The following is a 55,985-nucleotide window of genomic DNA, read 5'->3' as shown; positions in this document are numbered from 1 at the left end:
AGGCCGCCAGCCAAAGATGACGGCGGCTGAAACTGGCATTGGCGCTTTCGACCTGGCTGATGCCTGCGGCCTGCAGTGCGGCGGCTTCGGCCCGCAGTGCCGCGTCTTGCAGCTGGTCGGGCGCGGGGTCAGGTCGGTCGTCGCAGATCTGCAAAGCGACCGCGTCGCGCTGGCTTGCCAGCTGTCCGGGATCGGCCAGACCAAGATAGTCGTCCACGGGCGCCTCGCGCGCCATGGCCACGGCGCGTGCCGCCATTTCGGCGATACTGTCGTGACTGTGATCCGACGCAGAGACACAAGCCTGCCGTCCCCCGATCAGCACGCGCAGGCCGATCTCGACGCCCTCGGCCCGGTCGGCGTGTTCCAGCCCACCGCCGCGCACATCGATACTGACCGACTGGCCGCGCATGGTCAGCGCATCCGCCTGATCGGCGCCGGCACGTTTTGCAGCCGCGACCAGCGCCTCGGCCAGATCCCGCAGCTGCGCCGAATGTTCCCTAGAGGTCTGTTCGCTGCTCATCCCGTCCTCTTGTCGCTTGGCCCTTTTTCACGCGCCAGCACGCCCGGCGCAAACGAAAAGGGGCCGGACGGACGTCCGGCCCCTGCCCCTGCGTGCTTCAGGTCACTTGACTTGCTGGCCGTTCGCAAAGATCGAGCCGTCTTCGCGGAAGTCCAGCTCGGTCTTCAGGGTGTTCGGATCGCCTTCCGCCGGACGGGCGAACATCGCGATCATCATGCGCGCGCCCATCACCTGTTCCTGCGGGACCACACCCATCGACACCAACGTGTCCAGCAGGGTGTTGATGCCCGAAAAGCTGCCTTCGACCTTGCCGACCGGTTGTTCGGCGCCTTCGGGAATGGTCAGATCGCCGGTGACATCGGCCTTCGCACCCACCGCATCCAGTGTGAACTGGTTGATCCGCACGGTCTCGGGCCGCAGCGGCGAGGGCATCGGCGGAACGTCCGCGGGTGCTGCTGCGCCGTCTTCAGCCTCAGCCTGCTGCTGCGCTTGTGCCTGCGCCTCCGCCGCCTCTTCCATCCGCTGTGCCATCGCGGGATCAAGAAGGTCTTCGCTGACCTTTGCCATGCCTTCGATATCGATGGTCAGGCTGGCCGGATCGCGCGGCAGTTGGCCGTTCGGATCGAACAGGTTCCAGATTCCGTCCGCAAGGGTCAGACCGGCCAGCGCATAGTCGAACTTGAAGGGTTGGGATTCATCCGACTTCGAGATCGGCAGGGTCAGGCCGCCCGCGGCGCTTTCGACGGCATAGCTGATCGGGAACGGCAGATCCGCGATGTTCATCTCGGCCCGGGTGCCCTTGGCGCTGCCACGATAGATCAGCGCATCGCGGGACATGGCGACCGACAATTCGCTGCTGTCCGAGCCGAAGGCTGCGTCGCCCGATTTCTGCACGCCCTCGGCATCGGTGCCCGAGAATTCGGCGCTGCCGGTCATCGGGCCCATCGCGAAGTTGCCGTCTATGCGAAGCCCGTCCTTCAACGCGACATGCAGATTGTCGGTCATGTCCATCTGGCCGGACGGCGTCTTCATGCGCCCCGTCATTGTCAGCCCGTCAACGACGCTCCGGGCGCTGAGGCTGCCCGTCGACGCGCCGTCCTGATCGTCGGCGGCAACATCTGTCATCTCGATCGCCAGATCCAGTTTGCCCGCCGTCATGTCGTATGTGGTGTCGGTGCCGTCTGCGGCCTTGGTGTTGCGATAGGTTCCGGCGACATCTGCAAGGCTGATCCGCAACGGCATGTCCTGTGCCGCCCCGGCATCCTCCGGCTGTGCGCCGAAACGTGCGGCAAGCGTCAGTTCGGGATAGCTCATCTCGTGCAGCATGTCATCGGCGCTGCCCGACGACAGCATCTCGTTGCCGGGCATGGTCATCAGGAACTGGATGTTGGTGTCGTCCTGATCGGGCATTTCGGCGACCGCTTCGCCGGTGATCTCGCCCTCGATGACCGTCCGCACCTTCGCGTCGCCGGTCTGACGCAGAACGATGCCCGGGATGTCAAAGCTGAAATCGCTGGTTTCACCATCGACGGAGACGGTGACGTCTGACAGGCTCAGCGTATCGCCTGCCTCGTCGCGGCTGCCGACCGTCACCTCATAGCCCATGTCGGTATAGGATCTGGCCAGGTCATCCCAGACCTGCGCCGGGGTCACCTCTGTCAGGCCGGGCGATGCGGCGGCAATCAGCGCCACGGCCGAGGTTGCAAGCGAACGAAACATGCCGGATACCTTTCGAAATGCCAGTAAACTGCCGAATGTCTGACACAGCGGCGCGCCAAGGGAAAGGGAACATTCCGTGATCCGAAACGAACGGCGCGGCGGACTGACGCTGTTGTTGATCGACCGGCCCGACAAGGCCAATTCCCTGACCGAGGCCATGCTGCGCGATCTGACTGCCGCGTTGGATGACGCCGCCGCTGATCCCGAAAGCCGGGCGTTGATCCTGACCGGAACCGGCAAGGTCTTCTCGGCCGGGGCCGATCTGGACGAGGCAAAAGCCGGGCTGGCGAAGTCGTCCGAATGGGAAAGGCTGTCGGCGCGGATGGCGACGATGCCCTGTCTGACCATCGCCGCGCTGAACGGCACGCTGGCGGGCGGGGCGTTCGGCATGGTGTTGGCTTGTGACCTGCGGATCGCCGTGCCTGACGCGAAGTTCTTCTATCCGGTCATGAAGCTGGGATTCTTGCCGCAACCCAGCGACCCGCGCCGCCTGACACAGCTTGTCGGGCCGTCGCGCGCGCGGATGATCCTGATGGCCGGCGAAAGGATCGAGGCGCCCGAGGCACTGTCATGGGGCCTGATCGACCGCATCGTGCGTCCGGCCGATCTGATGCGCCAAGCCGAGGCGCTGGCCGCCGACTGTCTGGCGGCCACGCCCGATCACGTCACCGCCATCAAGGCGATGGCAGGTCAGAGATAGGCAGATTCCTTGCCGAAGTGACGGCACAGAAGATAATAGACCACGGCGCGATACTTGTTCCGGTTGGACCGGCCATATGCCTCGATCACCGCATTGATGCCTTCCATCAGGTTTGGGCCGTCAGGCAGGCCAAGCTTCTTCATCAGATAGCTGGATTTGATCCGCTCAAGCTCGGCCTCGTCGCTGGATGCGACGGTCGACGCGTCGTCGTCATAGATCGACGGCCCGCAACCGATCGTCACCTTGGTCAGCAGGTCCATGTCGGGCGCCTGTCCCAGCTTGTCCTGAATATCGGCCGCGTATTTCGCGATCAGATCGTCGCGCTTTCCCATGTCCCATGTCCCCCTGACCCGTTTTCAATGGCTGAAAGAATGCTGGGCAAGGGCTTTTTTATCAAGTCCGCAGTTCTGCCCATGCTCAGCGTGCGAACCCGCTGATCCCGGGCAGCCACGTGGACAGCGCCGGAACGAAGGTCAGGATCAACAGCGCCGCGATGGCGGCCAGGAAGAATGGCGGCAATTCGCGGATCAGTTCGGACGGACGCTGCCGGGTGGCAGAGGCGACGACGAAGATCAGCCCACCGACAGGGGGCGTCATCAGGCCGAAGGTCAGGTTGACGATCACCACGATGGCGAAATGATCGGCGGCGATCCCAAGGCTGTGCGCGATGGGGGCAAGAATCGGCACAAGGATCATCACCCCCGGCAGCGGGTCCATGAACATGCCGAAAACCAGCAGAAGCAGGTTGACCATCAAGAGAAAGGCGATGGGCGACAGATTCATCGCGATCACCGCGTCGGCCATGGCCTGCGGCACGCCCTCGATGATCAGCACCCAGGCAAAGGCCCGCGCCGCAGCCAGGATCATCAGCACGGCGACCGACATGATGCCCGCCCGCCAGAACGCGCCCCACAGATCCCGCAGCGTAAACCCGCGATAGATGACCGCGCTGACGACGATCGCGTATCCCACCGCGATCACCGAAGCCTCGGTCGGGGTGAAGACGCCGCCCCGGATGCCGCCGACGATCAGCACCACAAGGGCCAGCGCGGGCAGCGCCGCGACAGTGTTGCGGACCATCTGGCGCAGATGCGGCCGCGCCTCGGCGCTGCGATATCCGCGTTTTCGGCTGATCCACCAGTTGACCCCGGCCATCACCAGCGAAATCAGCACTCCCGGCAGGATACCCGCCATGAACAGCGATCCGACCGACACGTTCCGGTCCTGCAGCGCATAGATGATCATGGTGATCGAGGGCGGAATGATCGGCCCCACGACCGAGGTGGCGATGGTCAGCGCCCCGGCATAGGCACGGTCATAGCCGCCCTTTTCCATCATCCGCACCATCATCGCGCCCGGCCCGGCGGCGTCGGCCAGTGCCGATCCCGAAATCCCCGCGAACAGCGTCGAGGTCAGCACGTTGGCATAGCCCAGCCCACCGCGCAGGTGACCCACGAACTGCGAGGCAAAGCGCAGCAGCATCGCAGAGATCGCGCCCGTTGACATGATCTCTGCGGCAAGGATGAAGAAGGGCACTGCCAGAAGGGGAAAACTGTCCAGCCCGGTGAACATCTCCTTCACGACGACGACCAGCGGATAATGTCCGCCAAGGCCAACGGCGGCAAAGGCGGCCAGCGCCAGAGCAAAGGCCACCGGCACGCCGATCAGCATCAGGATCAGGAACGCCGAGATCAGGATCTCAACCACGAACGGCCTCGTCGATTGCCTGTTCCGTCGCCTGGAATCCGGCCCGCAGATAGCGCCGCGCGACCAGCGCAAGATGCAGGATCATCAGCGCGAACCCCGTGGGCATGGCCGCATAGACCCACTTCATCGGCAGCCGCAGCGCGGCGGATTTCTGGATCGCCATGCGGTTCATATAGTCGATGCCGACCCACACCATGAACGCGAAGAAGAAGAACAGGATCAGCAGGATCAGCCAGCGCAGCCCGCGCTGCGCGGGGCCGGGCAGCGCCTCTTGCGCGTTGGCGATGGCGACATGCGCGCCCTCGCGCAGGGCAAGGCCGCTGCCCAGAAATGTCAGCCAGATCATCGTATAGCGCGCGACTTCGTCAGCCCACGGCAGCGCGCCCGCCCACAGATAGCGGGCGGCCACGTTCCAGCCGACCACCACCGCCATCAGCGCAAGCCCTGCGATGACGGCGGTGCCGTTCAGGATGACGAAGGCGCGTTCGATCCGGCGCATCGTGCCGTTATTCGGTGGCCTGGATACGGTCCATCAGTTCCTTGCCAAACTGGGCCTCGTAATCCTTGTAAGGCTCGGCCAGCGCGTCGCGGAATGCCGCCTTTTCCTCGGGCGACAACTCGTTGACCTCCATCCCCTGTTCTTTCAGCGTGGCCACGCCGGACGCCTCGACATCGTCCACATAGCCGCGCATCGCGGTGACTGCGTCGGCGGCGGCCTGATCGAATGCGGCCTTCTGGTCGTCGTCCAGCTGACCCCACAGCGCGGGCGAGATCAGGATGACCGCCGGCGAATAGACATGCCCGTCAAGCGTCAGGTATTTCTGAACCTCGCTCAGCTTGGCCGAGACGATCACCGACAACGGGTTTTCCTGCCCGTCGATGGCACCCTGCTGCAGCGCTCCGATCACCTCGGGCCATGCCATCGGGGTCGGTGCCGCGCCAAGCGCCTTGAACGCCTCGATGTGAACCGGATTCTCCATCGTGCGGATCTTCAGACCCTCGGTGTCGGCGGGCGTCTGGATCGCGCCGCGATTATTGGTGATGTGACGGAAGCCCTGTTCGCCCCATGCCAGCGCGTGCAGACCGGCGTCATCAAATTTTGCCAGCATGTCCTGACCGATCTCGCCGTCCAGGACCTTCCGCGCGTGATCAAGGCTGGTAAACAGGAACGGCACGTCGAAGACGCCGACCTGGGGCACGAAGTTCGACAGCGTGCCAGTCGAAACGATGGTCATCTCGACGGTGCCAAGCTGAATGCCTTCGACCACTTCCCGTTCGCCGCCCAGGCCCGATGACGGGAAATGGCGGAACGTGAACTGGTCGCCCAAGCTGCCTTTCAGCGATTCCTCGAACGCCTTGGCGGCGACGCCGTAATGACTATCCTCGGCCAGCGCGTAGCCGATCTTGATCTCTTGCGCGGCTGCGGGCGCGGCGACGGCCGCACCGATCAGCGCGGCGGCATACAGGTGCTTCATCTGGTTTCCTCCCTCGTTTCGGGCAGAGTTTGCGCGACATGCAGGTAAAGCGCAATGACCCGGAACCCGCCTCCCTTGGCGTTTCTGCGTCGGGAACGTGTTCCGAAAAACCACAAATCCGGCAACATGGACCGGAACAAATTCCCGGTTTGCGGCTTTTCTGGAACGGATCCGTTCCATCTGTTGCGGTCAGCCCTTCGACGCTGTTCTTATTTTACAGGCCCTGCCCCGCGCAGGTTGTCGCATCTGGTCCGAGGCCGCATCTAGTGGGCGAAGATTTAAAGGAGTTTCCCATGCGCAAGACGATCCTGACAGCGATCCTCGCCCTGACCACCGCCCTGCCCGCGGCAGCCGAGACGATCCGCGTCGGCATGTCCGGCGGCTATTTTCCGTTCACCTTCACCCGCACCGACGAATTGCAGGGCTTCGAGGTCGATTTCCTGAACGCCATCGGCGCTGAGACGGGCGATGATGTCGAATTCGTCACCATGTCCTTTTCCGGACTGATCGGCGCGCTGGAATCGGGCCGGATCGACACGATTGCCAACCAGATCACCATCACGCCTGATCGTGAGGCGAAGTTCGCGTTCACCCAGCCCTATGTATATGACGGCGCACAGGTCGTCGTGAAAGCCGGGAACGAAGACCAGATCTCGGGCCCGGACAGCCTGAAAGGCAAATCGGTCGCGGTCAATCTGGGCTCGAATTTCGAAGAGCTGCTGCGCAACCTGCCCTATTCCGACCAGATCGACATCCGCACCTATGAAAGCAATATCGAACAGGACACCGCGCTGGGCCGCGTCGATGCCTTCGTGATGGACCGCGTATCCTCGGCTCAGGTGATCGCGAAAAGCCCTCTGCCGCTGGCACTGGCCGGAAAGCCCTTCGACGAGATCCGGAACGCCCTGCCGTTCCGCAACGACGAGGCCGGGCAAGCCCTGCGCGACAAGGTCGATGCCGCGATCACGACGCTGAAGGAAAATGGCAAGCTGTCCGAGATCTCGCAGAAATGGCTGGATGCCGATGTGACACAACCGGCTGACGGCGAATAATGCGCTCGCTGGACATCGCCTATATGTGGGATCTGGTGCCGGTGATCGCCGGGTATGTTCCCCTGACCCTGTTCATGGCGGTCATCTCGATGATCGCCGCGCTGGTTCTGGCTGCGGTCCTTGCCATCGTGCGGGTTCTTCGCGTGCCGATCCTTGACCGGGTCGTGGCGGTGTTCATCAGCTTTTTCCGGGGAACTCCGCTGCTGGTGCAGTTGTTCCTGTTCTATTACGGGCTGCCCCAGATGCTGAGCTTCCTGACCAGCATCAATGGCGTGACCGCCGCCATCTTCGGACTGACGATGCATTTTTCGGCCTATATGGCCGAAAGTATCCGCGGCGCGATCCTTGGTGTCGATCGCAGCCAGTGGGAGGCGGCGCAATCGATCGGCATGACCCAGGGCCAGTTGCTGCGGCGGATCATTCTGCCGCAGGCCGCCCGCGTGGCGGCGCCGACGCTGATGAACTATTTCATCGACATGATCAAAGGCACGTCCCTAGCGTTCACCCTTGGTGTGACCGAGATGATGGGTGCCGCGCAGAAAGAGGCTGCCGGCAGTTTTCTCTATCTCGAGGCGTTCCTGGTCGTCGCGCTGTTCTACTGGGCCATCGTCGAGGTGCTGTCGGTGGGTCAGCGCCGGATGGAAGCGCATCTTGGAAAGGCGGTGGCGCGATGAGTTGCGAGATCGATGTCAGCGGGCTGGTCAAGCGTTTCGGAGCCAACACCGTTCTGGACGGGATTGACCTGTGCCTGAAACCCGGCGAGCGTGTGGCGATCATCGGCCCTTCCGGCACCGGCAAATCGACCTTGTTGCGCTGCCTGAACTATCTGGACCGGCCGGATCAGGGAAAAATCGCCATCGGCGATCTGACGGTCGATGCCGCCAAGGCTGGCAAGGCCGAGATCCTTGCGCTGCGACGGCGGACGGGGTTCGTTTTTCAAGGCTATGCGCTGTTTGCCAACATGACAGCGCGCCAGAACATCATGGAGGGTTTGACGACCGTTCGCGGTTGGTCAAAGGAAAAGGCACAGGATCGCGCTGACCAGATTCTGACTCAGATCGGTCTGGGCGATCGCGGCGACAGCTACCCATCAGGTCTGTCGGGCGGACAGCAGCAACGCGTGGGGATCGGGCGTGCGATGGCGCTGGACGCCGATCTGATGCTGTTTGATGAGCCGACCAGCGCCCTTGATCCCGAATGGGTGGGCGAGGTTCTGGACCTGATCCGGAAGATTGCGGATGGGCGGCAGACGATGCTGATCGTGACCCACGAGATGCAGTTCGCGCGTGAAATCGCGGACCGCGTGGTGTTCATGGAAGGCGGACGGATCGTTGAACAGGGCCCGCCCGGTCAGATCTTCGGCAATGCCCAAGACAATCGCACGCGCAGCTTTCTGCGGCGCGTGGGTTGATCAGTTCAGGCCTGCGGTCTGATAATAGACCTCGACATCTTTTTCCGGATGATAGCCGATCCCCGAGGCGATGATGCAGCTTGTCTGATCTGCGCGCGGCGCCACCAGGGTCCATGTGCCCATCTGGTCGGACGCCCATAGCTGCGTGCCGGCATGCGAAGAATCGACGGGCTGTTCGGCGAAGTCGTGCTGCAATGTCTGTCTGATCTCGGGGTTGTCGGCACAGTAAGGTTGATCACCCAGCGCCATGTCCGATGTCGGCATGTCCTGTGCCTGATCCAGCAGTTCCGGCACGTCGATACCCTGCATGGCCGACCAGCTTTGCACCGGCTGATCGGAGCGTGATACGGCAAGGGCCGGCGCTGCGGTCAGCAGTGCAAGGCTGCCGGCCATTGTCAGACGTGCGATACGGTTTGCGATGCGGGCCATGGTTCAGACCTTTCCCTTTGTCATCGTTCGACCAGAAAACGCGTCGGCGCGGGGCGAAGTTCCTGCGAACGGCAAGGTTGGCGGCCAACCGTCATCGTCGATGGCCGCAAGAAAGACGTTTCCGCTATCATGCGCCCTCTCGAAAAGTCGGATATTCTGGCCTAGTGAATGAAACACGGCGAACAGCGTGCGGGGAACGGTCATGGCGATGCTTCTTGGGGATGTGGGCGGAACGAATGCCCGACTGGCGATTGCGCGGAATCAGGTGATCGACGAGGAAACCGTGACCCGGTTTCGCGGCGACGATTTCACCAGCTTCGATGACGTGGTGCGCCGATTTCTGCAGGAACAGGACCAGCCGCGCATCACGTCGGTCTGCATCGCGGTCGCAGGACCGGTCAGCGGCGGAAAGGCGCAACTGACAAACCGCGATTGGGATTTCGACGAGGACCGCCTGGCCCGGCTGACAGACGCCGATCAGGTTCGCCTGATCAACGATTTGACCGCGCTGGGTTACGCAACCCCTGCCCTTCACGGTGACGGAGTCGCGATGCTGCGCGACGCACCAGAGGATCGCGCCCGCAACGGACAGGCGCTGGTGGTCGGGCTGGGCACCGGTTTCAATGTCTGCGCGGTGCGCGTCCTGCAGGGCGGCGCGATCACGGCGCTGGAGGCTGAAGAGGGTCACACCAATCTTCCCGCCAATATCTATCAACGTCTTGTCCGCCTGCTGGGGGACGACGCGGCAACGCAGTTCACCTCGACCGAGGAAACCTTTGCGGGGCGCGGTCTGTCGCGCCTGCATGCCGCCCGCACCGGAACAGACCCGATCCGGAGCGAGGACATCGCCCGCGCTGCAGCCGCAGGCGATGCGCAGGCCATCGAGACCTATGACCTGTTCACCGAGATGGTCGGACAGCTTTGCCGTGAACTGGCGCTGCGGTTCATGCCGCTTGAGGGGATGTTCCTTGCCGGCAGCGTCGGGCGCAGTATTGCCGACCGAATCGATATTTTCCAGCGCGGCTTCCTGGACGATCCCTTCATGCGCCATATCCCCGAGAATACGCCGATCTTCCTGATCCGAGACGACATGGCGGCGCTGCACGGCTGTCTTGCCGCTTTGTCGTAAGCGCCACACATCGGCGAAAGCTGGTGGATTGCCCGCCATTCCCGAATGAATTGCTGGAATTCGCGCCTCATTCCTGTTCAAATCGCTGCAAAGCGAGCATGGCAGGGCAGGAATGATGCGGGCTTATCTTCGGGCGGGACTGATCGTGTCTACGGCCCTCGGTTTTGCAGGAATGGCGCTGGGGCAGTCGTCGTCTCCGTTTTCGGGGCTGTTTGGCAGCAGCAGCGAGACCGAAGGCCCGGTGTCGCTTGATATCCGCGTCCAGGGCGACGACGGAGATCTGAAGAGAACCATACGAAACACCTCTTTGGTGGCGGGTGCCCTGCAGGAAGGGCGCACCACCGGACAGGACGTGCTGGCCGCCGCTCGCGCCGACTATGCCCGGATCCTTGGGGCACTTTACGACGAAGGCCGGTATTCGGCGCTGATCTACATCACGCTTGATGGGGTCGAGGCAGCCGAGATTGCGCCGCTGGACGCGCCCTCGGTCGTGAATGCGGTCGTCGTCACGGTCGATCCGGGGCCGGTGTTCAAGTTCTCGCGCGCCCAGATCGCGCCCGTTGCCCCCGAAAGCGATATCCCAAGCGAATATGCCAGGGGCGAGACAGGCGGCACCGGCACGATCAAGTCGGCGGCGCTTGCGGGCGTCGAAGGCTGGCGCAACTATGGTCACGCCAAGGCCGATGTCGGCGGGCAAGAGATTGTCGCGGATCACGATCTCAACACGATCGACAGCCGGATCGCGCTGGCACCCGGCCCCGCCGTCACCTTCGGCAAGCTCAGCATTTCCGGCTATGACCGCATGAACCCGCGGCGCCTGCGCAAGATCGCGGGGTTCCCCGAAGGCCAGCCTTTCGACCCCGAGGATCTGGAAACGGTGCGCAAGCGTCTTCGGCGCACCGGCGTGTTTTCGGCGATCACGCTGGAAGAGGCCGAGTATCTGAACGCCAACGACACACTGGATGTCGATCTGACGGTGGTCGAACAGAAACCGCGCCGCATCGGTGCCGGATTCGAGATATCGACCACCGATGGCGCGCAGGTTTCGGCCTACTGGATGCATCGCAACCTGCTTGGCGGCGGCGAACGGCTGCGCATCGACGCGGAAATGTCGGATATCGGGTCCGACACCAGCGGCCGGGACGAAGAGCTGACGTTGCGCATCGACCGACCGGCCACGATCACCCCCGACACGACGGCCTATATCGAGACCAAGCTCGCCCGGATGCGCGAAGAGGATTACGATTCGGATTCGGGCAGCATCGCGTTGGGTTTCAACCACATCTTCAGTGACCGGCTGACCGCCGATGTTGCGATCCAGTATTTCCAGTCCAGGGTGAACGATCAGGGAGAAACCAGCGATTTCAAGGCGCTGGCATTTCCGATGGAGGTGACCTGGGACCGCCGGGATGAGCCGACTGACGCCAAGCGCGGCTACTACCTCAGCGCAGAGGCGACGCCCTTCAAGGGGTTCGAGGACACCGATTCCGGGGCGCGGCTTCTAGGCGAGGGGCGCGCCTATCATTCGGTGGGCGAGGACGACAGGTTCACCCTGGCCGGACGGGCCCGGATCGGCACGATTCTGGGCAGCGAGATCCAGAATACGCCGCGCGAATATCTGTTCTTCTCGGGTGGCGGCGGCACCGTGCGCGGGCAATCCTATCAGTCGCTTGGCGTGAACGAGATCGTCGGCCCTGACGGGCCGATCAAGACCGGCGGGATGAGCGTGGCCAATGCAAGTGCCGAGTTCCGCTTTCAGGTGCGCGAGAAGATCGGGCTGGTTCTGTTCGCCGACTATGGCCGTGTCTGGACCGAAGATGCGTGGGGCGGCGTCAGCCGCTGGCATGCCGGGGCCGGGGCAGGGGTGCGCTATGCGACGCCCATCGGGCCGTTGCGCTTCGACATCGGCGCGCCGGTCGGAAACGGCGACACCGACGATGGCGTGCAGCTTTATCTGGGATTGGGGCAGGCATTCTGATGCGCAGACTGGTCACGATATTCTTCGCACTGCTGTTCCCGGCCATGGTGCTGGCGCAAAGCGCTGCCGATATCTCGCAAGAGGTTGATGACGACCGCGGATTCCTGACACGGCTTCTGGAAAGGAACCTTTCGGGCACCGGCCGGCAGGTGACGATCGACGGGTTTCAGGGCGCCCTGTCGTCGCGTGCGACCTTTGATCGGATGACGATTGCGGACACCGAGGGGGTCTGGCTGACGCTGCGGGACGGTGCGATCCAGTGGAATCGGGCCGCGTTGCTGCGCGGTCGGGTCAGCATCGCGGAACTTTCGGCGGCGGAAATCCTGCTGCCGCGTCTGCCTGCGGCCGGCGGAGATGCCCCCAAGGCCGAGGCGACCGAGTTCGCGCTGCCCGAACTGCCGGTATCTATCAATATCGAACAGATCGACGCCGAACGGGTCGAACTGGGCGCGCCGGTGATCGGCGTCGAAGCGGCCATCAGCCTGTCCGGCAGCATGAGCCTTGCCGGTGGCGAAGGCGATGTCGATCTGACCATCGACCGGCTTGACGGACCGCGCGGCGAATTCGTCCTGAACGCAGGTTACGCCAATGAAACCAAGGTCTTGCGGTTGAACCTGTCGCTGGACGAGGCGGCGGATGGGCTGCTGGTCAACCTGGTTGACCTGTACGACAAACCCTCGGTGTCCGCGCAGATCACCGGCGAGGGCGCGGTTCAGGACTTCACCGCCGATATCAGCCTTGCGACGAATGGCCAGCCCCGTGTCACCGGGCAGGCCAGCGCGAATGCTGCGCCGGGCGAGGACGGCAGTCCGGGAACGGCGTTCCGGCTGGAACTGGGGGGCGATGTGGCCACGCTGCTGCCGCCCGAGGATCGGACGTTCTTCGGGCAGGACACCCAGCTTCTGGCACGCGGCTGGCGCGGCGAGGATGGCCGGATCAACCTGCCGGAACTGAAAGTCGATACCGAGGCACTGTCCGTTGCAGGTTCGATGGCGACCAACGCGCAATCGGCGCCGCAGAATCTGGATCTTCAGATCCTTCTGGGTCGCGACGCGAATGCCACCCAGCTACCGGTGGCGTTGCCGGGCGCAGACAATGCCACGGTGGAATCCGGCAAGCTGGATCTGCATTTCGATGCCGCCGAGGGACAGGGCTGGACGCTGACCGGTCGGGTTGGCGAGCTGGATCAGGGGGACATGCGGATCGGCGCGCTTACCCTGGACGGCTCGGGCGAGATCGCGATCGAGAACGGAGCTTTAGCTGGGGTCACCGGGCAGATTGATTACGGCGGCCGACAGCTTGGATTCGACGATCCCGCGATGGCGCAGGCCGTCGGCGAGCAGGTCGAGGGCAGGGCGAATTTCGATTTCACACCCGGCCATGCCTTCGAGATTCAGGAACTGACGCTTGATGGCACGGATTATGGGCTGTCGGGCTATTTCCTGCTGTCAGGCCTGTCGGGTGGTTTCCTGCTGTCTGTGGATGTCGATGCGGCCTATGACGATCTGGGCCGACTCTCGGCGCTGGCAGGGCGGGACATTACCGGGGCCGCAGACCTGTCAGCAAGCGGCTATTACAGGGTCCTGAACCGCAGTTTCGATCTGCAGGCCGAGGTCACCGGAACCGACATCGCCCTGAACCAGCCCCAGCTTGACAGACTGCTGGAAGGCGATTCGAAGATCCTGCTTGGCGCACGGCGCGACGAATCCGGGATCGAGATCAGCCGGTTTTCAGTCAATGCGCAGGGTCTGACCGCCGAGGCCCAGGGGTATCTGAACAGCCTGTCCAGCGATGTGACCGCGCAGATTTCCATGCCGTCCCTGGAATCGGCGGATCCCGCCTATGCCGGTTCGTTGCAAGCCGAGGCAAAACTGAATGGTGCTAGCGGGCAACGCAGGCTGAGCATCAGTGGCGAGGCCGACGACCTGAGGATTGGCATCGAGGCACTGGACAACGCGCTTCAGGGCCGCACGAACCTTGCGGTGATCGCGGGTCAGACCCAGGACGGGGCGTATCAGCTTGAGACATTCCAACTGGCCAATCCGCAGTTGAAGGCCGAGGGCGAAGGCAGTTTTGCCGCCGGTGCGCTGGATGCGACCGCCCAGTTCGAACTGTTCGATCTGGGCGCGATCCGCCCTGACTGGTCCGGCGATTTCCAGGCTCGGGCGAAGCTGACCGAACAGGAAGGCACGCGTTTTGTCGATCTGACCGGAACGGGACAGAATCTCAGCCTTGGGCAACAGAACGTCGACGGCGCGCTGACCGGCACCACCCGCCTGACGGTACAGGCCGAGGAGAAATCGGGCGTCATCACCCTGCGGGACGTGGAATTGACCAACGATCAGCTGGAAGTGACGGCTGATGGCACCTATGGCGAAGGGGTTACCGATATCGCCGCGACCATCGACGCGCAATCACTGGCCTTCATGGGCCCCGGCTGGCGTGGTGCGGTGAATGTGGACGGCAGTTTCCGCGAGGCGGGCGACGGGGTGCGCAGGCTGCAGCTTGCCGGAACGGGCCGGGACCTGGCGTTCGGCCAGGCCCAGATCGACGGTGCGCTGGCGGGCGAGACGCGCCTGCAGGTGAGCGCGACTGAAAGCGATGGCGTCTTTACGATCGAACAGGCACAGGTCGAAAATCCGCGTCTGACCGGCAGCGCGACCGGCAAGGTCGGTGGCGGCCAGACGGATCTGAGCGCTACCCTGAACGCCGGTGACCTGCGTTTCCTGGGCAACGGGATCAACGGCGCGGTGCGTGCCGATGCGCGGCTGGTGGAAGAAAACGATCTGCGCCGGATCACTGCGCAGGGCACGGCCAGCGGCCTGTCCGTCGGGCAGCCAAAGGTCGATCCGCTGCTGCGGGGCCAGACGAATTTCGATCTGGCGGCGACGCAATCGGCCAGCGGGCTGTCGATCCAGCGCGTCGATATCACGAACCCGCAACTGCGCGTCGATGCCAGTGGTGATACGGCCAGCGGTCTGAACGTGCAGGCGCGGCTGAACGATCTTGGACAGATTCAGCCGCAACTGCCCGGACCCGCGACGGTGAACGGCACCATCCGCGAGGCGGGCGCGAATTTCGTGGTCGATCTGGCGGCGACTGCGCCCGGTCAGACAAATATCCGGGTCTCAGGCTCGGCGGCGCGCAACTTTTCGACGACCGATCTGTCGATCAGGGGAACCAGCAATGCCTCGATTGCCAACGGGTTTGTCCGTACCCGTACGATCGAGGGACCGCTGCGGCTGGACCTGACCCTGCAGGGTCCACCGGGATTGCAGGCGCTTGGCGGTCAGGTCGTCCTGCAGGGTGGCGAATTGTCCGAGCCGGGACTGGGGTTGCGGCTTGAGCAGATGAACGTCACGGCCGGGTTTCAGCGCGGCAGCATAAATATTGACGCCGCGGCCAATGTCGCCGCGGGCGGCCGGATCACGGTTCGCGGCCCCGTCGATCTTGCCGGCGGAAACGTCGATCTGGATGTGCGGCTGGATCGCGTCGTGGCGCGCGATCCGAACCTGTACCAGACCGAGATCAGCGGTCAGGTCGGTTTTGCGGGGCAGATGCAGGCAGGCCCGCTGATCTCTGGCCGCATCACCCTGGGCGAGACCGAGATCCGCATTCCCTCGACCGGGATGGGCGGCGCCAAGTCGATCCCCGAAATCCGGCATGTGGACGATACGCGCCCGATGCGGGCCACGCGCGCCAAGGCCGGGCTGGAGGACTATCCCAGTGCGGCATCTCGCGATGCCGGAATGGGCGGACCGGCTTCGACCCCGCCGGCGAATCCGCCGCGTCTGGATCTGCAGATCAACGCCCCGAACCGGATCTTTATCCGGGGCCGTGGCGTCGATGCAGAGATGGGCGGAGAATTGCAGGTTCAGGGCACCACCCGCAACGTCGTGCCGATCGGGCATTTCCAACTGATCCGAGGGCGGGTCGATCTTCTGGGCAAGCGCTTCGATCTGACCGAGGGGCTGGTCGAACTGCAAGGCAGCATGATGCCTGTGATCCGGCTTGTCGCACAGACCAGTCAGGATGGCGTCACGACCCGCATCATCATTGACGGCGAGGCGCGCGACCCTGAAATCAGCTTCGAATCCTCGCCCGAGATGCCCGAGGAAGAGGTTCTGTCACAACTGCTGTTCGGGCGGGGTCTGGACAATATCAGCCCGCTACAGGCCGCACAGCTTGCAAACGCTCTGGCGGTTCTTGCCGGACGTGGCGGCGAGGGGATCGTGGGCCGCTTGCGCAACCAGGTCGGGCTGGATGATCTTGACCTTCAGACCGACGATGACGGCAACGTGCAGGTTCGCGCCGGGAAATATCTGTCAGAGAATGTCTATACCGATGTCTCGGTCGGCGATGATGGAAAGAGCACGATCAATCTCAATCTTGACATCTCCGAGACGCTGCGCGCGCGCGGTTCGGTCGGCAGCGATGGCGACAACACCTTGGGCATCTATTTCGAGCGCGACTACTGATCAGGGATTTCGGATCGGTCGGGGTCAGTCCGCCCCGACCGCACTGACCAGATCAGAGATGCTGTCGATATCGGCTGCGACCCCGTCGCGCATCGCCTCGGGGCCATGGAAGCGCAGCATCAGACGGCCGCCGTTCAGACGCAACACGCTCCATCCCAGCAATGAACCATCGGGACCGACCATCGCGCCGCTGTCGCGGGCATCGTCCGCGCCGCCGGTCAACCTGGCCCGCAAGGCTTCGAAGCCCGGACCCGCTGCGATTTTCGCTTCCCACTGGTCGATGGCGGCGGCAAGCGTTTCGGCCTTGTCGCCCCAAAGACTGCGATAGGCCTGATTGTGGATCAGCGCCTGGCCGTTCGGTGCAAAGACCACAAGCGCGTCTTCGATCCCGTCAAGCACATGCGCCCCAAGCAGCAATTCGGCGCGAAACTTGCGGGTCAGTGATACTTCCGAGGTGATGTCCTCGAACAGGAACGCCACCGCGCCATCAGGATGCGGTCGGCCGGTGACACGATAGGTCTGTCCGCCGGGCAGGGACCATGTCTCGGCATGGTGACCTGTGGCGGCGGCGCTTTCCAGGTTGGCCATCTGCTGACGCCAACTGCGGAAATCCTTGGGTTCTGGCACCATCCGCAGTTCGCGCAGCTTGTCCAGCAGGTCGAACAGCGTCGGCCTTGCGGTCAGGAAACCGGTCGGCAGGCCGGTCAGGTCGATCAGCGCCGGGTTGAACAATTGCAGATTTCGTTGCCGGTCAAAGATCGCCAGGCCGATCGGAAGATCGGCAAATGTCTTGGTCAGGGTCTGAACGAATTCCCTCAGGCTACGCTCTGCCCTCACCGCGGCATCGGCAGGAAGGGCAAACATCATCGTCTGATCGCCGATCCGGTGGCTGTGACAGTCATACCAAGAGACGATGCCGTTATCGTCAAGCGCTGCGCGTCGCGTTGCCGTTCCCGCACCCGGCACCGGTTTGGGAGTGTCCAGCAGCCGAGGCAGCGGCCAGCCAAGCTCGCCATCGACCCGCGCCTCGGCGCGCCGCAGATACGCGGCGTTCGCCCAGGTCACCCGTTCGTCGGCGTCCTGACGCCAGACCAGCATGGGGGTCTGGTCCAGCGCACGCCGCAACAGGTCCAATTCCTCTTCCATGGCCTGTTGCGACATGGAATCGACAACGATCCCTGCATGATCCGCCTCGGGGTCGGTGACGGCGATCCGCAGCAGGGACTGACCAAGATCCTCGACCGTCATGCGCAAGGCTGCGGTGCCGGTGCCGCAGTTGCCTTGGATGTCAATCCGCCCGGTCCGGCTGATCCTCTCCAGATTGCCTTCCAGATCGGGAAAGCGCGGCCCGATCCATTGCTGAAGCTTGGCCCAGTCATCATCGGGGCCTGCGACGCGGCTCAGCAGGGCGCGGGCAGGTGCCGTCGCATCGACCAGCCGGCGGTCGCGGAACAGGAATACCATTGGCTGCAATCGTGGTTCCAGCCGGTCGCCGCGCAAGCGGATCGCAGCACCGGCGCGGTGCCCGTCCCACAGGCGCAGGAACCCGATCGCCGCCAGAACCGAAACGGTCCCGGCAGCAAGTGCCGTCAGCACCACCAACCAACCTTCGAACGCCACAGAATCCTGCCTCCGGTCATTTCGCCGACATTAGTCCAGTCAGACTTAATGAAAGGTTAAGGCAATATCAGACCGACTGCATAGGATTGTCGCCAAGGGCACCGCGCTGATCCGCAATGATGCGGGACAGTGGCCAGCGCACCGTGACGATCGCGCCCGGCCCCCCATTGGCGAACCCGACACGCGCGCCCGAGCGTTCCAGAAGCGTCTTGGCGATGAACAGGCCCAGCCCCATCCCCTCGTAACCCTTGCGTTGCGCGCCGCCCCGGCGGCTGGTCAGATAGGGATCGCCGATGCGCTGCAAAAGTGCGGGCGGATAGCCCGGTCCGTCATCACGGATCGTCACGCTCAGGTGGCTGCCGCTGATTTCGGCTTCGATCACCACCCGTGACCGCGCGAAGTCCACGGCGTTCTGGATCAGGTTCCGCAGCGCGTGAATGATCGCGGGATCGCGCCGGATGCTTGGGCCTTCCGCGATGATCTGCAGCAGGGGACCACGCTCTGCATGGGGGGCGGCGGCATCTTCCAGCACGGCGCGCAACGGTGCGGCATGCAGCAGCAGATCGTCCTTGCCGGCCTGGCCCATGCTGCGCAGGATGCCAGCGCAGCGGTCGGCGGATTCCCGCAATGCCAAGGCATCGTCGCGCAATTCCGGCCGGTCGCGCAACTCGTTGGCCAGTTCCCCTGCAATCAGCTTGATCGTTGCCAGCGGTGTGCCCATTTCGTGGGCGGCGGCGGCGACGACCCCGCCCAGATGCTGCAGCCGCTGTTCACGCGCAAGTGCCATCTGCGTGGCGAACAGCGCGTTCGATGTCGCCGCCACCTCGGCCGTCACCCGATGCGCATAGCCGGCAAAGAACGCCACGCCGATGACCAGCGCGAACCAGTGACCCAGTGTCAGGATCGGCGCCAGCTTCAACTGATCGCCATGTGCATCGTGCAACGGAACCGCAAGCACCGCGACAAGCGAGATCATCACCATCGTCGCCGCGCCCATCGCGACCGTCTGCCGTGCATTCAGCGATGTCGCGGCGACCGTGACCGGCGCCAGGATCAACAGCGCGAAGGGGTTCGACATCCCGCCGGTCATTGCGATCAAGGCCGAGATCTGGACCAGATCGAAGGCAAGCTGCGCCACCGCACGATGCGGCGATACGCGGCGCGGCGGATTCAGCCAAAGCCATGTGTTGACCGCACAGGCCGCGGCGATCAGCGCAAGCACCGGCACCCGCGCGAACTCGAGGCCCATCGCCCAGGCCGCGATCACCGCCGAAAGCTGGCCGCCGATCGCCACCCAGCGCAGCAGAACCAGGGTTCGCATCCGGATCGGTTCGGCCCCGGCAGCCTTGTTGCCTGCGGATTCGGGGGGGATCTGTCCGTTCGGCGCGCTCATCTGCGTCTCCCGCTGCGACATTGCGCGCCTTGATACCCGTCCGCGGATCGGCGATCAATGCGCGCAACGACCAACACCGAGGAAAGAGCCATGGCCGACCGCAAGCTGCTGATGATCGGAACCGCCGCCGCAGTCGCCGTCCTTGTCGCGGGTGGTGTTTACCTGTCGGTCGGGTCCGGCGGGGATGAGTTCGCCCAATGTCGCGCGGGCACCGTCGCGGGCGGGTTGGACAGTTTCGGAACCGATTTCACGCTGACCGCCGAAGACGGGCAGCGCGTCACCGCCGAACAGGTTTTCACCAAGCCTTCGCTTCTGTATTTCGGATATACGTTCTGCCCCGATGTCTGCCCGCTGGACAATGCCCGCAATGCCGAGGCGCAGGCAATTCTGGCCGAGCAGGGCGAGGATGTTCAGCTTGTTTTCGTGACCGTCGATCCCAATCGCGACACGCCCGAGGTTCTTGCGGATTTCACCGATCTGTTTTCAGACGACATGATCGGCCTGACCGGCAGCGACGAGGAAATCGCGGCAGTGAACAAGGGTTGGCGCAATTACTACAAGGCCAATGACGAAGAGGACGATGAGTATTATCTGGTCGATCACATGACCAATACCTACCTGGTCATGCCGGGCAATCGCACGGTCGAGTATTTCCCGCGCGATACCTCTCCGGCCGAGATGGCGGACAAGCTGGGTTGTTTCCTGGACGCGGCCGCCTGACCCGCATTGTCTTGCACTGAGGTGTAATCCCGCCCAAACATGCCACGACAGGACGGCATGCGAGGAAATGTCATGGATGATCAATCTGACGGCCAGATCGGGCCGGACCCATCGCTTTTGCTGGTGGATGACGACGAATTGTTCGTCACGCGGTTGGGACGCGCGATGGAAAAGCGCGGCTTTCAGCCAAGAACCGCGCTGAGTGTGACGGATGCCCTGCGCCTGATCGGCGAGGCGGCCCCTGCCTTCGCCGTGATCGACCTGCGTCTTGAGGACGGCAGCGGACTGGACGTGGTCGAGGCCCTGCGCGACGCCCGCGAGGACGCGCGGATCATCGTTCTGACCGGATACGGCGCCATCGCGACGGCCGTTGCAGCGGTCAAGATGGGGGCAACGGACTATCTGGCCAAGCCCGCCGACGCAGATGACGTAACGTCGGCGCTGCTGGCATCCGGCGAATTGTTGCCGCCGCCGCCGGAAAACCCGATGTCCGCCGATCGCGTGAGATGGGAACATATTCAACGTGTTTACGAACAATGCGACCGGAATGTCAGCGAAACAGCGCGCCGTTTGCATATGCACAGACGCACACTTCAGCGAATTCTTGCCAAACGTGGGCCGCGATAATTGAGAAATTATTAGGTTGAAACTTTTCTTGGCTGATATAGTTCTCGAATTATCAAGACGAATTGGAACCCAAGAAATGAACGTAGACTTCGATAAGATGACGCTAAAGGAAATGCGGGATCTTCGCGCGAAACTTGATCGCGCGATCAACTCTTACGAGGATCGCAAGCGCCGCGAGGCCTTGGTTGCGATCGAAGAAGCTGCCCGCGAGCATGGCTTCAATCTGGCAGAGCTGACCGGCGGAAAGCCGCGTCGTTCCGGAACCGTCCCGCCGAAATATGCCAATCCCGAAGACCCGACGATGACCTGGACCGGACGCGGGCGTAAGCCACGCTGGGTTCAGGAAAATCTCGAAAAGGGAAAAGAGCTGGACGATTTGCTGATCTGATATGTCAGCAGGAAGGCCGTCGTAACGGCCTTCCTGCCAATACGGCACAACCCTGAGTTTAGCTTTCGTCGATTGATCGGATCAAATTGGTGAAGCGTTCAAGAAACGCGGCGCGCACATCTGCAGGTGGGCGTAATGTAAGTGAAAGCTCGGACACGATCCCTGCGCTTTCCAGCGGGAAAAGCTTCTTCGCCTCTGTTTCCGTGAAGCCGGCGATCTGAACCGCTTCAAGTCTTGCCGAAATCCGATCTGCTTTCTTGATCTTCTTCTTGATGGCGACCGGCAGTGCTGCCGGCAGTCCAAAGCGTCTATGGATTGCCGCCGTCAGTCTTTCGTCCATGGCGCCATATTCCTGTCCCAGCGCCGATTTGACCGGTGAAATCATGTCACCGATCACATATTCCGGTGCGTCGTGCAAAAGCGCGGCAAGCCGCCATGCCACGTCGCAGCCAGGGTTCATCTTCGCGAAGATGTCTTCGACCAGCATCGAGTGTTCGGCAACGGAATAGGGCCAGTCACCCCGTGTCTGGCCGTTCCAGCGCGCGACAAAAGCAAGCCCGTGGGCGATGTCCTCGATCTCGATGTCGAAGGGGGTAGGGTCCAGCAGGTCAAGGCGTCGGCCCGACAGCATGCGCTGCCAGGCCCGCCGGGATCGCGGCGGCATGGGCGCCGCCGTCAGGACAGCTTCTGATCTGCGGGCGCGCCCTGCTGCGCCTGCGCCCGGCGCGCCAGTTCCTGACGATACAGCGCCACGAAATCGACCGGATCCATGTTGAACGGGGGGAAACCACCGTCGCGGGTCAGGTCCGACACGATGCGCCGCACGAACGGGAACAGCATGCGCGGGCATTCGATCATCAGGAACGGATGCAACTGATCTTCCGGCACGCCCTCGATGTGGAAGACCCCGCCGTAATCCAGCTCGGCCAGGAACATGGTCTGCCCGTCGCTCTTGTTGGTCGATGTCACCCGGTACTTCGAGATCACCTCGTACTGGTTCTCGGTCTGGCGCTTGCGGGCGTCCAGACTGACCTGAACGGTCATTTCGGGCTGAACGTCGCCCTGCGGCGCGCCCTTGGTCGCGACCGCGTTCTCGAATGACAGGTCGCGGATATACTGCGCAAGGATCTGCATGCGTACCTGAGGTTGCGCCTGCGCCTCGCCGTTCGGGGTGTTTTCGTCAGCCATGATCTTTCCTCGCAAGTTCGGACTTGCGACAGCTTCTATCAGGCGCGCATGGTGGCCTCAATGCCGCGTCCAGCCAGATCCGCCGCGCCGCCCCGGCGGATCATGCGGCAGCTCGGGCGGAAGATCCGGGGGCGTCTGCGGGCGGGCCGTGCGCGGATCATCCTCTTCGACCACATAATCGCCGTCGATGACACCGTCGCCGTAGGGCGGGCGATGCGGCTCGGACCGCATCGATGCACTGTTCATCTCGAATCGCGCGACCCGGACGCGTTTGGCGACTTGCCGCATGACTGCATCGCGCACGCCGGGTATCAGCAGCGACAGTCCCAGCGCATCGGTGAAGAATCCGGGTGTCAGCAGCAACATGCCCGCAATCAGGATCATCACGCCGTGGGCCAGCGGCCGGGTGGGGTCGCGCATCTCGTTGAAGCTTTGCTGCACCTCGCCCCATGCATGCGCGCCTTGGCTGCGCATAAGGGTGGTTCCGATGATCGCGGTCAGGACCACGATCGCCAGCGTCGGCCACAGGCCGATCAGTCCGCCGACCTGAATGAACAGCGCGATCTCGATGATCGGCACCGCGACGAACAGCCAGAAAAGCCACATGCGAAATCCCCTTCCCGACGGGCGCACAAACTGGACTTGCGCCGATCCGATCCCTACATAGTAACGCAGAGCGACGATACCAACCGATCTTACCAGAATTGAGGCCGTCTCCATGTCCAACCCGCTGATCCAGTTGCTTGTGCTGGCCGCGATCGCGATCTTCCTGATCCTGCGGCTTCGCAATGTGCTGGGCACACGCGATGGGTTCGAACCGTCACAGGTGGATGAGGACGCCCAACCCGCACGCCGCCGCTTCGAGGTGATCGAGGGAACCGCCGACGAGCCCGATCACGACATCTTCGATCACGCCGAACCGGGCAGCCCCACCGCCGAGGCCCTGGCCGCGATGAAGGAGGTTGATCCGTCCTTCGGTGTGGCGGATTTCCTGAATGGCGCGAAATCCGCGTACGAGATGATCCTGATGGCGTTCGAACGCGGCGATCTGTCCGAGGTGCGGCCGTTTCTGGCCGATCCTGTCGCGGAAGCGTTCCAGTCGGTGATCGATGCCCGCAAGGCGCAGGGACAGAACGTCGAGGCGCAGTTCCTGGGATTGAGAGACACCGGGTTGGCAGGCGCCGAATTCGATCATTCGACCGTGATCGCCGAGGTTTCGGTGCGGTTCGTGGGTGAGCTGATCGCGGCAACCAAGGATTCAGAAGGCAATGTCGTCGACGGCGATCCCAAGGCTGCCCGCAAGCAGCGGGACGTCTGGACTTTCGCGCGCGACATGGGCCAAGCCGATCCGAACTGGCAGCTGGTCGCAACCGGCTGATGTCACGTCGTCGTCGGGGGCTGACGCCAGAGGAAAAGGCGCTCTGGCATCGTGTTGCCGACACCGCGACGCCTCTTTCCGCGCGGATAAGGCAGAAGGGCGGTGTCGCATCGGATGATGATCGCGACGACGCCGCTGGCAAGGATCCCGAGCCACGGGTCAGGCCGCAGACCGTATTTTCGCCAATGCCCCGTTTTAGGATCGGTCAGGCCGCAGGGGCGGCCGGGCCGGACCACAGCCGCGCGCCCAGCCCTGCGGAACGGCTTGCCGCCGCCCCGTTGCGCATGGATCACAAGGTGCACAAGCGCATGTCGCGCGGCAAGATACGGCCGGAGGCGCGATTGGACCTGCATGGCATGACGCTTGCAGCCGCGCATCCGCACCTGATTCACTTCATTCTGTCCGCGCATGCGCAGGGACACAGGCTGGTTCTGGTGATCACGGGAAAGGGCAGGGGCGACCATGGTCCGCTGCCCACTCGCCCCGGCGCCTTGCGGCATCAGGTGCCGCACTGGCTGCACACCGCGCCTCTGTCTGCGGTTGTTCAACAGGTCACCCCCGCGCATTACCGGCACGGGGGTGAGGGGGCCTATTACGTCTATCTCAGGCGGCCCGCCGGCTGATCAGGCAGAGTAATTCGCCTTTGGGCCCGCGAAATACCAGATGATGAGGCCGATGACCGGCAGGATGGCAATCAGTGCGATCCAGAGGATCTTGGTGCCCGTGCTTTCGTTCGTGTTGATGACCTGGGCAATCGCCCAGATGTCCAGGACGAAGATGATGATCCCGAAGATATATTCCATGGCGGCTTTCCTTGCTGATCCGACAAGGCCAACACCGGATCGCGGGAACGGGTTCCGTTACAGGACGTAACGCGACAGATCCGCCGACCGTGCCAGATCGCCCAGGTGCCGTTCGACATAGGCAGCATCGACGCTGACGCTGTCGCCACTTTGATCCGGTGCGGTGAATGACAATTCCTCGAAGACGCGCTCGATCACAGTGTAAAGTCGCCTTGCGCCGATATTCTCGACGGCACCGTTCACCTCGGCCGCAATCCTTGCCAGCGCCGCTATCCCGTCGTCGGTAAAGCTGACGGTCACGCCCTCGGTTGCCATCAGGGCAGTGTATTGGCGGGTCAGGGCATTGTCGGTCTCGGTCAGGATGCGGATGAAATCCTGCTCGGTCAGGGCCCGCAATTCGACCCGAATCGGCAGTCGGCCCTGCAATTCGGGCAGCAGATCGCTGGGTTTCGCGACATGGAATGCGCCTGAGGCGATGAACAGGATATGGTCGGTCTTGACCGGGCCGTATTTGGTGCTGACCGTCGTGCCCTCGATCAGCGGCAGCAGGTCGCGCTGCACGCCTTCGCGGCTGACATCGCCGCCGCGTGCATCGGACCGGGCGCTGACCTTGTCGATCTCGTCGATGAAGACGATGCCGTTCTCCTGCACCGATTCCAGCGCGGCGGCCTTGACCACCTCGTCGTCCAGAAGCTTGTCGGCCTCTTCCGCGATCAGCAGGTCATAGCTTTCCGCGACAGTCACCTTGCGCCGAACACGCCGCCCGCCGAACGCCTTCATCAGCCCCGAAAGATCCATCATGCCGCCCAGGGACTGACCCGGCTGGCCCGGCATCTCCATTCCGCCAAGCGGGTTCGAATTGTCCTGCAGTTCCAGCTCGATCACCGTATCGTCCAACTCGCCCCGCTTCAGCTTGTCGCGGAACATCTGCCGCGTGCCGTCCCGGGCGCCTTCGCCGGCCAGCGCTTCGATCACCCGCTCTTCCGCGGAATGATGCGCCTTGGCCTTCACCTCGTCTCGCATCCGCTCGCGCGTATCGACGATGGCGGTATCGGCCAGATCGCGGATGATCTGTTCGACGTCGCGGCCGACATAGCCCACCTCGGTGAACTTCGTGGCCTCGACCTTGATGAAGGGCGCATTGGCAAGCTTGGCCAGCCGCCGGCTGATCTCGGTCTTGCCGACGCCGGTCGGCCCGATCATCAGGATGTTCTTGGGATAGACCTCGTCGCGCAGATCGTCGCCCAACTGTTTGCGGCGCCAGCGATTGCGCAGCGCGACGGAAACCGCCCGCTTGGCCTCTTTCTGCCCGATGATGAAACGGTCCAGTTCGGACACGATCTCGCGCGGTGTCAAATCGCTCATGCTCTTCGCCTCACTGGCTTCTTCTTTGCAAAAAATTCCGGGGGGAATCGCCGGAACGGCGACGGGGCCAGGGCCCGTTTAGCCTTCCAGGATCTCGACCGTCAGGTTTCCGTTCGTATAGACACAGATATCGGCGGCAATGGCCATCGCCCTGCGTGCCACCTGCTCGGCGTCCAGGTCGGTTTCCAGCAGGCCGCGCGCGGCGGCCAGTGCGAAATTGCCGCCCGATCCGATCGCGGCCACATCGTGTTCGGGTTCCAGCACGTCGCCCGCCCCGGTCACCACGAAGATCTGGTCGCCGTCGGTGACCAGCAGCATGGCTTCCAGATTGCGCAGATACTTGTCTGTGCGCCAGTCCTTGGCCAGTTCGACACAGGCGCGCTGCAATTGGCCCGGTGCGCCTTCCAGCTTCTTTTCAAGCCGTTCCAGCAGGGTGAAGGCATCGGCGGTGGACCCCGCGAAGCCGGTCACGACATCGCGCCCGCCGGGCTGCAGGCGGCGTACCTTGCGCGCGGTGCCCTTCATCACGGTCTGCCCGACGCTGACCTGACCATCGCCCGCGATCACCACCTTGCCGCCGCGCCGCACCGCAAGGATCGTGGTGCCGTGCCAGCCGGGAAACTTGTCGTCCGCCATCAAAGGGCCTCCGTCGTCTCGTTTCCGGTCAGATATGGGCGCAGACGCCCCAGCGCAAGAAGTTGCGCCCGATCCGGGCCGGTTCTAGCCTGCCGGAATGAGCCAGCCCTGGTTCCTGCGCATCTATCTGCATCCGCCGGTTCTGCACACCGCGCGGGCCGGAAAGCTGGGCTTTCTCAACAGGATCCAGGGATTGCTGATCGCGCGCGGCTGGCAGGTGGAAATCTGCTGGTCAGGCAAGCGTGCGCGCGCCGAGGCGCCGGATGTTCCAGGTTATGCGCTGTTTCACATGGAGAAGCCGACCCATGATCGGGCGCTGACCTTCCGGCTGGCCTATCACTATCCATTCTGGCGGCTGGAGCCCGTGGCGGAACGCTGGCGCTGGCCGGTCGCGCATGCCGAATTCTGCCCTGCGGCCGAACCGACTGCCGCGCAGGCCTTTGCCGATCGTCTGCGCCGCCGCGTGCTGCCCGGACCCGAACCGGGATCGGGGGATCATGTGCTGATCCCGCTGCAGGGCCGCATTCGGCAGCACCGGTCCTTTCAGACGGTCAGCCCGGTCGCGATGGTCGATGCCGTGGCCCGAACGGGACGTCCCTGCGTCGCAACGCTGCATCCCAAGGAACATTATGACGACGCCGATCACGCCGCGCTTGCGGATCTGGCGCGGCGACACCCGAACCTGACGATCGGCGGTGACACGATGGCACTTCTGCGCGATTGCGCTTTTGTCGCCACCCAGAACAGCGCAGTTGCGTTCGATGGCTATATTCTGAGCAAGCCGGCGGTGCTTTTCGCGCAGGTCGATTTTCATCACATCGCGCTGAACGTCGCCGATCTGGGGCCGGATCGGGCGCTGGCGGGTGCGACCGGACATCGGCCGGATTTCGCCGGATATCTGCACTGGTTCCTTCGCGAACAAAGCTTGGATATGATGGCGGCGGACGCTGATGAACGCCTGCTGGCCGCGATGCGGCAGGGTGGCTGGCCGGTCTAGGCGCGATCGGAACGGTTGGACAGTGACGGATGGACGGGTTCCGATGCGCGTGTCGCGCAAGGATTGGGCCAGTGGGGATGATGCGTGGCGCGGCCATGTCGAAGGCGCGGACTTGGGCACCGATGTGACGGTGCTGGTCTACCAGACAGACACGCCGGGCAAGGGACCGGGATGGCATGTCCACCCCTATGACGAGGTATTCATCGTTCGTCAGGGCCGGGCGCTGTTCACGATCGGGGCGCAGAAGATCGAGGCGGTTGCGGGTGATGTCCTGTTCGGGCCGCGCGACATGCCGCACAAGTTCCACAATCTGGGCCCGGGACGGCTGGAAACGACCGACATCCACCTGTCGCCGCGCTGGATCCAGACTGACCTTCCCGACCCGGAAGCAGAGCGTGACTGACAGCCGGACATGAAAACGCCGCCCGGGCGCAGGGGCCGGGGCGGCGACGCAGGAAGGTCAGGCGATCAGACGGATTCGTCGATCCAGCTTTTCAGCGCGGCCTTTGGCGCGGCGCCCATCCGGTTCGACACGACCTCGCCATCCTTGAACATGAACAGCGCCGGGATGCCGCGCACGCCAAGGGCGGCGGCCTGTTCGGGGTTCTCGTCCACGTTGACCTTCACAATCTTCAGCTTGCCGGCATATTCGTCCGACAGCTCTTCCAGCGCCGGGCCGATCTGCTTGCAGGGGCCACACCACTCGGCCCAGAAATCGACGATCACCGGGGTTTCGGCCTGACGCACTTCGGCGTCGAATTCGCTGTCATTGACGTGCACGGTAGCCATGCTGATCTCTCCTTGGAAGGCGGGGCCGGGCGTTCCGGCGTAGCGGGATGGAATACAGCTATGGACGCAGACGCGTGGGGTCAAGGGCATCGGCCACCCCGTCCAGCAGCGGTTCCGGCAATGCCATCAGGCTGCGCGACGCGGTCCACAGGATGGCCGTGCCTATGGCACGACGGGGATAGATCGCCTGCAGCGCCGCGCGATAGGCGGCCATCTGGCGCAGGATTCCCTCTGGCGTTGCGTCCGGCGTTGCCGGCACCTCGGCATTCGATTTGTAGTCGATGGCCAGCACCTGATTGTCGCGAACCAGCAGCCGGTCGACGGTGCCGTGCAGGATGCCCAATCCGGGCAGCGGCGCGGTCAGGCGGACCTCGCGCAGCACGGTGGTGCCTTCGGGCACATCCATCACCTCGGCCAATGAAGGTGCCTGAATGACCGCGCGCGCCTCGGACATCAGGTCGGCAAATTCGTCCGCGTCGGGCAACCCGCCTTCGGCCCCGGCAAGGGCAGCCCGGGCCAGTGCGTCCCAGCCTTCGGGCGCTGTGCCCGGCAGATGTTCCAGCAGCAGATGCAGTCGCGTGCCACGCAGCATCGCGGCCTCGGGATCGGCCTCATCGACCGGGCTGGCCAGAATCTTGGCCCCGCCAAGCGATGTGGCGGCAACCGGGCGCGCACGTTCCGGCGGCTGTGGCGCGGCCAGGCGCGCCCAGTCGGGCACCGCGATCCGGGCGGGTGACACGGACTGGGTGCCGACATCGCCTATGGGCCAGACGCCGAACGACAGCCGCAGACCGGTGCCGATGCCGTCGATCGGGAGTTCCGCACGATCCAGCGGCGCGCGGCCGGCACCGTCCGCGATCATCGCGTGCCAGCTGTCCAGCCCCACCCCGGTCTCGCCCGCCGCCGCCACGATCAGCCAGCTTTCGGCCCGCGTCATCGCGACGTAAAGCAGCCGGCGGCGTTCCTGTTCCTGCAGCCGAGCCTGTTCCGCGACGGCATCGGCCACCGAGTCGGGGCGTTCTGCGGCGTTGCCGCGCCATGTCGGGCGGCCATCGATCCGCACCGTGCGGGCGCGACTGTCGGGACGGCGCTTTCTGGTTTCGGGCAGGATGACCACCGGGCTTTCCAGACCCTTGGACCCGTGCACGGTCATGATCCGGATCAGCCCGCCCGCGCCCCCCGGCAATTGTCGCTTGACCTCGACCTCGTCGCTGGACAACCAGACGAGGAAACCGGTCAGCGACGGCGTCTCGGCGCTTTCATAGGCAAGGGCCTGCGACAGCAATTCGTCGATCCCGTCCTCGGCTTCTTCCCCCAGTCTTGCGATCAGCGCCGCGCGCCCGCCATGTCGGGTCAGCAGGCGCGAGATCAGGTCATAGGGCCGCATGAAATCGGCCTGACCCGCGAGATCGGTGAAGATCTCGCGAATCCGTTCATGGCCCGAGCCGCGCAGCATCTGCCAAAGTGTCTTTCGTCCGCGCCCGACGGCCAGCCGGTAAAGATCGTCCTCGGACAGCCCGAACAGCGGTGATCGCAGCGCGGCGGCCAGCGACAGATCGTCCTCGGGCGTGGCCAGCACCGACAGCGTCGCGGTGATGTCGCGCACCGCCAGTTCGGCCGCCAGTTTCAATCGGTCCGCCCCGGCGACCGGCAACCCGGCAGTCTTGCATTCGCGCAGCAGATCCTCGAACAGGCCGGCCCGTCTTTGCACCAGGATCTGGATATCGCCCGGACCGATGGCGCGCAGATCGCCCGTCCTGGCGTCCCGCAGGGGGGTGCCGATCATCGCCCGGATCTGGGATGCCACTGCGCGGGCCAGCATCGTGTCGGCGGCATTTTCGGCGGGCGCATCGACCGGCTGGGTCCAGTCGCCGGGCTCGGGTCTGTCGGGTTCGGCCAGCGGCGGCCAGATATCGACGCGGCCCGGCAAGGCGTCGCGAAAGGCGATATGGCGGGGTGGATCGCCCAGCCCTTCGGCCGCGTCACCCTGAAACACCGCATCGACCAGCGACAGGATCGCCGGGGACGAGCGGAAGGAATGTGCCAGCCCGCGCTGCTGCATCGGCTGCTGGACGGCGGCAAAATCATCGCCGAACCGGGTGCGCATTTCCTCGAACACGGCGATGTCGGCGCCCTGAAAGGAATAGATCGACTGTTTCGGGTCGCCCACCACGAACAGCGTGCGGGTGCGGTCCTGTGCGCCGGCGCCGCTGGTGAATTCGTCGGTCAGGCTGCGCACGACGCGCCACTGTTCGGGGCTGGTGTCCTGTGCCTCGTCGACAAGGATATGGTCGATGCCGCCATCCAGCCGCCACAGCACCCATTGCGCCATGCTGGATTCGCGCAGAAGCTGCGCGGTCTTGCGGATCAGGTCGTCGAAATCCAGCCAGCCATGCGCGGCCTTGCGCAGCGCCAGCCGCCGCGTGAATTCATGGCCAAAGCGATGCAGCGCCAGCGTCTTGCCGGCCAGCGCCAGCGCCAGCGCGTCTGCGCGGGCATCCTGCACGCGCAGCATCAGGTCTTCCAGATCGGCCATGAACGGTGCGCAGGGGCCGGTCCGCAGCGCCTTGGTCGGAAGGCTGCCGATTTTCGCGGCAAAGGGTTCCTTCGCACCAGATCCCGTCAGCAGCGCGCCGATCAGCAGGTGCAGTTCGGCCATCCCGGGCGCACGCCAGTTGCCCTGGCGCAGCTTTTCGGCCAGTCGCGTATCGGTCGTGCCGCCGGTCGCAAAGATCGGCACCAGCACGTCGAACAGTTCAGCCTCGCCCCCTTCGAAGACATGACCCAGCAACAGATCCTCGGTCAGTCCGGGCGGCAGCCCCAGTAACGCCCAGATCGCGTCCGCGTCTGGGGTATCGCCGAAATCGGCCTCGGACAGGCTGGCCAGGAACCCGTCCAGATTGTCGCCACCATGCAATGTGGTCAGGTCGCGGATCGCGGGGTTGCCGTCCCGCGCCATTTCCTCGACGATCTCGGCGCGCAGAACGCGAGCCGAGCGGTCGTCCAGTTCCGCAAACCCCATCGGAACGCCGGCTTCCAGCGGAAAGCGCCGCAGAAGCGCAGCGCAGAAACTGTGGATGGTCTGGACCTTCAGCCCACCGGGGGTTTCGATGGCGCGCGCGAACAGGCGCCGCGCCTGTGCCAGATCGGCGGTCACGCCCTCGCCCAGATCGGCCAGCGCGGCGCGCAGTCGGGGCTCGGGCAGCATCGCCCATTCGCCCAGGCGGCGCAGCAAACGGTTCTGCATCTCTGTCGCGGCCGCCTTGGTATAGGTCAGGCACAGGATGCGTTCGGGCGCGCAGCCCGACAGCAGCAGACGGGCGACGCGGTCGGTCAGCACCCGCGTCTTGCCAGATCCGGCATTCGCCGTCAGCCAGGTCGAGCGCAGCGGATCGGCGGCAGCGATCTGGTTCAGCGTCGCGTCATTCGTCATGGCCGACCCTTCCGGGCTGCGGGTCATCGGCCAGCGACCATTCACCATAGCGCGCCAGGTGATCATAGTCGCCGGCATAGGCTCGCAATTCCGGCGCCCGGATCGCGGTGAAGCCCGTTCCGCCGGTCAGGTAGGACGCGACCAGGCGCAGAAAGCCATCCCAGTTCTGTTTCTCGATCAGGGCCGAGAAATCGCGTTCGTGGGTCGCGCCATCGCCCCCCAGCTGGATATAGCGGATCCCGGCTACGTCTACCGGACCCAGATCCGGGAATGCGCCGTGCCGGGCCATTGCGGCCTCCAGCACAAGTTGCTTGTCGAAATGCGCGATCTGCGCGTCCGATGGCGGCTTGCCGGATTTGTAGTCGTAGATCATCGCCCGGCCATCATGCAGCAGGTCGATCCGGTCGGGTTTTGCAGTCAGCCGGAAATTCATGCCGGACACCCGGACCGCGCCGCGCTGTTCGATCACCTGCGGGCTGCCCTCGGCCAGCCGGGCCAGTTCGTCGGAAACGATCCGGTCGGCGATCCCTTCCATCCGGGCCTGCCAGAAGGCGCGGGCCGATGGCCATGGCACCTCTTTTTCCAGAATCTCTGCGGTGATGTCCAGAAACGTCCGGCGCAGCGTGTCGGGCGGGGTCTGCGCCGAGGGTCGCGTCCGCAACAAGGCCTCAACGATGCTGTGCAGGGTCTGGCCGCGCAAGGCGGCGTCGGGCTCCGGGCGAAGCGGGTTCAGCGGCCGCAGTTTCAGCACCCGCTTTGCATAGACGGCGTAGGGATCGCGGATCAGCAGCGCGATATCCGTCACGGGCAGTTCGTCGAAGGCGGGTTCAGGCGGAATGGGCGAGGGGCGGGCAGCCGGCGCCAGCCGTGCTTCTGGCCGGGCCGCGGCCTCGGCCAGGGCCAGCCAGTGCCTGCCACGTTCACGCATCGCCTGCAGCGCCTGGGGGCCGTTGCGTTCCGGCAGGCCGGCCATCAGATTCGTCAGACGGTTCAGCCAGCGCGACGGAATTGTCTCGGCTTCCGCATTGCGCTTTGCCCGCGTCAGGATCACCCGCGCCGCACCGATGCCCTGCTGGAAATCATGTGCGGCCAGACCAATCTGGCGTTCCGGCAGGGTCAGCCCGGCCTGCAGCCGCATCTGGCGCGACAGCCAGGGGTCGGGCGACAGCGCCTGCGGCCAGCCGCCTTCGTTCAGGCCCGACAGGATGACCATGCCCGCGCCCACGATCCGTGCCTCGCGCGGGCCTCGGATTTTCAGCAGCGGGTTGTAATCTGCCTCGGTGCGGTCGGCCAGCGCCTGCAGTTCATCATACAGCAGGCTGGCAAAATCGCCCGGGCCCAGATCCGGTCCTTCCCCCGCGTGTTCGGCCAGATGGTCGATGACGGATCTGGCAAGCTGGCCGGGCTTTTTCTTCCAAAGCTCCGACGCGGTTGCATCGCCACCCGGGCCAGCGGCCAGCATCTCGGCCATGCGGCGAAGATCGGCCAGCCGGTCCGAAATCGGGCGGGGCGTCAGATCGGTCTCGAAGACCTTGAAGTGATCTGCAACGTCTGCCGCCCATTCTGCCCAAAGCTTGCGAACCTCATCGCCCCGCGTCGCCCAGTTTCGCAACGCGTCGCCGGTGGGAAAGACCGGCCCCCGGTCGCGCAACTCCAGTTCCAGATCACGCGCCTGGCGTCTGGCATCGTTCGCACCGATCAGCAAAGAGCCCGTCGCCGTCAGCGGATGTTTCAACAGGATCAGTAGCCGGTCGATGGTCAGCGCCTCGCCGAACAGCCCCGTCACGTGGCGCAGGAACAGGCCGGGCGCGGTCTGCGGCAACGGACGTCCGGCACTGTCGTCGGCGCGCAGATGCCAGCGGTCCAGTGCCGCGTTCACACGCCGGATCAGGTCGCGATCGGCGGCGATCAGCGTCACCGGCGTGACCCGTTCGGCAGCGTCGCGCATGACCAGGGCAATGGCTTCGGCCTCTTGCCCCGGCTGGTCGGCCTCGATCAGGGTCAGCCCATCGCAGGCGGGCAACAGGTCGGGCAGCGACGGCCCCTCCGCGATCCACTGGTCGGTGACCGGGGCGGGCCTCAGGGCCAGCGACACCAGTCGGTTGCGGTCGGGTGCCGCGGCGGCTGCGTCCGTCCATGCGCGGGGCATGCCGACTGCGCCGATCAGGGGGGCGAAGCGGGCTTGCGGATGATCCTCGGCGGTGACATCCAGCCGGTCCCACACATCCTGCGGCTGGCCCGCACCAAAGCCAGGCAGCACGACGGCGCCGTTCGGCAGTCCGGCCACTGCCTGCATGAACAGCCGCGTCGCCCCGTGCGATCCGGTCGAACCCGCGACGATCACCGGATCGGCAGGCAGGTTCAGTCCCCGGGCCCAATCGGCGGCAGCGGTCTGGGCTGCGATGCGCTGGCGGGCGGCGCGATCGACCGGCACGCCCGTCAGGTGGAAATCGGCGGCGATGCGCAGGAACTCCAGCGCATTTTGCCAATGGCGTGCATGATCACCGGTGTCGATGGAATACAGCGCATCCGGGCCGCAGCCTTCGGTCTGCATCTCGGTCATCAGGTCGGCCAGCGAATGCGCCAGCGCCGGCACCGAATGGCCAGCCGCCAGGTCGGGGCGCTGGCCCAGCAGCCCGTCGATCAGCCGCGCCAGTTCCAGCCTGCGCGCCAACGGTGCGGCAAGCGGTCCATGCGCCGCCGCCGGACCTGCGCCCAGATCGGTCACGACCCGTAGAGTCGGCAGCAGAAGTGGGCCGTGCCGGTCGAAGGCGTCCTGCATGGCGGTCAGGGTGCGGCCCGAATTCGCATAGATCGTGACGCGCGCCACGGCCTCGGGCGGCTGGCCGGACATCCGGTCCAGAAAACCGCGCACGAACTCGGCCGCGAAATCGACGCCGGGCGGAAGGGCGAACAGGCCGCTTTGCCATTCAGCCATGCAGCAGCGTCTCGGCCAGCGGGATCGCGTCGGGGCGTCCGACATCGCACCAGCCGCCCTTGTGGATCATGCCGAACGCGGACCCCTGGGCGATCATCAGATCCCAGAGACGGTTCAGCGAAAACACCTTCTCGGGGATGTCGTCCAGCAGGTCCGGCCGGATGATCTGTGCCCCGGCATAGACGAAATCGCCCTTGCGGCTGATCCGCCCGTCCTGATCCAGCGCGAAATCGCCCGTGCCGATCCGCGCCGTGGCGCCCTCCAACGGGACCAGCGCCAGAAGCGCATGCATGTCGTCGCGCCACGCATCGGCCAGCGCGGCCAGAGGATTCGGCCCGGTCCAGACCACATCCGGGTTCAGCGTCATCACCGGCCCCCGCCCCAGCAGCGGCAGCGCCTTTCGCAAGCCACCGCCGGTGTCGAGGATGGTGCCGGGTTCGTCGCTGATCGCGACGTCCTGCCCGGCCAGATGATCGGCGATCTGCTGGCCCAGATAGTGGCTGTTCACCGCAACCGGCGCGCATCCGGCCTGCCGCCCCAGCGCCAGCGCACGATCCAGCAGGGTCTGTCCGCCGACCTGGAGCAGCGGCTTGGGACAGGTGTCGGTCAGCGGGCGCATCCGTGTGCCAAGCCCGGCGGCAAAGATCATCAGCGGGCGCATTGGCGGCGGATCCTTTCGATGGCGGCGCTGTCCGGGGCGGGGATCTCGGCGATGATCCGGGCCAGCGGCGTCAGCGCCGGATGGCCAAGATCGCGCTGAAGATGATCCCAGACGCGCGGCATGAAATCCAGATAGCGCGGCTTGCCGTCGCGCAGGCATAGCCGTGTGAAGATGCCGATGATCCGCAGGTTCCGCTGCGCCCCCAGCAGCGCATAGGCGGCGCGGAATCGATCCCGGTCCAGACCGGTCGCGGCCAGATAGCGGGCGATGCAGTCGGCCTCGATCTGGGGATCTACGTCTCGGCGGGCGTCCTGCAGCGCCGAGACCAGATCATAGGCCGGATGGCAGGCCACCGCGTCCTGATAGTCGATCAGGCCAAGCGCGGCGTCGCCATTCCAGATCAGGTTCTCGGCATGGAAATCGCGCAAGGACAGGACCGGGGTCATGTCTGCCGCCAGTTCGGCATGCAACCGGGCGATGGCGGGCGCAATGTCGCGCGCAGCGTCGCTTGGGTGACCGACTGCCTGCGGATACCACTCTGCGAACAGTCCCACCTGGTCTGCCAGGGTGGGGCCGTCCAGCGCGCAAACGAAATCGGGTGCCGGATGACGATGCAGATCGACTAGGAAATCGGTGATCCGGTGATAGATCCTGGGCGCAAGGTCAGGTTGGGCATGCAGCACGCGCGCAACCAGATCGTCGCCCAGATCCTGCACCAGCAGCAATCCTGCTGCCTGATCCTCGGCCAGGATCGCGGGGGCCGCAAAGCCGTGATCCCGCAGCCAGCGGGTCATCCGGGCAAAGCGGGCGCAATCGCCCGACGGATCGTCCATCAGAATGGCGCTGCCTGCCTGATCCGTCAGGCGGAAATATCGCCGGGCCGATGCATCGCCGGCCAGCGGCAGGACGCGCGCCGCGCCCCACCCGGCGGCGACCACGAACCGCGCTCGCTCCGCTGTGCGGATGACATCCGGGCCGGACAGGGCGATGTCACGCAGATCCGGGTCGTCCGTCATGGTGATCGCGACGGTCAGCGCGCGTTCGGGCAGGGCCTCCATCCGGTCTGGCCATTCGATGAGGCAGATCGCGTTGTCCTGCGCCTCGTCCAGCCCCAGCTCATCCAGTTCGGAGGGGTCGGTCAGGCGATAAAGGTCGGCGTGCCAGATCTCGGTTCCCATCGGGTCGTCATAGGTCTGAACCAGCGTGAAGGTCGGGCTGGGCACGTCCTCGGCCGCCTCGCCCTGCCGCGCACGGATGAAGGCGCGGGCGAAATGCGTCTTGCCAGCGCCGACCGGCCCGTCCAGCAGGATCGTTTCGCCCGGCCGCGCCGTGGCCGCCAGCATCCGTGCAAGGGCGGCGGTCATGGTTTCGTCGGCGGTCAGTCGCGTGCTGGTCATGCCCCGCTTCTAGCTGGTTGTCGGGCTGGTGCAAACGCCCCGTGTCATGGCAATATCTGTCCGGTGCTGCCACCAGTGGGAAGGACGTTTCATGCTGCGATTTACGCTTGTCTTCATGCTGCTGGCCCATCCGGCCCTTGCCACGCAGGAATATATCCTGCCGACCCTGTTCGACGTGACCGGCGTCGCGAAGGATGACGTGCTGAACATTCGCGAAAGGCCCGACGCCTCGGCCCCGGTGATCGGCGCGCTTGCCCCGGATGCGACGCGAATCGAGGTCGTGCAGGAACAGGATGGCTGGGGGCAGGTGAACAGCGGCGAACGGGCAGGGTGGGTGTCGATGCGCTTTCTCAGCTATCGCACCGATGTCTGGCATGACGGCACTGTGCCGGACGGGTTCGCCTGCTTCGGAACCGAGCCCTTCTGGGACGTCAGGATCGACGGCGGCGATCTGGTGCTGAGCGGTTTGGACATCGAACAGGAACGCCACGTGGTGCAATCGACCCTGGGCACGGGCGTGTTCCGCGATCCAGCCCGTGCAGTGGTGGCCGAGGGGATCACGCTGGTCGAAACCCCGCAGATCTGTTCTGACGGGATGTCGGATCGCAGCTTCGGGATGCGCGCGACGCTGATCCGCCATGGCGATACCCCAAGCCTGTTGTCGGGATGCTGCCGGATCGGGAACTAGGGCGGCATCTCAGGTCAGGCCCAGCACGTCGGCCATATCGTATTCGCCCGGTCCCTTGTCCTGACCCCACAAGGCCGCGCGGATCGCGCCGCGTGCAAAGATGGCCCTGTCGGTCGCGACGTGGCGCAGGATCAGGCGTTCGCCCGCACCGGCGAAGATCACGTCATGTTCGCCCACCACGTCGCCGCCGCGAATGGCTGAAAAGCCGATGCTGCCTGGCTCGCGCGCACCGGTGATTCCCTCGCGCGCCGGGATGCGCAGATCGGCCAGGTCGGCGCCGCGTCCTTCGGCCGCGGCCTCGCCCAGCATCAGCGCCGTTCCCGACGGCGCATCGACCTTCATGCGGTGATGCGCCTCGACCACCTCGATGTCCCATTCCTCGCCAAGCGCGGCTGCCACCTTTCGGGTCAGGCCGACCAGCAGGTTGACCCCAAGGCTCATGTTGCCGGCGCGGATGATCGGGGCGTGACGCGCCGAGGCCGCCAGTTTCGCCAGATCGTCCTCGGCCAGACCGGTGGTGCCGATCACGTGCACCGCGCGCGCCTGCGCCGTCAGTTCGGCAAAGGCCACGGTGGCCGCCGGCGCGGTGAAATCGATCACGGCCTGGGCTCGCGCGATCACGCCGACCGGATCGTCGCTGACCATGATGCCCACCGGCTGCCCGCCCATCGCCTCGCCGATGTCGCGACCGATCCAGTCGTGGCCCGCGCGTTCCAGCGCGCCGGCCAGCCGACAATCGCCGTTCTCAAGGATCAGCCGGATCAGCATCTGTCCCATCCGGCCCGAGGCACCGGTCACCACGATACCCGGCAGATCCCCGGTTTCGGTCTGTTGGAAATCGCTCATCCATCACCCCCGCGTTTCCCGCCTCATACCCCGTTGCGGCGCGGCCCGCGACCCCCTACATCGGGACGCATGGCACAGAACCGCTTTTCCCATGGCTCAGGTCCCTCGCAGCGCCAGCTGCGCGTGGGCGAGCTGATCCGCCGCACTCTGTCCGACGTGCTTTTGCGCGCGGATGTGCACGACCCGGATCTGAACCGGCATTCGATCACCGTCGGCGAGGTTCGGACCTCGCCCGATCTGAAGGTCGCCACCGCCTATGTTCTGCCGCTTGGCGGGCATGACGCCGAAGAAGCTTTGGCCGCGCTGCGCCGCAACGCGCCCGAACTGCGCCACTTGGTCGCCAAGGCCATGACGCTGAAATATGCGCCGCAGTTGCGGTTCCAGCTGGATGAGACCTTCGACCGGCTGGACGACACCCGCCGGATGTTCGCCGATGAACGGGTCCGCCGCGATGTCGAGGCGCCCGACGACGACGCATCGGAACGCGACGGGCACAATGATCGCGATGATGCTTGAGGTGCAAAGGCAGCTTGGCGTCGCGCTGGGAATGATGTTTGCTTTCGCGCTGCCCGCCGCCTCGGATGGTTGTGGCCATCTCGAACATGACGGACAGGGCTATATCGTCTGTCAGGTCGCGGCTGCGCAGGAACCCGCGCTGCGGCTTTGGCAGGACGACGAAGACGGCAAGCCGCTGAACAATTTCAACAATGTCCGCAAATCCCTGGCATCCGGCGAAAGGCTGGATTTCGCGATGAACGCGGGCATGTTCCATCCCGATTACCGCCCGGTCGGGCTGCTGGTGATCGACGGGCAGGAACGGCACGGAATAAACACGCAGGCGGGCGGCGGAAACTTCGGGATGCTGCCGAACGGCGTCTTCTGTACCGGTGGTGCGCGGCCCTTTCAGGTGATCGAAAGCCGTGCCTTTGCCGAGGCACGTCCCGAATGCCGACTAGCCACGCAATCGGGGCCGATGCTGGTGATCGACGGCGCGTTGCATCCGCGCTTTCTGGTCGATTCCGACAGCCGTTATATCCGGAACGGCGTTGGCGTATCGCCCGACGGGCAGACCGCGTGGTTTGCGATCTCCGACCGTCCGGTGACCTTCCATCAGTTCGGGCGGCTGTTTCGCGACGGGCTGCAGGTGCGTGACGCGCTGTATTTCGACGGCTCGATCAGCAGGCTTTATGCCCCGGGCGTGAACCGCGCGGATTTCGGGCGCAGTCTGGGCCCGATCATCGGGTTGGTCGGTACGGCTGAATGATGCGGCGCGGTTGACCCGCGCCCGCCCGAGGGCTATCTGCCCGGCTTCGATTTTTTCCAAGAGGATCTCATGGCACGCAAGAAGGGCCGCGACATCACGGGCTGGCTGATCGTGGACAAGCCCGCGGGCGTCACCTCGACTTCGGTCGTGAACAAGGTGCGATGGGCGCTGGATGCGAAGAAGGCGGGCCATGCCGGCACGCTGGACCCGGATGCGACCGGCGTTCTGGCCGTCGCCCTGGGCGAGGCGACGAAGACGGTGTCGATCCTGACGGACGCCTTGAAATGCTATGATTTCAGGGTGAAATGGGGGGCCGAGACCACGACCGACGATGCGTCGGGGGAAGTGCTGCGAAGCGCCGAGGATCGTCCCGACCGCGCCGCGGTCGAGGCTGCGCTGTCCGGGTTCATCGGCCAGATCATGCAGGTTCCGCCAGCCTTCTCGGCGGTCAAGGTCGATGGCGAGCGCGCCTATGATCTGGCCCGCGAAGGCGAGGAGCTGGATCTGGCGGCGCGACCCTTGTGGGTTGAAAGCCTGACGCTGCTGGACGCGGATCGCGATACCGGACGGCTTGAAATGGTGTGCGGCAAGGGGGGCTATGTCCGGTCGATCGCCCGCGATCTGGGACGGAAGCTGGGTTGCCTTGGCCATGTCGCCGAGTTGCGCCGGGTCTGGTCGGGACCCTTCGAGGTCGAGAACGGCGTGGCCTTCGACAAGGTGGACCGCGAAGCGCAGGACTGGCTGCAGGCACAGCTTCTGCCGCTGGAATCGGCGCTGGACGATCTGCCGAAGCTGCGCGCGACGCCGGAAGGCGCGATCCGGATTCGTAACGGAAACCCGGGCGAGGTGACCGGCGGCGCGGAATGGGGCGAGCTGGTCTGGGTCAGCGACGGCAACCTGCCGGTCTGCATCGGCCGCTATCAGGGCGGCAAGGTCCAGCCCGAGCGGGTCTTCAATCTATAATCTATGGGGGCTGCCGCCCGCGATCGAGAGAACTTCCGCAAGGTAGAAGTCTCAGCGAGGGCGGTGGGCGCCAAGGAACGGGCCATCGCCGGCCGCGTCGATGCGTGCGATGGCCTCGGCGATCGGTTCCAGGATGACCGCCATCTTCCATGCCGTGGCATGGATCATCAGATCGGGCGATAGCGCCAGCGCGACATGACCCGGCCAGAACAGCAGATCGCCGCGTCGGATGTCGGTCACCTCGGGAAACGCCGCACGCTGCAGATCGCTGTCGCCGGGGCAGGGAATGTCGCAACCGCTCAGTGCTGCCTGAACGAGGCCCGAACAGTCGATCCCCCAGTCGCTGTTGCCGCCCCAGAGATAGGGCGTGCCGATCAGCAGTTCCGCCACCGCGACGGGATCGGTGGCGGGTCGGTCGGCGATATGCGGCAGCGGCACATATCCACCCGTGGCAAGACGCGCGAACCCAGCTTCGATGCCTTCGACGGCCAGCCGTGCCCCGATGGACAGGGCGTGCATCTGATGCTGCTTCATGTCCGGGCCGGGATAGACATGGGTGGCGGGCGCCGTGACGCGGTGGGTCAGGGGCGGCAGATCGCGGGTCAGGGCGGCATCCCGCAACCAGCCGCAATAGCCGTCAAGCCCCATCTGCACGAATGTCCAGTCGCCGTCCCGGTCGATCACCGTCGCATCGGCGCCGAAATTCACCTGCCGGTCGCGCCGTCCATCGGGCGCGTTCAGCAGGTCCGCCAGAGGTACGGCCAGACGCGCGGGCGTGCCGGGCGTATAGTCGGGACGATCCAGGATTCCCCGCAGGCTGGCCAGCGCGATCCGGTCGGTCGCCGGGGTCAGGCGGCGATCAAGGCTCATGGCAGGATCTTCGGCAGGGCCGCCAGCAGGGCGCGCGCGCCCTGTCCTACACCGCCCTTCGGACGGCCCGGCGCGGCGGTCGGCTGCCAGCCATAGATGTCCAGATGAACATATCTGCCCGCGCCCTGGGCAAAGCGCCGCAGGAACAAGGCGGCGGTGATCGAGCCGGCCATTCCGCCCGAGGGGGCATTGTCCAGATCGGCGATTCCCGGTTCGATCAGGCTGTCATAGGCGGCCCAGAACGGCATCCGCCACAGTGGATCCGCCGCGTCCATGGCGGCGGCCTGAATGGCCTGTGCGGTCGCATCATCATCGCAGTAGAAGGGCGGGATATCCGGTCCCAGCGCGACCCTTGCCGCCCCGGTCAGCGTTGCGAACGAGATCATCAGATCCGGGCTATCTTCGGCCGCAAGCGTCAGCGCATCGGCCAGCACCAGACGCCCTTCGGCATCGGTGTTGTTCACCTCGACCGTCAGTCCCTTGCGGCTGGTCAGCACGTCGCCGGGCCGGAACGCATTGCCGGCCACGCTGTTTTCCACCGCCGGGATCAGCACCCGGATGCGGCGCCCGAGCGCCGCGCCGGTGCCAGCCAGCATTTGCAGGAAGCCAAGCGCCGTCGCCGCCCCGCCCATGTCCTTCTTCATCAGACCCATCGACGCGCCGGGCTTCAGGTTCAGCCCGCCGGTGTCGAAGCACACGCCCTTGCCGACGATGGTCAGCGTCGGGCCGTCACCGTCCCCCAGGCGGATGTCGATCAGCCGCGGCTCGGCTTGGGCGGCTCGGCCGACCGCGTGGATCATCGGCAGGTTCGCGTCCAGCAGGGCCGGGCCGCTGGTCACCTCGATCGAGGCGCCAAGCCGGTCTGCAAGCGCGCGGGCCGCGTCTTCCAGTTGCTGCGGTCCCATGTCGCTGGCGGGCGTGTTGATCAGGTCACGGGTCAGGAATTCGGCCGCGGCGATCGCCTGCACTTCCTGCGCGTCCAACCCTTGGGGGCAGACAAGCCGCGCGCGCCCGGCGCCGGTGCCGGCCTTGTAGCGGGTGAACCGATACTGACCCAGAAGCCAGCCAAGCGCGGCCTGTCGCGCGTCCATCCCTTCGGGGATGTCGGCCAGGCGCCAGATGCCCTCGGGCAGGGTCTCGGCGGCGCGGGCCAGCGGGAAACGCTGCCGGTCGGCGCGGTCCCGGTTGCCCAGTCCGAACAGGGCGCCGGCGACGCCGCCGCGACCATCGGGCAGCAGGCATGACTGGCCCGCAGCGCCCTCGAAGCCGCAACTTTCGGGCCATGTACCGGCGTCAGCGTCGTCCGGCACCGGCTGGCCCTGCCATACGGGCCAGATCGGCAGGGCGTCCTGATGGCTGGGGGCGAATTCGGGCGTCATCTGCGGTGTCCTTGGCTGCGTCGGGCCAGACTACATCCTGCTGTCGGGGCCGCAAGGCCCCGCCCGGCGTCGGTCGCCGGCCCGCATCAGCCCGACTTGTCGCGATCCCAGATCGCCGTCAGCGATCGGTTTCCAACGCGCATCAGGCGGGCACGGACTGCGGCCAGTGCCGCCGTTTCGCGCCGTTCGGCCAATGCGCCAAGATCCATCGCGACACCGGCAAGCGACAGCAATCCGATCTGCCAGGCCAGCCGCGACAGCCTGTCAGCATGATCGACGGCCCGCGCAAGATCGCCATCGGCAAGCGCGCGGTCGGTTGAGTCCAGCGCAACCGCAAGCTGTTCCAGCGCCAGCCCGATGACATTCTGCGCGGCCGTTTCGCCCAGTTCGCTGATGATGTCGCTGACGCGCCTTGCGTCCACGCGGACCGGTTCCGATACCGCCAGCGCCTTGATCTGTGCCATCCGCACCTCCGACAAATTCCTGTCCGCACCAATCCGGGCAACATGACTGCGGGCGATGAAGAAAGGCTTGACCGCCCCGAAAGAAACCGCTCGAATTTTCCTCAATCTCCGCATATCAAGCTGCCAAACGCGCGAGGTCAGCCATGCACAACGTCCGCCCCCTACCGCAATATCTGGTCAGCCGCTTTCACGGCTGGAAGGCCACGTCCTATGCCGAGAACAGCGCCTGGTATCGGCGTCTGTCCGACGATGGCCAGCGTCCGCGGGCGATGGTGATCTCGTGCTGCGATTCGCGCGTTCATGTCACCGGCATCTTCGGCGCGGATACGGGCGAGTTCTTCATTCACCGCAATATCGCCAATCTTGTGCCTCCCTACGCGCCCGACGGCCAGCAACACGGCACATCGGCTGCGGTGGAATACGCGGTGACGGCGCTGAAGGTGGCGCATCTGATCGTGGTCGGCCACACAAGCTGCGGCGGGGTGGCGGGCTGTCATGCGATGTGTTCCGGCAAGGCCCCCGAGCTTGAGGAAAAATCCAGCTTCGTGGGTCGCTGGATGGATATCCTGCGGCCGGGCTATGAGCGCATCAAGGACCTGCCAGAGGATCAGCAGGTCAGCGCGCTGGAGCGCGAGGCCGTCATGGTTTCGGTCGAGAACCTGATGACATTCCCCTTCGTCAAGGCGGCTGTCGAGTCGGGTGAGATGTCGCTGCACGGGCTTGTTCACGACATTCGCGAAGGCACGCTGTATCAGGCCGAGGATTCGGGGCATCGCTGGACGGTCGTCTGATCCGGTATTGCCGATCCGGCCTGTGAATCAGCGCCGGGTGGCGGCATGACTGCCAGACCATGGTCGGTGGCGATGGTCTTGGACCATAAAATCGAAACGCGTGGGTAGGCAGATCTTGGCTAAATGACCTATGGTACCTTCACCCGAAGGGGCGTCAGGGATCAAGACGTGTGCAGCCGGGCGCACGGACCACTGTTTCCAGTTTCAGATAGCGGATCCTTACCATGACTGATACGTGGGGATGGTGGGCGCAGGGCGCCTCTTCCGAGAGCGGGGTTTCTCCCGGAACGGACATCCAGTCCAACTATAACGGCTTCACGTTCAACATCGGCGGAAACACGACGGCGCATGGCTATGGTGACATGGCGATGGTGGATGGCGACGGCGATGGAAATTTGTCTGCAGTCCAGGCCAACGGCTCGCCTGCGCCGGGCAACGGAGATCGTTTCACCACACCGGATGGCGTCGATCGACAGATCTTCGAGGTGCGGATTTTCGATGACAGCGTCTACACCTATACTGACGCCGATGGTGCACTTCAGACCTATGTGACCAGAGCCGTGGTGTATCAGATCGGCAATGGCGATCTGGTCGTGCGGATGCGCGACGATGACAGCAACGCGGCACCAGAAGACTTTCGATACCAGAACGTCACCAACGTCGAGCTGGGAACGTGGGATGGAGCGCAGTATATTAGCACTGTCGTCTCGAATTTCGACGAGTTTCCGCCCAATGTCTGTTTCGCCTCGGGCACGCTGATTGCGACGGCTTATGGGCAGGTCGCGGTCGAGGACATCAAGACGGGTGACCTTGTGGTGACGCGAGATGCAGGCCTGCAGCCTGTGCGCTGGATCGGTTCACGCAGGCTGGAGACTGAAACGCTGGCGCGGCATCCCCGGCTGCGCCCGATCCGGATCCGGGCCGGCGCGCTTGGCGAGGGCACGCCGTCTTCTGATCTGCTGGTCTCGCCCCAGCATCGCGTTCTGGTACGCTCGAAGATCGCGCAGAACATGTTCGGGACCTCCGAAGTACTGGTCGCGGCCAAGCAGCTTCTGTCGATCGACGGTGTCGATGTGGCCACGGATGTGACGCAGGTCGATTATGTCCATTTTCTGATGGACGAACATCAAGTGGTGATCTCGAACGGTGCAGAGACCGAGAGCCTCTATACCGGACCTCAAGCCCTGAAATCAGTCGGCCCCGCCGCGCGGGAAGAGATTTTCTTGATATTCCCGGAGCTGCGGGACCGCGAACCCGGCCAGCAACCCGAGGGCGCCCGCACCCTGCTGACCGGCCGTCAGGGTCGCGAGATGGCCGAACGTCACGCCCGCAAAAGTCGCGCGCTGGTCTCATAGAGCCGTTCGCAGACAAACGTCGCAGCAAGGCCAGCGACGTTTGTCCGCAATCTCCGGCGGCAAAGCGACCGATCCCGTCTCAGCGTCCGGGTCGCCAGCGGATCACGCGCCATAGATAGGCCAGAAGCAGCGCGACGATCACCGCGGTCGAGACCGGGTTCAGCCAGCTGCTGACCTGGTCATAGCGGTCTTCCAGCCAGTATCCGGCAAGGGCCAGGGCAGCGCACCAGATGAGGCTGCCCAGACCTGAAAACAGGATGAACCCCGGCAGGAACATGCGCGCCAGTCCGGCCGGAACCGAGATCAGCGTCCGAACCGTCGGCACGAAGCGCCCGAAGAACACCACCGACCGGCCGTGGCGGTTGAACCAGGTCTGCGCGCGGTCCAGTTCCGATGGTGTCATGGTCAGCCAGCGGCCATGCCGACGGACCAGCTTGCGCAGGCGGTCGGGGCCATAGATCAGCCCGACCAGATACCACAGATAGGCCCCGGCCAGCGACCCGGCCGCGCCCGCGCCGATCGCCAGCCACAGCGGGATGGTGCCGCGCGCGGCGTTGAAGCCTGCCAGCGGCATGATCAGTTCCGAAGGGATTGGCGGGAAGACGTTTTCCAGAAGCATGAGGGCGGCGATGGCCCATGCCCCGCCGCCCTCTAGAAAACTGGCGATGCCGTCGAACAAGATCAGCCCTTCTTCAGGACCCGGTTGCCCAGCAACTCGGCGATCTGGACCGCGTTCAACGCCGCGCCCTTGCGCAGGTTGTCGCTGACGCACCACAGGTTCAGGCCGTTATCGATGGTCGAATCCTGACGGATACGGCTGATGAAGGTGGCGTAATCGCCGACGCATTCAACCGGCGTCGTGTAGCCGCCCGGTTCGCGCTTGTCGACGACCATGATCCCAGGCGCTTCGCGCAGAATGTCGCGGGCTTCGTCCTCGTCCAGGAAATCCTCGAACTCGATGTTGATGGATTCGGCGTGGCCGACAAAGACCGGCACGCGCACGCAGGTCGCGGTGACCTTGATCTTGGGATCGACGATCTTCTTCGTCTCGACCACCATCTTCCATTCTTCCTTGGTCGAGCCGTCTTCCATGAAGACGTCGATCTGCGGAATCACGTTGAAGGCGATCTGTTTCTGGAACTTGTTCGGTTCAACTTCCTGACCCGGCACATACATGCCCTTGGTCTGGTCCCACAGCTCGTCCATGCCTTCCTTGCCCGAGCCGCTGACCGACTGGTAGGTCGAGACGACGACGCGCTTGATGCGCGCACGTTCGTGCAGCGGCTTCAGGGCGACGACCATCTGCGCCGTCGAGCAGTTGGGGTTCGCGATGATGTTCTTCTTCGAATAGCCGGTGATCGCCTCGGGGTTCACCTCGGGCACGATCAGGGGGATGTCGGGGTCGTAGCGATAGAGCGACGAGTTGTCGATCACCACGCAGCCGGCCTTGGCGGCGATGGGCGCGTATTTCTTGGTCGCGTCCGAGCCGATGGCGAACAGCGTCATGTCCCAGCCGGCAAAGTCGAACTGTTCGATATCCTGAATTTTCAGGGTCTTGTCACCGAAGCTGACTTCGGTGCCCTGCGACCGGCGCGAGGCCAGCACGGCAATCTCGTCGACCGGGAACTGCCGTTCGTCGAGGATATTCAGCATCTCGCGGCCCACGTTCCCCGTGGCGCCGGCAACAACGACTTTATAGCCCATTGGGGACTCCTGTTTTCTGCGGTTGCAGGCATTTACCGCAGGCAGGGGCCGGATGGAAGGGGCGCGGCGTTGCGCAGCGCTGCGGGCGTTGCTTCGGTCCGTCGCGCAACAGGTGGAACGTGATGCGAAAAACGCCAGCAAATGCAGGGTTTCGGGCTGCACGGCGCATGCGCCGGGGCGGCACAGCGCGTGCACAGCCTGTACACCGCTTGCGTACGCCCTGTTGCGCGGAAGGTCAGTGAAAGTCCCGGCTGGGGAACAAGCGCTTTGCCTGTTCGCGCGGATGCATGGCCCGGGGCGGCTGCCTGCGCGCGCGGGGGCGGGGGGCGTCATCCGCCTTGGCGTGGGTGACGCCCACGGCCTCTTCCAGCGGATGGCCGAGATCGGAGAGGCGATGGGACAGATCCTCGATCCGATCCGCGATCAGATGGGTGACGATGCCTTCGCGTTGCAGCCGTCCGCTGACCCGCAACAGCCGCCCGCCCATGACGATACGGCGAAACTGCGCATAGACCTTGGGCCAGACGACGATGTTGGACACCCCGGTTTCATCTTCAAGCGTCAGGAAGATCACCCCCGACGCGGTGCCCGGCCGCTGCCGGGTGATGACCAGACCGCAGACCGTGACACGTCCTTGCGGCGTCGCGGGCAACTGGTCATGGCAGGTCAGGCCCTGGATCGAGGGGCGCAGAAGTTCCATCGGATGGGCGCGAAGCGTCAGGCGCATGGAAAGGTAATCCTCGACCACCTCCTGGCCCAGATGCATGGCGGGCAGCGTGACGGCCGGTTCGCGATGCCCCTCGCCATCCAGCGGATCGGCAAACAGCGGCAGAGGCGCCGGTGCCCGGATGGCCCGCACCTGCCACAGCGCGTCGCGCCGGGTCAGGCCCATGCCGGCGAACGCATCTGCCTCGGCCAGCCGTTCCAGGGTCGCCGGAGCCACGCCGGAGCGCAGCCACAGGCTTTCGGGATCGGGATAGCCATTGCCCCGCGCCGCGACGATCCAGCCCGCGTCTTCTTCGCGGAACCCCTTGATCTGGCGGAATCCCAGCCGCAGGGCCAGGCTGCCATCCGCGCGCCGTTCCAGAAGATTGTCCCATGCGCTGCGATTGACACAGATCGGGCGGATATCGACCCCGTGTTCGCGGGCATCCCGCACGATCTGCGCTGGCGCATAGAATCCCATCGGCTGGGAATTGAGCAGCGCGCAGGCGAAGATCGCCGGGTAATGGCATTTCAGCCAGGAAGAGACATAGGTCAGCATCGCGAATGCCGCCGCATGGCTTTCGGGGAAACCGTAATCGGCAAAGCCCTCGATCTGGGAAAAGCAGGCTTCGGCGATGTCCTGGGAATAGCCGTTGGCCAGCATTCCCTTTACGAAACGGTCGCGATGTTCGCCGATCGTGCCCATGCGCCGGAAGGCGGCCAGAGACCGGCGCAGCTGGTCGGCCTCTTCGGCGGAATAGCCGGCCCCGACCACGGCGATCTGCATGGCCTGTTCCTGAAAAAGCGGCACCCCCAGCGTCCTTTTCGTGACCTCGGCCAGGGCCGGGCCGAAGGGTTCGGACGTCTCGAGCCCCTGCCGCCGGCGGATATAGGGCTTGACCATGCCGCCCTGGATCGGGCCGGGACGGACGATGGCGACCTCGATCACCAGATCATAGAAGGTCGCGGGTTTCATCCGGGGCAGGAAGTTCATCTGCGCCCGGCTTTCGACCTGAAACACCCCGATGGCATCGGCGCGTTGAAGCATTTCATAGGTCGCCGGGTCTTCCTTCGGCACGCTGTCCAGGCACAGAAGGGTATTTTCATGACTGTCCAGCATGTCGAAGCATTTGCGCAGGCAGGTCAGCATCCCGAGGCTGAGCACATCGACCTTGAGGATGTTCAACGCGTCGATATCGTCCTTGTCCCATTCGATGATCGTGCGGCCCTCCATCGCGGCATTCTCGATCGGGCAAAGCTCGTCCAGCCGGCCACGGGTGATGACGAAACCGCCGACATGCTGGGACAGGTGGCGGGGAAAGCCGATGATCTCGCCGATCAGCCGGATGGTCTGCGCCAGCCGCCGGTCGCGCGGATCCAGCCCCAGTTCGCGGATGCGGGCCGGATCGGCGCCGTCATTCGACATTCCCCAGATCTGCCCGGCCAGGGCGGCGGTCACATCCTGGCTGAGGCCCATGACCTTGCCGACCTCGCGGATGGCGGCGCGCGAGCGGAAATGGATCACCGTCGCGCAAAGCCCGGCACGGTCGCGACCGTATTTCTCATAGATCCACTGAATGATCTCTTCGCGCCGTTCATGTTCGAAATCGACGTCGATATCGGGCGGCTCGCCACGATGCCGCGAGATGAAGCGTTCGAAAACCATGCCGATCATGTCGGGCGAGACATCGGTGATCCCCAGAAGAAAGCACAGGATCGAATTGGCCGCCGACCCCCGCCCCTGACACAGGATGCCGCGTCGGCGTGCCTCGGTCACGATATCGTGGACGGTCAGGAAATAGGCAGCATAGCCAAGTTCCCTGACCAGGGTCAGTTCCTTCTGCAGCAGCGTCAGAACCCGGTCCGACGGGGCGGTGGAATATCGCCGCGCCAGCCCGGCGCGGGCCAGCCGTTCCAGCCGGTCCTGCGGGGTTTCGCCCTGTGCGATCTCGTCCGGATATTCATAGCTGAGCTGGGCCAGATCGAAGGCGCAGCGATCCGCGATTTCCACTGTCCGCCGGATCGCCGCCGGATGGTTGCGGTAAAGCCGGGCCATCTCGGCCCCCGATTTCAGCCGCCTTTCGGCATTGGGCAGGGCACGGGTGCCAAGCGCGTCGATGGTGATCCCCTTGCGCAGGCAGGTCAGCACATCGGCCAGCGGACGGCGCGCGGCGCGATGCATCAGCACGTCGCCGACGGCCACCATCGGGGTCGAGGCGCGCAGGGCCAGCGCCGCGCAGGCGTCGAACCAGCCCTGGTCCGAGCCGTCATAGCGCGGCGCAGCGCCCAGAAAGACCCGCCCCGGATGGCGCCGGGCCAGCCGCCGCAGCGGATCGGCGGCATCCGCCAGGTCGCGGGGCGGCAGCGCGATCAGGATCATGCCCTGGCAGCCATCCTCGAGATCGTGCAGATCCAGATGACATTCGGCCTTGCCGGCCCGGCGCTTGCCCAGGGTCAGCAGCCGGGCCAGCCGGTGATAGGCCTCGCGGTCGCTGGGCAGGGCCAGCCATTCGACCGGACCATCGCGCAGCACCAGCCGCGCCCCCACGATCAGCCGGGGCAGCCGGGCGGCGGGGTCGCATGGCAGATCCCGCCGCGGCCCGAATTCCTGCCGGGACGACGGGTCGATCCGCCGGGTGGATCGCACGGCAAGGCGCGTCTCGGCCTGTTTGCGCAGGGTCTTCATGGCTGACCACGCCCGCACCACCCCGGCCAGCGAATTTCGATCGGTGATGGCGATGGCCTGCAGCCCCAGTTCGACGGCGCGCAGGACAAGTTCCTCGGGGTGAGAGGCGCCGGTCAGGAAGGTGAAATTCGAGGTCACGCAAAGTTCCGCATAGCCCGGCCCGTCCCGGACGTGACCGGGCTGGTCGTCATCGGCCTGAGTGGCGCCGCGGGGATCATGCACGGCCCCGGTCACGCGAATTCCCCCTGCACGAACCAGCCGGGATGCTGAGGCGTGTGAAACAGCCACAGGCGGCGGCCTTCGCGGGTGTCGATCTTCCAGTAATCCCGAAGGCCCGAGCGCCAGCCGTCATTCGGGGCCCACCATTCCGGCGCGATCCGTTCGGGTCCGATGGCGCGTGCCGCGGTGAAGGACATGCGCCGCCAGCGGAACCGGGCGGGCGGTTGCCTGCCCGAGGCGCTGATCGGCTCGGGCGGGAAAAGCCGCAGGGGCCGCAGACCGGGCCGCAGACCAGATCGGGTCCAGGCCGAAGCGGCGGCCGGGAGGGACAGGGTGGCCGGAACCAGACAGAAAGCCTGTTCCGGGATATGGCTGTCGGCGGGACGGAAACACTGGATGTTGTCCAGCCCGATCCTTGTGCCGATCCGGGTGATCAGATCGTCAAGCCGCTCCTGCCCCGAAGCCTTCGTGTCGATCCCGGTCTGACGGGCGGTCAGCGGTTCGACCACCGCCGCCTCCAGCCGGATCTGGTCGATCCCGAAACCGGCATCGGCCGCCTCTATGTCGCGTTCGAACAGCGGCAGGATCCGGGCGGGGTCGCGCATCGGCCCGGCCAGGCGCAGTGTGATCGGGTGGCTGGCCCGATCGATCCTGCGCAGCGACAGGATCAGCATCCGGGCGCCCATGTCGTCCCGGTCAAGCCGCGCGCAAAGCGGGTCCAGCAGCCGTGCCGTCACGCCCATCACGTCGCGGGTCAGCCCGATCGGTTCGGGCAATGTCATGCGCAGCGCGTAGCGGGGCGGATCGGGCTGCGGCACGACCGGTTCGGGCATCTGGCCCAGGGCCTGATCCAGCCGGGCCAGCAGGTCCGGCCCGAAGCGCCGCGCCAAGGGCGCCCGCGCCGTCGCCGCCAGATCGCCGATTCGGCTAAGACCCAGCCGCTGCAGGGCGATGTCGGTCTTGCCGTCCAGGCGCAGCGCGGCGACCGGCAGCGCCTCCAGCGGTTCGTCGCCCTGCGCATAATGGGCCAGCGCCCAGGCCGCCCCCCTTGTCCCGGCCAGCCCCAGCCGCAGGGTCAGCCCCGCTTGCGCCGCCCTGCCGCGCAGGTCGTCCAGCAATGCCGCCTCGCCGCCCCAGAGATGTGTCGATCCCGTCGCATCCAGCACCAGCCCGTCGCGGCCCTCGAACCCCACCCAGGGGCAATACCGCATGGCCCACCGGCGCAGGGTCCCCAGAAACCGGACATCCAGATCCGGCCGCGCCGGACCGGTCAGCAGGTCGGGACAATAGGCCCGCGCATCGGCCAGGCTCATGTCCCGACAAAGTCCGACCGCCTCGGCGCGGGGGTTAAGGCAATAAAGACGCTCGGCATTGCCGTGCCGCAGTGTCAGCGCGAAAGGGCCGTCAGTCGGGCAAGTGCGCAGAACCCGTTCAGTTGCCAGCCGGGGAAACCACAAGCAGATGATGCGTCTGTTCATCCCATCGAACATGCCAGGCACCGTTTGTTCCTGATTTGTTCTTGATAATTTCCCACCGCATCAGAGTCGAGTCCGGCCGCTGCGGATCCAGGACCGGCACCGCCCGCCAGCGCGTTTCGGCGGCGTTGCTGCCCATGCCTTCGGGAATGAGGCAAAGTCCGGTGGTTCCGCCTGCCTTGGCCGCCAACTGCAATCTGCGTCCTTCGCGCAGATTCAGGGGCCGGGTGATCTGGATCACCACGAATCGCACAGCGGTATCCTTCAGCGCCTCTTCCGCGACGGCAAGGCTGTCGGTCTGGCCGGGTGTTCGCATCAGCAGGATACGGGCCGGATCGATGAAATCGGCAAGGGCCACGGGGTTCAGCGCATCATGCAGCCAGGCCTCGCGGATCCACGGGACGTGACCCGTCACCTGCGCCGCGGCCATCGCCGCAAAGCCAGCGGCCCCGGCCCCGCAGACCTCGTGAACCCTGCCTGACCGCAGCGGGAAAGAGTCGGAAAACGCATTCTGCATGACGCCATATCTACACCGGATGCCTGCGTCCTCTCAATGGCGCCGCCGGGGCTGCCGCGATGCGACTGCTGACCGGCATCCAAATGCACATCCAGGATCGCGAAGAACAGACAGGGCTAGTCAAGGAAGGTCGTTCGCCTGGGGCAGTTCAACTGACACTGCGGACATTCCTGCAAGGAGCAGCGGGGGGCTGGTTTGAGCCCTTACCCACGCTTGTTCAGCTTCAGATTTTTATTGCCTGACGCAACAGCAACGCGATTAAACTGAAGGCGGTTGCACCGCCAATCAAAGGCAACATAACAGCTTTGAAATCGCCCTCTTTCCAAGGCAGATCGTCGCGATACACGAAATCGTAAGTGTTCAATGCCGCCAAAGAAAGACAGATTATGGCGAACAAGATTGTAGAATAGTAAAGCGTCTTCATATTGGGATCATAATCGAACTGTCGATGGCAGCAAAGTCCGCAGAGCGGACAACATCCCTGCATCCCAAGGCGCGGCGGAAGGGCGGCGGCGTCGCCTCTCGCCCCCGGCAGGCATCGACCGCCGGCGACTGCGGGATGCGTTTCGGCGCGCCGCGCTGGTCCCAATGCAACGGCACCGTGCGCAAGAGGTGCACACCTTTGCCGCCTTGGTGCACGCGGTGTGACGCGCCGTGCCCAGCAATTCCTGGTGTTTCCGGCACCGACCCGGAAAATCCGCGCAACACGCAACGCCCGCCCTGTTGCGCGCGTTAGTCCAGCATCAGCGCATCGGCGATGATATCGTCCAGCATGTCCGCTGCGGGCTGCATCGACGGATCATAGCCGCGCCGCCCGACGGTGATCTTGCCCGGCTGATCGGGCGTCTCGAACAGGAAGATGGAATAGGGACAATGCTGGATGTTCAGGATATCCGCCTCCATCACCTCGCGGGAAACCGTTGCGGAACAGAACGTATAGACGTCGCCGTGGGTATACAGATCCTTCTGCCCCCCGACATCTTCCTTGGTCCGGTTCAGCATCTCGCCGACATGGCTGCGCTGTTCGATGACCAGACCCTTGTTCACGATCGCATTCTCGACCGCGAAGGCGATATCCTCGAACGAGCCGTCAACCTGATGCGTGACCGCCGGGATCACGGGGTTGTCATCGGCATGGGCTGTAACGACCAGCCCTGCCAGAACGAAGGGTAATAGGAATGTGATGCGCATTTCGGCCTCCCTCACCGTGTTTGTGTGATGATGGGTCAGCATGTGCAGCCGACGCAAGATATATCGGAGGAAGAATATGAAACTTGCATGGTCCGACGTGACGCCAAGATCGCTCTGGCTGAATCGCCGCAATTTCATTGCCGCCGGTGCGGCCGCCGCCGCATCGCCCGCATTGGCGCTGCAGGGCAAGCCGTCGCCCTATTCCACGGATGCGGACGCGAACACGCTGGAAGAGATCACCAACTACAACAACTTCTACGAGTTCGGCACCGGCAAGGAAGATCCCGCGCGCCATGCCGGGCAGATGACGGTCGATCCCTGGTCGGTCGAGATCGGCGGGTTGGTCGAACGTCCCGGCAACTACGGGGTCGAGGATCTTGCACCCGACAACGCGCTTGAGGAACGGATCTACCGGCTGCGCTGTGTCGAAGCCTGGTCGATGGTGATTCCCTGGATCGGTGTGCCGCTGGCCTCGGTCCTGAACAAGGTGGGCGTGCAGCCCGGCGCGAAATACGTGGCCTTCCAGACCGCGCTGCTGCCCGATCAGATGCCGGGTGTCAGATATCCGATTCTGGACTGGCCCTATCGCGAGGGGTTGCGGATCGACGAGGCGATGCATCCGCTGACGATTCTGGCGACGGGGCTGTATTCCGATCCGCTGCCCAACCAGAATGGCGCGCCGATCAGGCTGGTCGTGCCGTGGAAATATGGATTCAAGTCGATCAAGTCGATCGTGAAGATCACCCTGACCAGTGAACAGCCGGTCGCCACGTGGAAATCCATGCAGCCCGGCGAGTACGGATTCTATGCCAATGTGAATCCCGAGGTGGACCATCCCCGCTGGTCACAGGCCACGGAACGGCGCATCGGTGCGGGTCTGTTCGGCGGCCGCCAGGAAACGCTGATGTTCAACGGATACGCCGATCAGGTGGCCTCGTTGTACCAAGGCATGGATCTGACGAAGAACTACTGATGACCCGCACATTGAACGACGTATTGCGCCGCTGTCCCGTTTGGATGCTGTGGCTGGGGGGGATGGTGCCGCTGGCCCTGCTGACATGGGACACGCTGGCCGGCGGTCTGGGAATTGATCCGATCCGAGAGATCGAGCATCGGCTGGGGCGCACCGCCCTCTATTTCCTGATCGCCAGCCTGGCGGTGACACCACTGCTGCGGATCACCGGGATCAGCCTCATGCGGTTTCGCCGCGCGCTGGGGTTGATCTGCTTCACCTATGCTGGACTGCATGTGCTGTCCTGGCTGTCGATGGATATGGGGTTCCTGTGGGGGCAGATGGCGCGCGACATCGTCAAGCGTCCCTACCTGCTGTTTGGCATGCTGGCCTTCGTGATGCTGACGGCGCTGGCCATCACCTCGAACAACCTGTCGATCCGGCGCATGGGCGCGTTGGGATGGCGGCGGCTGCACAAGCTGGTCTATGTCGCCGCGCCCCTGGTGGCGATGCACTGGATCTGGGCGCTGAAGACATTCCCCGTCACGCCGGGCTTCTGGTTGCTGGTGATTCTTGCGCTTCTGGGCCTTCGCGTCGCGGTTCCACGCCCCCTGCGGCGAGCCAAGCCGGCAAGGGTCTAAAAATAAGATAATATAAACAACGCATTGCCGGAAATATGACGTTTCGGCGAAGATTTTCGCGAATTTCCTCTTGCGGCTCCCGGCCGTGGTTCGTAAATACCCGCTCACCGAGACGGCGGGAACGCAGGAACGGGACGGAGCGGAAGGCAGCAGCCTGAAACTTCGGAAGAAATCAGGAAGCAAAGCGGCTGGGGAAAGCGCTAAGAGATTGGCGCTCCGGTTCTTTTGTTTCCTCTGCTTTTTGACATTGATGGATTTATGAAGGGATATGCGGGCGGTTTGGTCGTATTCGACTGAGTTTCTTGCATATCGGCTCTCTAGCCTTCTGGCGATGATGAGAGTGT

At 64.7% G+C, this 55,985-nt stretch carries 53 protein-coding genes (1 of these 53 running past the window's edge); 22 read left to right on the top strand and 31 right to left on the bottom strand.

Translation table 11 applies throughout. The features are described from left to right. A protein-coding gene (locus MU516_RS00265) for a TldD/PmbA family protein (protein WP_260275222.1) crosses the window boundary here: on the bottom strand, positions 1–520 show its beginning. The gene continues 854 nt to the left of window position 1, outside the view; only the first 520 of its 1,374 coding nucleotides appear in the window; its start codon is at positions 518–520; its stop codon lies beyond the left edge, outside the window. Positions 521–622: 102 nt separating this feature from the next. Then, positions 623–2,239 carry a DUF2125 domain-containing protein gene (locus MU516_RS00260; protein ID WP_260275221.1) on the bottom strand — a complete coding sequence of 539 codons (1,617 nt, stop codon included), beginning with the start codon at positions 2,237–2,239 and terminating at the stop codon, positions 623–625. A gap of 76 nt (positions 2,240–2,315) precedes the next feature. Between MU516_RS00260 and MU516_RS00255 the strand changes: the two genes are divergently transcribed. Further along, entirely contained in the window at positions 2,316–2,939 is a 624-nt protein-coding gene (locus tag MU516_RS00255) for an enoyl-CoA hydratase/isomerase family protein (protein ID WP_260275220.1), read from the top strand. On the opposite strand, the gene MU516_RS00250 is transcribed toward MU516_RS00255, so the two are convergent. The 4 genes from MU516_RS00250 to MU516_RS00235 form a co-directional block, all read right to left on the bottom strand. Then, positions 2,930–3,271 (bottom strand): DUF2853 family protein, encoded by a 342-nt coding sequence (locus MU516_RS00250; RefSeq protein ID WP_260275219.1) that lies wholly within the window; start codon positions 3,269–3,271, stop codon positions 2,930–2,932. The two genes, MU516_RS00255 and MU516_RS00250, sit on opposite strands and share 10 nt — an antisense overlap. Before the next feature lie 85 nt (positions 3,272–3,356). After that, positions 3,357–4,646, bottom strand: a complete 1,290-nt coding sequence (locus MU516_RS00245) for a TRAP transporter large permease (RefSeq protein WP_260275218.1) — start codon at positions 4,644–4,646, stop codon at positions 3,357–3,359. Next, positions 4,639–5,145 (bottom strand): TRAP transporter small permease, encoded by a 507-nt coding sequence (locus tag MU516_RS00240; protein WP_260275217.1) that lies wholly within the window; start codon positions 5,143–5,145, stop codon positions 4,639–4,641. The genes MU516_RS00245 and MU516_RS00240 overlap by 8 nt, the downstream gene beginning before the upstream one ends. 7 nt (positions 5,146–5,152) lie before the next feature. After that, a complete protein-coding gene (locus MU516_RS00235; protein WP_260275216.1) occupies positions 5,153–6,121 on the bottom strand; it encodes a TRAP transporter substrate-binding protein in 969 nt (322 codons plus the stop codon). Positions 6,122–6,414: 293 nt separating this feature from the next. On the opposite strand from MU516_RS00235, the gene MU516_RS00230 reads away from it, so the two are divergent. Genes MU516_RS00230 through MU516_RS00220 form a run of 3 tightly spaced genes read left to right on the top strand, consistent with a single transcriptional unit; the run spans position 6,415 to position 8,584 of the window. Next, positions 6,415–7,173, top strand: a complete 759-nt coding sequence (locus MU516_RS00230; RefSeq protein ID WP_260275215.1) for an amino acid ABC transporter substrate-binding protein — start codon at positions 6,415–6,417, stop codon at positions 7,171–7,173. Further along, positions 7,173–7,847: an amino acid ABC transporter permease gene (locus MU516_RS00225; protein ID WP_260275214.1), complete on the top strand. Its 675-nt coding sequence runs from the start codon at positions 7,173–7,175 to the stop codon at positions 7,845–7,847. The genes MU516_RS00230 and MU516_RS00225 overlap by 1 nt, the downstream gene beginning before the upstream one ends. Further along, positions 7,844–8,584 (top strand): amino acid ABC transporter ATP-binding protein, encoded by a 741-nt coding sequence (locus MU516_RS00220; protein ID WP_260275213.1) that lies wholly within the window; start codon positions 7,844–7,846, stop codon positions 8,582–8,584. The genes MU516_RS00225 and MU516_RS00220 overlap by 4 nt, the downstream gene beginning before the upstream one ends. On the opposite strand, the gene MU516_RS00215 is transcribed toward MU516_RS00220, so the two are convergent. Then, the gene (locus MU516_RS00215) at positions 8,585–9,013 is read right to left on the bottom strand and encodes a hypothetical protein (protein WP_260275212.1); all 429 of its coding nucleotides are present in this window, start codon (positions 9,011–9,013) and stop codon (positions 8,585–8,587) included. It lies immediately after the preceding gene. A gap of 202 nt (positions 9,014–9,215) precedes the next feature. Here MU516_RS00215 and MU516_RS00210 point away from each other — a divergent pair, with 202 nt between their 5' ends. From MU516_RS00210 to MU516_RS00200, 3 genes are all read left to right on the top strand, one after another. Next, positions 9,216–10,142 (top strand): glucokinase, encoded by a 927-nt coding sequence (locus MU516_RS00210; RefSeq protein ID WP_260275211.1) that lies wholly within the window; start codon positions 9,216–9,218, stop codon positions 10,140–10,142. Between the two features lie 115 nt (positions 10,143–10,257). Further along, the gene (locus tag MU516_RS00205; RefSeq protein ID WP_260275210.1) at positions 10,258–12,120 is read left to right on the top strand and encodes an autotransporter assembly complex protein TamA; all 1,863 of its coding nucleotides are present in this window, start codon (positions 10,258–10,260) and stop codon (positions 12,118–12,120) included. Next, positions 12,120–16,598, top strand: coding sequence for a translocation/assembly module TamB domain-containing protein (locus MU516_RS00200; protein WP_260275209.1), 4,479 nt, complete (start codon positions 12,120–12,122; stop codon positions 16,596–16,598). The genes MU516_RS00205 and MU516_RS00200 overlap by 1 nt, the downstream gene beginning before the upstream one ends. 24 nt (positions 16,599–16,622) lie before the next feature. Here MU516_RS00200 and MU516_RS00195 read toward each other — a convergent pair whose 3' ends face one another. Continuing rightward, on the bottom strand, positions 16,623–18,218 hold the full coding sequence (locus MU516_RS00195; protein ID WP_260275208.1) for a PAS-domain containing protein: 1,596 nt from the start codon (positions 18,216–18,218) through the stop codon (positions 16,623–16,625). A 67-nt stretch (positions 18,219–18,285) separates the two neighbouring features. Further along, positions 18,286–19,611, bottom strand: a complete 1,326-nt coding sequence (locus MU516_RS00190; RefSeq protein ID WP_260275207.1) for an ActS/PrrB/RegB family redox-sensitive histidine kinase — start codon at positions 19,609–19,611, stop codon at positions 18,286–18,288. A 90-nt stretch (positions 19,612–19,701) separates the two neighbouring features. Between MU516_RS00190 and MU516_RS00185 the strand changes: the two genes are divergently transcribed. The 3 genes from MU516_RS00185 (at position 19,702) to MU516_RS00175 (ending at position 21,346) form a co-directional block, all read left to right on the top strand. After that, positions 19,702–20,331: an SCO family protein gene (locus MU516_RS00185; RefSeq protein ID WP_260275206.1), complete on the top strand. Its 630-nt coding sequence runs from the start codon at positions 19,702–19,704 to the stop codon at positions 20,329–20,331. Between the two features lie 72 nt (positions 20,332–20,403). Beyond that, positions 20,404–20,958 carry an ActR/PrrA/RegA family redox response regulator transcription factor gene (locus MU516_RS00180; RefSeq protein WP_260275205.1) on the top strand — a complete coding sequence of 185 codons (555 nt, stop codon included), beginning with the start codon at positions 20,404–20,406 and terminating at the stop codon, positions 20,956–20,958. A gap of 28 nt (positions 20,959–20,986) precedes the next feature. Further along, entirely contained in the window at positions 20,987–21,346 is a 360-nt protein-coding gene (locus MU516_RS00175; protein WP_247740106.1) for an H-NS histone family protein, read from the top strand. Between the two features lie 58 nt (positions 21,347–21,404). Here MU516_RS00175 and MU516_RS00170 read toward each other — a convergent pair whose 3' ends face one another. Genes MU516_RS00170 through MU516_RS00160 form a run of 3 tightly spaced genes read right to left on the bottom strand, consistent with a single transcriptional unit; the run spans position 21,405 to position 23,140 of the window. Beyond that, positions 21,405–22,010, bottom strand: a complete 606-nt coding sequence (locus MU516_RS00170; protein ID WP_260275203.1) for a hypothetical protein — start codon at positions 22,008–22,010, stop codon at positions 21,405–21,407. A gap of 11 nt (positions 22,011–22,021) precedes the next feature. Next, positions 22,022–22,534, bottom strand: coding sequence for a protein-export chaperone SecB (secB, locus tag MU516_RS00165; RefSeq protein WP_260275202.1), 513 nt, complete (start codon positions 22,532–22,534; stop codon positions 22,022–22,024). 57 nt (positions 22,535–22,591) lie between these two features. Continuing rightward, positions 22,592–23,140 carry an FxsA family protein gene (locus MU516_RS00160; RefSeq protein ID WP_209054828.1) on the bottom strand — a complete coding sequence of 183 codons (549 nt, stop codon included), beginning with the start codon at positions 23,138–23,140 and terminating at the stop codon, positions 22,592–22,594. Positions 23,141–23,252: 112 nt separating this feature from the next. Here MU516_RS00160 and MU516_RS00155 point away from each other — a divergent pair, with 112 nt between their 5' ends. Both MU516_RS00155 and MU516_RS00150 read left to right on the top strand, forming a co-directional pair. Beyond that, entirely contained in the window at positions 23,253–23,912 is a 660-nt protein-coding gene (locus MU516_RS00155; RefSeq protein ID WP_260275201.1) for a Tim44/TimA family putative adaptor protein, read from the top strand. Beyond that, a complete protein-coding gene (locus tag MU516_RS00150; RefSeq protein ID WP_260275200.1) occupies positions 23,912–24,535 on the top strand; it encodes a Smr/MutS family protein in 624 nt (207 codons plus the stop codon). Before MU516_RS00155 ends, MU516_RS00150 begins: the two co-directional genes overlap by 1 nt. Here the strand turns inward: MU516_RS00150 and MU516_RS00145 are convergent, their stop codons facing one another. The 3 genes from MU516_RS00145 to hslV form a co-directional block, all read right to left on the bottom strand. Further along, positions 24,536–24,715: a PLD nuclease N-terminal domain-containing protein gene (locus tag MU516_RS00145; protein WP_260275199.1), complete on the bottom strand. Its 180-nt coding sequence runs from the start codon at positions 24,713–24,715 to the stop codon at positions 24,536–24,538. Between the two features lie 57 nt (positions 24,716–24,772). Next, positions 24,773–26,080 carry an ATP-dependent protease ATPase subunit HslU gene (gene hslU, locus MU516_RS00140; protein ID WP_260275198.1) on the bottom strand — a complete coding sequence of 436 codons (1,308 nt, stop codon included), beginning with the start codon at positions 26,078–26,080 and terminating at the stop codon, positions 24,773–24,775. A 78-nt stretch (positions 26,081–26,158) separates the two neighbouring features. Next, positions 26,159–26,716: an ATP-dependent protease subunit HslV gene (gene hslV / locus MU516_RS00135; protein WP_209054823.1), complete on the bottom strand. Its 558-nt coding sequence runs from the start codon at positions 26,714–26,716 to the stop codon at positions 26,159–26,161. 97 nt (positions 26,717–26,813) lie between these two features. Here hslV and MU516_RS00130 point away from each other — a divergent pair, with 97 nt between their 5' ends. Then, the gene (locus tag MU516_RS00130; RefSeq protein ID WP_260275197.1) at positions 26,814–27,713 is read left to right on the top strand and encodes a hypothetical protein; all 900 of its coding nucleotides are present in this window, start codon (positions 26,814–26,816) and stop codon (positions 27,711–27,713) included. 43 nt (positions 27,714–27,756) lie between these two features. Continuing rightward, positions 27,757–28,116 (top strand): cupin domain-containing protein, encoded by a 360-nt coding sequence (locus MU516_RS00125; protein ID WP_260275196.1) that lies wholly within the window; start codon positions 27,757–27,759, stop codon positions 28,114–28,116. Positions 28,117–28,181: 65 nt separating this feature from the next. Here MU516_RS00125 and trxA read toward each other — a convergent pair whose 3' ends face one another. The 5 genes from trxA to tsaE are packed head-to-tail and all read right to left on the bottom strand — an operon-like array spanning position 28,182 to position 36,931. Continuing rightward, complete coding sequence (gene trxA / locus MU516_RS00120; RefSeq protein WP_260275195.1) at positions 28,182–28,592, bottom strand: thioredoxin; 411 nt, start codon at positions 28,590–28,592, stop codon at positions 28,182–28,184. Next, positions 28,561–31,935 (bottom strand): double-strand break repair helicase AddA, encoded by a 3,375-nt coding sequence (gene addA, locus MU516_RS00115; RefSeq protein WP_260275194.1) that lies wholly within the window; start codon positions 31,933–31,935, stop codon positions 28,561–28,563. Before addA ends, trxA begins: the two co-directional genes overlap by 32 nt. After that, complete coding sequence (gene addB, locus MU516_RS00110) at positions 31,925–34,873, bottom strand: double-strand break repair protein AddB (RefSeq protein WP_260275193.1); 2,949 nt, start codon at positions 34,871–34,873, stop codon at positions 31,925–31,927. Before addB ends, addA begins: the two co-directional genes overlap by 11 nt. Continuing rightward, positions 34,866–35,534 carry a nucleotidyltransferase family protein gene (locus MU516_RS00105; protein WP_260275192.1) on the bottom strand — a complete coding sequence of 223 codons (669 nt, stop codon included), beginning with the start codon at positions 35,532–35,534 and terminating at the stop codon, positions 34,866–34,868. Before MU516_RS00105 ends, addB begins: the two co-directional genes overlap by 8 nt. Then, positions 35,522–36,931 (bottom strand): tRNA (adenosine(37)-N6)-threonylcarbamoyltransferase complex ATPase subunit type 1 TsaE, encoded by a 1,410-nt coding sequence (gene tsaE, locus MU516_RS00100; protein ID WP_260275191.1) that lies wholly within the window; start codon positions 36,929–36,931, stop codon positions 35,522–35,524. The genes MU516_RS00105 and tsaE overlap by 13 nt, the downstream gene beginning before the upstream one ends. 91 nt (positions 36,932–37,022) lie before the next feature. On the opposite strand from tsaE, the gene MU516_RS00095 reads away from it, so the two are divergent. Beyond that, complete coding sequence (locus MU516_RS00095; RefSeq protein WP_260275190.1) at positions 37,023–37,619, top strand: COG3650 family protein; 597 nt, start codon at positions 37,023–37,025, stop codon at positions 37,617–37,619. Positions 37,620–37,628: 9 nt separating this feature from the next. Here the strand turns inward: MU516_RS00095 and dapB are convergent, their stop codons facing one another. After that, on the bottom strand, positions 37,629–38,465 hold the full coding sequence (gene dapB / locus MU516_RS00090; protein WP_260275189.1) for a 4-hydroxy-tetrahydrodipicolinate reductase: 837 nt from the start codon (positions 38,463–38,465) through the stop codon (positions 37,629–37,631). A 69-nt stretch (positions 38,466–38,534) separates the two neighbouring features. On the opposite strand from dapB, the gene rbfA reads away from it, so the two are divergent. The 3 genes from rbfA to truB all read left to right on the top strand — a co-directional run bounded on the left by rbfA (position 38,535) and on the right by truB (position 40,692). Next, positions 38,535–38,981 (top strand): 30S ribosome-binding factor RbfA, encoded by a 447-nt coding sequence (rbfA, locus tag MU516_RS00085; RefSeq protein WP_260275188.1) that lies wholly within the window; start codon positions 38,535–38,537, stop codon positions 38,979–38,981. Further along, on the top strand, positions 38,971–39,729 hold the full coding sequence (locus tag MU516_RS00080; RefSeq protein WP_260275187.1) for a phosphodiester glycosidase family protein: 759 nt from the start codon (positions 38,971–38,973) through the stop codon (positions 39,727–39,729). The genes rbfA and MU516_RS00080 overlap by 11 nt, the downstream gene beginning before the upstream one ends. A 69-nt stretch (positions 39,730–39,798) precedes the next feature. Next, entirely contained in the window at positions 39,799–40,692 is an 894-nt protein-coding gene (truB, locus tag MU516_RS00075) for a tRNA pseudouridine(55) synthase TruB (RefSeq protein WP_260275186.1), read from the top strand. Positions 40,693–40,743: 51 nt separating this feature from the next. Here truB and MU516_RS00070 read toward each other — a convergent pair whose 3' ends face one another. From MU516_RS00070 to MU516_RS00060, 3 genes are all read right to left on the bottom strand, one after another. Then, on the bottom strand, positions 40,744–41,562 hold the full coding sequence (locus MU516_RS00070; protein WP_260275185.1) for a C40 family peptidase: 819 nt from the start codon (positions 41,560–41,562) through the stop codon (positions 40,744–40,746). Beyond that, on the bottom strand, positions 41,559–42,941 hold the full coding sequence (locus MU516_RS00065; protein WP_260275184.1) for a leucyl aminopeptidase family protein: 1,383 nt from the start codon (positions 42,939–42,941) through the stop codon (positions 41,559–41,561). The genes MU516_RS00070 and MU516_RS00065 overlap by 4 nt, the downstream gene beginning before the upstream one ends. Before the next feature lie 86 nt (positions 42,942–43,027). After that, positions 43,028–43,405, bottom strand: a complete 378-nt coding sequence (locus MU516_RS00060) for a hypothetical protein (protein ID WP_260275183.1) — start codon at positions 43,403–43,405, stop codon at positions 43,028–43,030. Between the two features lie 143 nt (positions 43,406–43,548). Between MU516_RS00060 and MU516_RS00055 the strand changes: the two genes are divergently transcribed. Together MU516_RS00055 and MU516_RS00050 are read left to right on the top strand one after the other, a co-directional pair. Beyond that, positions 43,549–44,196, top strand: coding sequence for a carbonic anhydrase (locus MU516_RS00055; RefSeq protein WP_260275182.1), 648 nt, complete (start codon positions 43,549–43,551; stop codon positions 44,194–44,196). A gap of 224 nt (positions 44,197–44,420) precedes the next feature. Then, positions 44,421–45,551, top strand: coding sequence for a Hint domain-containing protein (locus MU516_RS00050; RefSeq protein ID WP_260275181.1), 1,131 nt, complete (start codon positions 44,421–44,423; stop codon positions 45,549–45,551). A 79-nt stretch (positions 45,552–45,630) separates the two neighbouring features. Here MU516_RS00050 and MU516_RS00045 read toward each other — a convergent pair whose 3' ends face one another. The 7 genes from MU516_RS00045 to MU516_RS00015 all read right to left on the bottom strand — a co-directional run bounded on the left by MU516_RS00045 (position 45,631) and on the right by MU516_RS00015 (position 54,048). After that, on the bottom strand, positions 45,631–46,230 hold the full coding sequence (locus MU516_RS00045) for a DedA family protein (RefSeq protein WP_260275180.1): 600 nt from the start codon (positions 46,228–46,230) through the stop codon (positions 45,631–45,633). Positions 46,231–46,232: 2 nt separating this feature from the next. After that, on the bottom strand, positions 46,233–47,255 hold the full coding sequence (locus MU516_RS00040) for an aspartate-semialdehyde dehydrogenase (RefSeq protein WP_260275179.1): 1,023 nt from the start codon (positions 47,253–47,255) through the stop codon (positions 46,233–46,235). Between the two features lie 235 nt (positions 47,256–47,490). Then, positions 47,491–50,868 (bottom strand): error-prone DNA polymerase, encoded by a 3,378-nt coding sequence (locus tag MU516_RS00035; protein WP_260275711.1) that lies wholly within the window; start codon positions 50,866–50,868, stop codon positions 47,491–47,493. Between the two features lie 8 nt (positions 50,869–50,876). Continuing rightward, on the bottom strand, positions 50,877–52,355 hold the full coding sequence (locus MU516_RS00030; RefSeq protein ID WP_260275178.1) for a Y-family DNA polymerase: 1,479 nt from the start codon (positions 52,353–52,355) through the stop codon (positions 50,877–50,879). Continuing rightward, positions 52,297–52,857, bottom strand: coding sequence for a hypothetical protein (locus MU516_RS00025; protein WP_260275177.1), 561 nt, complete (start codon positions 52,855–52,857; stop codon positions 52,297–52,299). The genes MU516_RS00030 and MU516_RS00025 overlap by 59 nt, the downstream gene beginning before the upstream one ends. Before the next feature lie 223 nt (positions 52,858–53,080). After that, positions 53,081–53,281 (bottom strand): hypothetical protein, encoded by a 201-nt coding sequence (locus MU516_RS00020; RefSeq protein ID WP_260275176.1) that lies wholly within the window; start codon positions 53,279–53,281, stop codon positions 53,081–53,083. A 308-nt stretch (positions 53,282–53,589) separates the two neighbouring features. Continuing rightward, the gene (locus tag MU516_RS00015; RefSeq protein WP_260275175.1) at positions 53,590–54,048 is read right to left on the bottom strand and encodes a DUF302 domain-containing protein; all 459 of its coding nucleotides are present in this window, start codon (positions 54,046–54,048) and stop codon (positions 53,590–53,592) included. A 76-nt stretch (positions 54,049–54,124) separates the two neighbouring features. Between MU516_RS00015 and msrP the strand changes: the two genes are divergently transcribed. Further along, positions 54,125–55,021, top strand: coding sequence for a protein-methionine-sulfoxide reductase catalytic subunit MsrP (gene msrP, locus MU516_RS00010; protein ID WP_260275174.1), 897 nt, complete (start codon positions 54,125–54,127; stop codon positions 55,019–55,021). Beyond that, entirely contained in the window at positions 55,021–55,641 is a 621-nt protein-coding gene (locus MU516_RS00005; RefSeq protein WP_260275173.1) for a protein-methionine-sulfoxide reductase heme-binding subunit MsrQ, read from the top strand. Before msrP ends, MU516_RS00005 begins: the two co-directional genes overlap by 1 nt. Positions 55,642–55,985 lie beyond the last annotated feature (344 nt).

The sequence above is a fragment of the Paracoccus maritimus genome, from assembly GCF_025195095.1.
GTDB lineage: Bacteria > Pseudomonadota > Alphaproteobacteria > Rhodobacterales > Rhodobacteraceae > Paracoccus > Paracoccus maritimus.
This window is presented reverse-complemented; position numbering and strand designations above follow the sequence as displayed.

What these genes read in the sequence shown, in the direction of transcription:
- MU516_RS00260 (WP_260275221.1), bottom strand. Translation starts at nt 2,239, where the DNA reads ATGTTTCGTTCGCTTGCAACCTCGGCCGTGGCGCTGATTGCCGCCGCA.
- MU516_RS00250 (WP_260275219.1), bottom strand. Translation starts at nt 3,271, where the DNA reads ATGGGAAAGCGCGACGATCTGATCGCGAAATACGCGGCCGATATTCAG.
- MU516_RS00240 (WP_260275217.1), bottom strand. Translation starts at nt 5,145, where the DNA reads ATGCGCCGGATCGAACGCGCCTTCGTCATCCTGAACGGCACCGCCGTC.
- MU516_RS00235 (WP_260275216.1), bottom strand. Translation starts at nt 6,121, where the DNA reads ATGAAGCACCTGTATGCCGCCGCGCTGATCGGTGCGGCCGTCGCCGCG.
- MU516_RS00230 (WP_260275215.1), top strand. Translation starts at nt 6,415, where the DNA reads ATGCGCAAGACGATCCTGACAGCGATCCTCGCCCTGACCACCGCCCTG.
- MU516_RS00225 (WP_260275214.1), top strand. Translation starts at nt 7,173, where the DNA reads ATGCGCTCGCTGGACATCGCCTATATGTGGGATCTGGTGCCGGTGATC.
- MU516_RS00220 (WP_260275213.1), top strand. Translation starts at nt 7,844, where the DNA reads ATGAGTTGCGAGATCGATGTCAGCGGGCTGGTCAAGCGTTTCGGAGCC.
- MU516_RS00215 (WP_260275212.1), bottom strand. Translation starts at nt 9,013, where the DNA reads ATGGCCCGCATCGCAAACCGTATCGCACGTCTGACAATGGCCGGCAGC.
- MU516_RS00210 (WP_260275211.1), top strand. Translation starts at nt 9,216, where the DNA reads ATGGCGATGCTTCTTGGGGATGTGGGCGGAACGAATGCCCGACTGGCG.
- MU516_RS00205 (WP_260275210.1), top strand. Translation starts at nt 10,258, where the DNA reads ATGCGGGCTTATCTTCGGGCGGGACTGATCGTGTCTACGGCCCTCGGT.
- MU516_RS00200 (WP_260275209.1), top strand. Translation starts at nt 12,120, where the DNA reads ATGCGCAGACTGGTCACGATATTCTTCGCACTGCTGTTCCCGGCCATG.
- MU516_RS00190 (WP_260275207.1), bottom strand. Translation starts at nt 19,611, where the DNA reads ATGAGCGCGCCGAACGGACAGATCCCCCCCGAATCCGCAGGCAACAAG.
- MU516_RS00185 (WP_260275206.1), top strand. Translation starts at nt 19,702, where the DNA reads ATGGCCGACCGCAAGCTGCTGATGATCGGAACCGCCGCCGCAGTCGCC.
- MU516_RS00180 (WP_260275205.1), top strand. Translation starts at nt 20,404, where the DNA reads ATGGATGATCAATCTGACGGCCAGATCGGGCCGGACCCATCGCTTTTG.
- MU516_RS00170 (WP_260275203.1), bottom strand. Translation starts at nt 22,010, where the DNA reads ATGCCGCCGCGATCCCGGCGGGCCTGGCAGCGCATGCTGTCGGGCCGA.
- secB (WP_260275202.1), bottom strand. Translation starts at nt 22,534, where the DNA reads ATGGCTGACGAAAACACCCCGAACGGCGAGGCGCAGGCGCAACCTCAG.
- MU516_RS00160 (WP_209054828.1), bottom strand. Translation starts at nt 23,140, where the DNA reads ATGTGGCTTTTCTGGCTGTTCGTCGCGGTGCCGATCATCGAGATCGCG.
- MU516_RS00155 (WP_260275201.1), top strand. Translation starts at nt 23,253, where the DNA reads ATGTCCAACCCGCTGATCCAGTTGCTTGTGCTGGCCGCGATCGCGATC.
- MU516_RS00150 (WP_260275200.1), top strand. Translation starts at nt 23,912, where the DNA reads ATGTCACGTCGTCGTCGGGGGCTGACGCCAGAGGAAAAGGCGCTCTGG.
- MU516_RS00145 (WP_260275199.1), bottom strand. Translation starts at nt 24,715, where the DNA reads ATGGAATATATCTTCGGGATCATCATCTTCGTCCTGGACATCTGGGCG.
- hslU (WP_260275198.1), bottom strand. Translation starts at nt 26,080, where the DNA reads ATGAGCGATTTGACACCGCGCGAGATCGTGTCCGAACTGGACCGTTTC.
- hslV (WP_209054823.1), bottom strand. Translation starts at nt 26,716, where the DNA reads ATGGCGGACGACAAGTTTCCCGGCTGGCACGGCACCACGATCCTTGCG.
- MU516_RS00130 (WP_260275197.1), top strand. Translation starts at nt 26,814, where the DNA reads ATGAGCCAGCCCTGGTTCCTGCGCATCTATCTGCATCCGCCGGTTCTG.
- MU516_RS00125 (WP_260275196.1), top strand. Translation starts at nt 27,757, where the DNA reads ATGCGCGTGTCGCGCAAGGATTGGGCCAGTGGGGATGATGCGTGGCGC.
- trxA (WP_260275195.1), bottom strand. Translation starts at nt 28,592, where the DNA reads ATGCCCTTGACCCCACGCGTCTGCGTCCATAGCTGTATTCCATCCCGC.
- addA (WP_260275194.1), bottom strand. Translation starts at nt 31,935, where the DNA reads ATGACGAATGACGCGACGCTGAACCAGATCGCTGCCGCCGATCCGCTG.
- addB (WP_260275193.1), bottom strand. Translation starts at nt 34,873, where the DNA reads ATGGCTGAATGGCAAAGCGGCCTGTTCGCCCTTCCGCCCGGCGTCGAT.
- MU516_RS00105 (WP_260275192.1), bottom strand. Translation starts at nt 35,534, where the DNA reads ATGCGCCCGCTGATGATCTTTGCCGCCGGGCTTGGCACACGGATGCGC.
- tsaE (WP_260275191.1), bottom strand. Translation starts at nt 36,931, where the DNA reads ATGACCAGCACGCGACTGACCGCCGACGAAACCATGACCGCCGCCCTT.
- MU516_RS00095 (WP_260275190.1), top strand. Translation starts at nt 37,023, where the DNA reads ATGCTGCGATTTACGCTTGTCTTCATGCTGCTGGCCCATCCGGCCCTT.
- dapB (WP_260275189.1), bottom strand. Translation starts at nt 38,465, where the DNA reads ATGAGCGATTTCCAACAGACCGAAACCGGGGATCTGCCGGGTATCGTG.
- rbfA (WP_260275188.1), top strand. Translation starts at nt 38,535, where the DNA reads ATGGCACAGAACCGCTTTTCCCATGGCTCAGGTCCCTCGCAGCGCCAG.
- MU516_RS00080 (WP_260275187.1), top strand. Translation starts at nt 38,971, where the DNA reads ATGATGCTTGAGGTGCAAAGGCAGCTTGGCGTCGCGCTGGGAATGATG.
- truB (WP_260275186.1), top strand. Translation starts at nt 39,799, where the DNA reads ATGGCACGCAAGAAGGGCCGCGACATCACGGGCTGGCTGATCGTGGAC.
- MU516_RS00070 (WP_260275185.1), bottom strand. Translation starts at nt 41,562, where the DNA reads ATGAGCCTTGATCGCCGCCTGACCCCGGCGACCGACCGGATCGCGCTG.
- MU516_RS00065 (WP_260275184.1), bottom strand. Translation starts at nt 42,941, where the DNA reads ATGACGCCCGAATTCGCCCCCAGCCATCAGGACGCCCTGCCGATCTGG.
- MU516_RS00060 (WP_260275183.1), bottom strand. Translation starts at nt 43,405, where the DNA reads ATGGCACAGATCAAGGCGCTGGCGGTATCGGAACCGGTCCGCGTGGAC.
- MU516_RS00055 (WP_260275182.1), top strand. Translation starts at nt 43,549, where the DNA reads ATGCACAACGTCCGCCCCCTACCGCAATATCTGGTCAGCCGCTTTCAC.
- MU516_RS00050 (WP_260275181.1), top strand. Translation starts at nt 44,421, where the DNA reads ATGACTGATACGTGGGGATGGTGGGCGCAGGGCGCCTCTTCCGAGAGC.
- MU516_RS00040 (WP_260275179.1), bottom strand. Translation starts at nt 47,255, where the DNA reads ATGGGCTATAAAGTCGTTGTTGCCGGCGCCACGGGGAACGTGGGCCGC.
- MU516_RS00030 (WP_260275178.1), bottom strand. Translation starts at nt 52,355, where the DNA reads ATGTTCGATGGGATGAACAGACGCATCATCTGCTTGTGGTTTCCCCGG.
- MU516_RS00025 (WP_260275177.1), bottom strand. Translation starts at nt 52,857, where the DNA reads ATGCAGAATGCGTTTTCCGACTCTTTCCCGCTGCGGTCAGGCAGGGTT.
- MU516_RS00020 (WP_260275176.1), bottom strand. Translation starts at nt 53,281, where the DNA reads ATGAAGACGCTTTACTATTCTACAATCTTGTTCGCCATAATCTGTCTT.
- MU516_RS00015 (WP_260275175.1), bottom strand. Translation starts at nt 54,048, where the DNA reads ATGCGCATCACATTCCTATTACCCTTCGTTCTGGCAGGGCTGGTCGTT.
- msrP (WP_260275174.1), top strand. Translation starts at nt 54,125, where the DNA reads ATGAAACTTGCATGGTCCGACGTGACGCCAAGATCGCTCTGGCTGAAT.
- MU516_RS00005 (WP_260275173.1), top strand. Translation starts at nt 55,021, where the DNA reads ATGACCCGCACATTGAACGACGTATTGCGCCGCTGTCCCGTTTGGATG.